Below are 57,671 nucleotides of genomic sequence, written 5' to 3'. Positions count from 1 at the left end.
ATACATTTGCTTTCGGTTGGCAGCCGAAATAACCAACACATCTTTTCTCCCTGCATCTTCCAGAGCTTTTGCCAAATAATCAACCGTATCTTTGGATTCGGAGAAGATTACCAGTTTACCTTCTACATTGGTTTTCTTGTTTAGAAACTGCTTAGTCAGTTGTGCAATGAAAACATCCATTTTCGGGTCGTTCTCAATGGCGTTCCAACCTTTTACTAATTCATTAATGAGTTTAGAATCCTTTTTTAAACTTTCAATAAATCCGTCTTTGAAATCTGAACTTTTAAATGTTTGGTTCTTTGGATTTTCTTCGCTTAATCGTTCAATTTCTTTTTCAATATCTTCTTCACTCCAACCTTTGTCCAATAGCTTGTTTACATTGGTGTCGGGAGCAATAAAAACTTTGTCATTTTCAAACATTTCAATCATTCGGTCGGTCGCTGTTTGAAAATTGCCCAAAGATTTTTTGAAAGCATAGAAACTACTTTCCAATCGTTTTATCAATTGGGTTTTCATTATAAATGCCAATGATTTAGAAACCGTTTCCGCATTCTCATAATACTTGTCTTGTATTTCCTGTTTCAGTCCGGCAATGGCTTGGTAACGGCTGTATTTTAGTTTGTCTTCGTCTGTGAGGTAGAAAACTGTTTTGTGAAAAAGTTCATTCAACCTTTCATCCATCAAGTATTCCACTTTTTTAGGTGGGTCAACTTTTGGAAACTTAATGCCTTGTTCGTCTAAGTCTATTTTGTACTCAGGAATATTTTCAAGGTCAGTTCGTGTTCTGCGAATGGTAATGGGTTCAATTACATTCTTGCGAATTTTACCGTAAATGGTTCTTAGCTTGTTTACATCCAATTCGTCAAAACGCTTTAGCGTTTTGTATTGCTCCATCAATGGAGCAAAGAATGAAGTTAGGTTTGTTATTGGCAAAGTTGATTGTCTTGCATCCTGAAACATTTGAATTTGATAAAAAATGTCGTCAGGTCTATTGTTCAAAGGAGTAGCCGAAACTAAAATTACTTTTTTCTGTAAGCCGTCAATCAATCCTTTGTTGGCTCTCGGGCTTTTGCATATCAATTGCAAGTTTTGAAATGCACCTGTCAGGTAATTGCGGAATTTGTGGGCTTCGTCCACAATGATTAAATCGTAATCTTCTTTATTCCAATAATCTTGATGCCCTTCTAAAATCTTTTCAAGGCTTCCGTTGGTAATAAACTTGGTGTATTTGTCGAGTTGAAAATCTTTGAACGTGTTTTTCCAGTTTTTCTCAACTGCTGGCGGATAAACGATTAATATTTTGGTGTTGTCTCTACCGTTTTGTATTAAAAACTTTTTCGCCACCATTGCAGCAATTACGGTTTTACCTAAACCCACCACATCAGCCAATAAAAAGCCGTTGTGCTTTAAAAGCATATTGAAACCTTCGTTTACTGCATCAACTTGGTAAGATAGTTTTTTGAAGTTTTGAGGCAAGTCGCCCATTGAATCAGGGTCATAGTCAATGTTTTTGCCAAAGTATTCAATAAGGAGTTTGATATAAAGTTCAAAAGGTGTTATTTCTTCATTCAGATAAGTTTCCTTTTTGATGTTCTGAATATCCACTGGCAATATGTCCACTGATTCAGCCCACAATTTTTCAAATTCATCTGTCGCAAATTTTACATCAGGATATTCCGTTAGTTGAACATTGAATTCGTAATTGTAAAAATTACCGCCACCAAGTCCAGCATCTGTCAAGTTTGATGAACCTGTAATTGCAGTTGCAGGAGTATGTTGGTTAAAAGGCTCTGGTCGTAAAATGTAAACTTTAGCGTGAATCTTCTTTTCGGGATGGGCTTTGATTTGAATTTTCTTTTCAATCAAGTCGTCAATGAATTGCAAAATTCCTTTTTCGGTGTCTTTGTCGTAATTGGCTTTTTCAATGTCTTCCTGAATTTTCTTGATAAAATCTTCTTTGGTCTTTTCGTGATTTTTGAAAAATTCAAGTCCTTCTTTTTGAGCATCTGCAAGCATTTTGTCAATGTTGATGCCTACCAAAATTCTGATGTGTGGCACTTTGTCCAAAAACGGTCTGATGCGGAAATAGCCTGATGCCCTAAAATAACCTACTAATGCGTCAAAGTACTGTATGTTGGGATTATAGGTAAAAACCCCCTCAAACTTCTTGATTAAAGTATTCTCTTCACTATTAGTAAAAAACTTTGTTGACATATATGTTTAAATTCTTAAGTCGTCAAAATACAGATTATTCTTGTTGCATAGGCAAAAATTAACTTTGATGTATTAAGCAAAGGATAACTTCAATAGCTGAAACCCTAGAGCAGGTCATTATTATATCACAGAACTAATCTCCTTCTAAATACCTTTGCCAACGATATTCAATACCCTTAAGGTCAGTATTATCAGGTTTTGCAAACCAACCTTTAATGTACTCTTCAAATGATTCCTCATATTTACCCTCAAAATGTGATTTCTCCCAGCTCCACCAGTATGACATTCTACTTGCATTAAATGGGCTTTCAACTTCGCCTCTGAAATAGCGATATTGAGCAAACTTAGGATTATGATAAGTATAAAAAGTATTTACTGTCTCTTTCAAATCCTCAGGCAAATATTTTAATGCTTTTGCAAACAGTTTTTTAGGCACGCCGTAAAAAGCTTCTGCAATACCGCCGGTTATAGCAGCAAGCGTGTCACTGTCGCCACCTATTGAGATAGCATTACGTATTGCATCCTCAAAATTTTCACTATCCAGAAATGCTACAATAGCTTGTGGAACTGTCTGCTGACAAGTTTCATTATACTTATAGGTACTTTGAATTTGATAACAATGATAATCCAAATAATAACCGAATACCGAAGTCATTGAATTATATATCTCTTGCTTAGAAGCCCCTGTTCTTGCAAGGTATCCAGCCCATGCAACGGCTTGTGCGCCTTTTATTCCTTCGGGGTGGTCATGTGTAACGGAAGCATTCAATGAGGCCAGCGGAAGCACATCCCCCCGGTAGGTTGTAAATGACACAGGTGACACTCTCATTGCCGAGCCATTGCCATAACTATAATAAGGAGCTTTATCTTCACTCCTTAACCAATTCCCAAATGATTGCCCATAAGACAAATCTGGGTACTTTGTACAGAGTTCAATCAGTAAATCGGCATATTCATTAGAACGATAATTCCGATGCCGCTTGTCAGACATTATCCATTTCATTGTGGCAATGGTACAAACGGTATCATCTGTAAAATGACAGTCCTTATGGAACAATTCGAAATCTTTACTTCGATGATTATTAAACTCAAATCTTGAACCAACTATATCTCCAATTATTGCACCAATCATATTGATTATTTATCATTCTGAATATAACAAGATTTACTTGGATATAATAATTTGCCTGTACAGCGCTAGGCTGCTTTGGCATGGAATAAGTCAACAGAGGGGCAAAAAAGTGTACGCAAATCCGTACGCAAAAAATAAAAAACCGCTTTTAAATATATTTAAAAGCGGTTTAGTGTACCCAGCGCCGGAATCGAACCGGCACAGTTTCCTATCGGTGTTTGAGACCGACGCGTCTACCAGTTCCGCCAGCTGGGCATTTTTGAATAAACGCACTACGTTTTCACGTTCTACGTTGCGGGATGCAAACATAAATAAAATTTTAATAAATCGCAGCGATCTGCTTGAAAAATCAGCCAGATTTACTGACTGAACTTATTCAGACTTTCCCTGATCCGCATCAGGTATTTTTCACGGTACCAGATATCCCTGATCTTCAGCAAAGTACTTTCAGCCTCATTTCCATTACTGGTATCAAACTCATCTGTGTATTGCTTTAACTCTTCAAAAAGGGACTTCTCCATCCCATCGATCTGTTCCTTTAATTCTGCCAGTTTAAGTTCATCAGGATCAAACTCCATCTCCATCAAAGCCTCATTCACATCCATCATATCCATTAAGAACGACTGGGGTAAAACATGCTTATCGCCATCTGCAAGCATATTATGGATCGAAAGTATATATTCTATCCGCTTCAGCGGATCTGACAAAACCTGATAGGCTTTATTATTCAGAGTGGATAATTCGAGAATCTCATCCTGCTTCTCCTGACTTTCGTTCACATAAAAATCGGGATGAAAACGTTTACTCAGCTCATAGAACTTCTTCCTGACCAAAGCCGTATCAGGTTCAAAACTCTGTGGAAGATTGTATAATTCAAAATAATTCACCGGAAAAGGATTATTGGATTAACAGATTCAGAGCACAAAGAATAAGAATATTTTCAATCCCTTAATCTCCGCACTCCAATATCAATTAATTAATCACGTGTTTCAGAATATCGTTACCAAACACAAACACCATCAGGCTGACAAGAATTACAAAACCAACCATCTGAGCACGTTCCATAAATTTATCGCCAAGCGGTTTGCCTTTAACCATTTCAATAAGCAGGAAAATAGCATGGCCGCCATCCAGTGCCGGAATAGGCAATAAGTTCATCAGGGCAAGTGCCATAGAAAGCAAGCCTACCAAACTCCAGAACTTTATCCAGTCGACCGTACCACCAAACATGGTAGCAATACCTATCGGACCTGTAAATGCTTTATTCGCTTTAACTTCTCCGGAAGCCACTTTTCCTAATCCTTTGGCATTATCCATAAATGAACCCCATGCTTTTGACGCACCTACCGGGAGTGAAGCCAAAAGACCGTATCTGACAGTTTCAACCGGAATATTAAAATACGGAGAAACGTATATACCTATCGTACCATCCTCAGCAACCTGAGTAGGTAACTCCATTATCTGATTATTACGCATCAGGGAAATAACTACCTGCTTGTTCTTATTAGCCTGGATTTCTGCCTTATACTCGTCATAAAAAGCAACAGGCTTTGCATTTACAGTCAGAATACTATCGCCAGCTTTAATACCTGCTTTCTCGGCATTACCGGCAGGCGCTACTTGCATGACACCCGACATTTTAACCCTTGGCTCTACAAACTGCCCAATTCCAAGATCGGATACTTTTTCGAGTATATCACCCGGAACCTGAAGAGTTTTAGTTTCTGATCCGCGAACAATGCTCAACTCTGTGTTACCCATTAATACTTTGGAACTGGTCAGTTCATCAAAACGAACAACCGGCATACCGTTAACCGCAGTAATTTTATCGCCGGTTTGCAAACCAATTTCCTTACCGATCAGTCCCGGTGCAATACCATCAGGTAATTTATCATTCGGAATAAAAGTTTCACCATTTTTCAGGGTAAGCATCCAGAAAATAAAGACACCCAGAACAATGTTCACTGTTACCCCACCCAGCATGACAATAAGTCGCTGCCAGGCCGGTTTTGACCTAAATTCCCATGGCTGCGGGGGACCGGCCATTTGCTCGGTATCCATCGATTCATCGATCATACCAGAGATCTTAACATAGCCGCCTAAGGGAAGCCAGCCAATACCATACTCACAGCCTTTATAGTTGAAACTAAACAATTTAAAGCCCCATGCATCAAAGAACAAATAAAATTTCTCTACTCTGATTCCAAAAGCACGTGCCGCTAAAAAGTGTCCTGCTTCATGTAAAATGATTAAAATCGATAATCCCAATAACAGCTGACCTGTCATTACTAATCCATCCATGCCTTCTTTTCTCTTATTTTATATTAAACTCTATTATTTTACTAATGTTACTAATTCCTGTGCAAAAATCCTGGTTATTCTGTCAGATTCTAAATAATCATCAAGATCCGGACTTGCAATAAATGAAATTTTAGCCATACAGGCTTCAATCACATCACTCATTTGGAGGAATCCTATGCGATCGTTCAAAAATTCTGCCACAACCACCTCATTGGCTGCATTAATCACACATGGCATATTTCCGCCCATATTCAATGCTTCATAAGCCAGTGCGAGATTGCGAAAGGTCTTTTTGTCAGCCTGCTCAAAGCTCAGGCTGGGAAAATCCATAAAATTAAACCTCTGAAAACTATTACATATACGCTCAGGATAAGCCATTGCATATTGTATAGGTAATTTCATATCAGGCAAGCCCATTTGTGCCTTCATTGATCCGTCATTAAACTGAACGATTGAATGAATGACCGATTGCGGATGTACGATTACATCAATCTGAGAAGCATCCAGATCAAAGAGCCATTTTGCTTCGATCACTTCCAAACCCTTATTCATCAAACTGGCCGAATCAATGGTAATTTTGGCACCCATCACCCAGTTTGGATGTTTCAATGCCTCATTGCGCCCGATCGCGGCAAGATGGTCTCTGTTACGACCTCTGAATGGCCCGCCCGAAGCGGTAAGATAGATCTTTTCTACCGAAGACAGGCTTTCTCCTTCCAGACATTGAAATATGGCTGAGTGCTCTGAATCAACAGGGAGAATTTTAACCCCGTACTGCTTTGCCAGTGCTGTAACCAGATCACCGGCCACAACCAAAGTCTCTTTATTAGCCAGTGCAATATCCTTTCCCGCTTTAATAGCGGCTATCGTTGGGATCAAACCTGCAAATCCAACCATGGCAGTAAGCACAAGGGAAAGTTCAGGCCGGTCAAGCACCTCACAAAGTTCATCGGTTCCGTAGAGCACCCTGGTTTCTGTACTGCTTAAGGCCCTTCTGACATCATCCAGCTTTGCATGATTCCCGATTACGGCAAATGCCGGCTTAAATTCAAGCGCCTGCTGTATCAGTAAATCAGCATTATTATTAGCAAAAAGAATAAACGCACTAAAACGATCAGGATTCTGGCGAATTACCTCCAGCGCCTGTGTGCCGATACTACCGGTTGATCCCAGAACAGCTATATTCTTCACTTTATATCCTCCTCTATATTATTCCCCATCTGCAAACCGGCAATCTAATCTGCTTAATGTTCAATTCTAAATTATTAATTCTATCGAAGATCAGATCTTATTTCCTGATCCACTTATTCAATTCTACTGCAATATTTCTATCATTAGATAAGCGCGGGACCTTATTTTGCCCTCCCAATTTACCCTGCGCTTTCATATAATTTCTGAATGCATCTTTCTCCAGTTCATGCATAATCAATGGCTGAAGAATCTTCCCTTCAATCAGATCAAAGTAATAGGTATTTTTCTTCTGTAATGCCTGATCTACTTTTAACCTGAATTGATCCATACTTGCCGGAGCTTTAGCAAACTCCACAAACCATTCATGGTAGGGTAAAACTCCCCCTTCAGGACTAACCTGAGGGGCAACGGTAAATTCTGTAATTTCTACACCCTCTTCAACTGCTACAGAAAGAAGTGCATGCTCAACCTCTTCGCCAATAACATGTTCACCGAAAGCTGAAATATAGTGCTTTATTCTGCCACTGACAATGATACGATAAGGATCTTTAGATACAAATTTTACCGTATCACCTATACTGTAGCCCCATAGGCCTGCATTGGTATTCAGAATTATTGCGTAATTCCTGTTCAGCTCCACATCTTCAAGACAGATTCTGGTTGGATTCTCGTTAAAATATTCTTCAGATGGAATAAATTCATAAAATATTCCCGAGTTAAGCAAGAGTAATAAGCCTTTTTCTTTTTGAGAATCCTGAAATGCAATAAAGCCCTCAGATGCCGGATAAGTTTCAATAGAATCAACTCTCCTGCCGATACTTTCTTCCAAACGGGCACGATATGGCTCAAAATTAACACCCCCATAAACGAAAAGTGAAAAATCCGGAAAAATATCCCCTACCTTTTTTCCCTCAGAACGGCTTCTCAGTTTGTCGAAATACATCTGTACCCATGGTGGAATTCCGGAAATCAAACGCATATCTTCCTGGATGGTCTCTTCAACAATTGCATCAACCTTCTCTTCCCAATCCTCAATACAGTTTGTCTGATAAGTGGGCAAACGATTTTTCTGCAGATAGGCCGGAACATGATTTGCAACGATACCCGACAAGCGTCCGGTATTTATTCCATTTTTCTTTTCAAGAAGCGGACTGCCCTGAAGGAAAATGATTCTGCCGTCGATAAATTCAGACTTTCCTGTTTCATGAATATAACAGAAAAGCGCATTGCGGGCTGCCTTAATATGCTCGGGCATCGACTCTGCCGAAATCGGGATGTACTTTACTCCTGATGTAGTACCTGAGGTTTTTGCAAGATACAGGGGTTGACCCGGCCATAACACATCCGGCTCGCCAGCCACCACACGGTCGATATATGACCTTAATTCTTCATAATCTGCTACTGGAACACGTTTTTTAAAATCTTCATAAGTACGAATCTCAGAAAAACCATGATCCTTGCCAAACGCAGTGTTCTTTGCCTGACTGAGAATACGTTTAAACGTTTTATGCTGTGCAGCAAAAGGATTCTTTTTCCATTTACTAATCTGCCCGACTGCAAATGCTGCCAGAGGCCGCGCAAAAAAAGATTTAATTCCCATTATTTTCCTCCGGATCTTCAAGAAGAATTTCTTCTTCATCGGTATAGCTGTTCACCAGATGGCGATAGGCAATGATCAGGATTAAACTCGAAAAAGGAACGGTAAATAAAAGCCCTAAGAGAAATGCCATTGCACCGAGTACGTTGAGTCCAAGCATTACCAGAAAGAGGAGGGTTATTAACCAGAAATGGCCTTTAGTGATTGCCCAGCTCTGAGTAATTGACTCTGAAGAACCCGATTCCTGATCCACAATAAAGCAAACCACAAAACAAAGTCTGATTGTCAGGAAAATAAGGGGAATTGCAATCAGTCCGAAAACCGGAAGCATATCCCAACTCAAAGGATTGCTGGTATCAATATCAGGCTTATTATAAAAATAAACAGAACTGATTATTGCGATAAAAAACACCATGATCAAGCCTATAATCAGCTTTACAACAAGAAAATTAACTGCTTTAACCAGATTGGGAATAAAATCGGGAAATTCCGGATCAGTATCCTCATCAATGAGTTTAAAAAATACCTGATAAAAAGCTACGGTAAAAAAGGCGTCGAAAAGACTAAGTACAACATTCTGAATCAATACCCCTGCGCCACTCATTCCGCCAATGAGCCCGGTCAGAATAGTAACCATAAAAATGAAGACAAACTGTACTACAGTAAATCCAATTAAAATCCAGATATTTTTTTTGGCCAGTTCCCAGGCATCATTCAAAATCACACTAACCGACAAGGTCTTATCCATATTTTACTCTTTTCTTAAAATTATTCTTTTCCAAAAGTCCTGCATAAAACCAAGGCCATATGCTATTAACTGAACAAATGAAGCAGCTATGCTCAAAAATGCAACTTTTGCTGATTTGTTTAGGCTCCAGGAGTGAAAAAATATCAACAATATATAAATAGCAAGCAGGGTATTACACCATTCACTGAGAGGGTTGGAAACAAGGTTTAACACCAGACTCAGCACTAAAAACAAGGTAAAAAGTGCAGGGAAAAAATGTACAGCCTTAAGTTCTGCCGGAAAGTGTTTATAAATATTGATCCTTGCCCTTCCAAAGAAGTGAAGCTGCCTGTAAAACTGCTTCAGGTCTGTTCTTCTTTTATGATAAACAATCGCATCCGGAATTAATCCAATTTTAAACCCCATTGAATGTATACGGATGCTGAATTCAATATCTTCTCCCAGCCGGGTCAGAATAAAACCACCGGTACGTTCCCATACCTCTCTTGAGATTCCCATATTAAAACTCCGCGGATGAAAAGTCCCGATATGTTTCTTATTTCCCCTGATCCCCCCGGTTGTAAATGGCGAAGTCATGGAATAACTGATCGCCTTTTGCACCGACGTAAAAGAAGGATGAGCACCATCCGGTCCGCCATAAGCATCAAGCCGGTGTTCGAGAAGGTAGTTCTTTACTGTTTCCAGATAATCAGCCGGAATCAGGCAGTCTGAATCAAAAACGACAAAATAATCGCCTTTAGCTCTTTCAAAACCATAGTTTCTGGCAAAACCCTGTCCGGCATTCTCTTTATAATAATAACTGATATCCAGTTTATCCTTATAGGAGTCAACAATCTCCCTTGCATCCAGCTTCGATCCATCCTCAATAATTAAAACCTCAAACTGAGGATAAGTTTGCTGCGTTAAGGTATGCAGCAGCTCATCAATCTCCTGAGGACGATTATACAGCGGTATGATGATGGAAAAAAACATATTAAGACCTGGTATCGAATTTATACATTATAAAACAAGCGTTCAATGCAATTAATATCAAACAGTTTTTTCGATCTGATAAATATTACGCTCAGGGGAATTCCTTGAAACAAGTTCGGCAATAAATCCGGTAAGAAAGAGCTGAAATCCTACAATGATGGCTACCAGTGCAATATAAAACAATGGCTGATCAACCACTTCCCTACTGTATGGGATATGCATGGTAATATGATATAATTTTTCGCCAATAATCCACAATGCCATTATGGTACCGGTCAGGAAACTCAGGGCTCCCATGGTACCAAAAAAGTGCATTGGTCTTTTAGCAAATTTACCCACGAAGAAGATCGACAGAAGATCGAGAAAGCCATTTATAAAGCGGCTCAGACCAAATTTTGTAGTACCATATTTACGTGCCCTGTGTTCTACAACCTGCTCTCCAATCTTTTTAAACCCGGCCCATTTAGCAATAACCGGAATATAGCGATGCATTTCACCATAAACCTCAATGCTTTTGATCACATCCCTGCGGTAGGCTTTCAAACCGCAATTGAAATCATGAAGATTATGAATTCCCGACATACGACGGGTTACCAGATTGAAAAGCTTTGTTGGAATGGTCTTGCTTAAAGGGTCATGACGCTTTTGTTTCCATCCGGAAATGAGGTCAAACTTTTCAACTATGATTCGTCTGTACAGTTCAGGGATCTCGTCAGGGCTATCCTGCAGATCAGCATCCATGGTAATGACGACATTCCCCTGAGCAGCTTCAAAACCTACATTCAATGCGGCTGATTTACCATAATTCCTGCGAAACTTAATACCCACTATCTCAGAAAGACCGGCTTTCAGCTGTTCGATTACCTCCCATGATCCATCATCACTACCATCATCTACCAGAATAATTTCATAACTGAACCCATTTTCATTCATAACCCTCCTGATCCATTCAGTTAATTCAGGCAGCGATTCAGCTTCGTTATATAATGGTACAACTACAGATATATCCATCTTAGGTTTGAGATATGAGTTTTAGATTGCAGACTCCAAAAGTCAACTCTAAAACGAAAACGTGCAAATTTCATCAATAAAAATGACAAAACCTGCACGCTTAAAATTTAAATGATTATTGTTCTTCTTCCTCTATAGCTGCAAAGACCGGCTTTTCTTTCTTGAAGATTGCAGCGAAAATGAGCGACATAACAAACTGAACAATTACCGAAATACCAATATTTTTAAAAAACTGACCTACAGTTGGCTGATATTGTGCCCGTACTCCCTCAATCTGTTTACTCACTGCCTCATCGATCTTTTCCTGATCCATGCCCATATTTTCGAGAGTTTGGGTCATGCCCGATTCCATATATGAGGCAATTTTATCAAAAGCATCAGGTTCAATAAATTTATAGAAAACATAGTTAACTACTGAATACAGTAATCCGGCAACGAAAGCCATCAGGAATATTCCTCTTAGCGCTTCCCTGAAAGTCCAGAAGCCTCCGATTTTTTTTCTCAAATCTATAGTAAAAAAAATATAGATGAGCATCGATATCAATAAAGATGCGATACCAAAAGCCATAGAGCCCAGCAGAGAAGGGAAAACATAGTACGTTACAACACCAATTACGATTGATAAAACACCTACAACTAAGCCATTAATTACTGCAGACTTGTTTAAGTTTTCTAATGTCGATTCCATTTTTTTAGGTTTTGTTTAGTCTTGATTATTGTATGTGATCAATAAAGCATAAACTGCTGAATCAAAATCGGGGTTAGCACTGTATTTTAAAAATTCTGCGAACTCCTCATCTTCAGGATCCGGATCTCTGAAAAATCCGATCATCGGGTAAAACAATTCCTTAAGCTCCGAGTTTTCCGGAATTGAGGCGCTTACACGGGCAAGTTCCTTCAAAGTGCTGTCGACCAGAATTTGATTGGCAATTACCTCTTCATAAATACGATGTTCGTCCTGGAATTCATCCTCATCAACCAGCAGAAATTCGCGAAGAAAATCAGTCAGCTCCGGTTCAATAGCTTCATCCTGACACTCCTGTAAATAAAGAATCAGGTTCAGCAATTCAGTACCCCTGTCCATGGTCTCTTCTTCAATCTTCTCCCATTCAGGAGAATCCAGATAATCTTCCTCCAGTTTACGAACATCCTCATTCAGAAAATTAATCAGCAGTAAATCGAAGAAAGGCTCTCTTAATGGTTCATAAAGCGAATGATCATCAAATGCAGCGTCGAGAAGGGCCACTTTTTTGAGGTAATCCTTATCAGCACTGAATACCTCTGTCAAAACTTTAAAAAATGGCTGATGATCCTGATTATTTACCGAGGCAAACTGCCCCAGGGCAGCAAGCATCGAACGCTTTATGTTTGTGTTCATTTGTCCCATTAGTTGATGATATACCGGTCATTATTACATACCAGATTAACCCTGCCTCTTAGTTTTTGCCCCAAAAAAGGAGAGTTTGAAGATTTTGACTTATTGACTTTCTCATCAAACATCCATTCCTCAGAAGGATCAACAAGAATAAAGTTAGCAGAATTTCCGGTTTGAAGCTCAGGCAAAGTTAAGCCGAGCACATTTCTTGGTCCGACAGACAGTTTTTCCAGAATAAGCTCAGGGCTTAATCCGGCTTTCAGCACCAATGGCAATACCGTTTGCAAAGCAATGATACCGAATGCTGCGATTTCAAATTCAACATTTTTAAACTCAATTTCATGCGGGGTATGCTGTGAAACAATGGCGTCTATCGTTCCGTCTTTTAAGCCTTTGATCAGTTCCTTCTGATCAGCTTTGGTCCGAAGCGGCGGACTAAGCTTATAATTACTGTCAAATCCTTTCAGATCATCTTCAGTAAGCACCAGTTGATGTGCTGCTACGTCGCAAGTGACTTTTATACCTGCTTTTTTTGCTTTTCTGATCAGATCAACACTTCTGGCGGTGCTTATAGTACTGAAATGTATTCTTGCATCATTGTATTCTGCCAGGTAAAGATCGCGGGAGATCATCAGTTCTTCGGCCAGAGAAGGATTCCCTTTCATTCCCAGATAAGTGCTCATCACACCCTCATTCATCTTCCCCTTTGATGCAATATCCTGATCTTCAGCATGAACCATAATCAGCCCCTTAAAGGTTCTGGTATACAAGAGAGCGCGGCTCATCAATCCGGCATTGCTAAGGGCCCTGTTGCCATCAGAAAATGCAATCGCACCCGATTGCTGCATATCAAACATTTCTGCAAGCTCCTTACCTTCCCGTTTCTGGCTGATACATCCAACCGGATAAAGATCCACCAGATTAGCCTTTGCTTTATTAATAAGGTACGAGACTTCTGCTTTGGAATGAACCGGTGGCTGAGTATCCGGCATTACAGCTATACCGGTAAAACCTCCTGCAGCCGCAGCACTGCATCCTGTCCCGATATCCTCGCGGGTTTCCAGTCCGGGCTCACCAATTGTAACGTTAAGATCAAAAAAACCGGGCATCAGATATTTCCCTTTTGCAGGAATTACCTGAGTATCGGAATCAGGAACAGCAATTTTTGCAGCTATTTCAGAAATTTTGCCTTTCACGATCAGTACATCAGCAGTTTTGCCGCTGAACGAACTGCCGGGATAAAGAATTGTTGCAGACTGAATTAATAAGTTCTTCAATTGTGTAATGGTTTAATTTGAGTTCTATTATAAAAACGGATCAACAGGATCTCGAAAGCAAAAAATAAAAGGGCCAATATCAGACAAACTTTCCATAAAGAAAGACCCTGATTGATAGTTTTTATTTCATTCTTAATCGATCCGGAATCAGGTTCTATCAGGTCTATCTTTCGTCCGGAGAATTTATCTTTGATCTCCTGATTTTCTGCAAAGCTCATATCAGACTCTGATCCTGAATCATTGAATGAAAGTACGGCCAGCAGACTATCAGCCTTATGCAGCTGATAATTACCGCTTTGCTTGATCTGATCAGCAATATATAACTGAGAATAATTCTCATGTTGTCTGAGATCAGGAATGGCCTCAAAGCCAGCATTCTTCAATTTAAGAGTTTGATTTGACTTTAATGTAATCTTCGGCAATTCAATCATTTGCTCTGAATTTAGTTGATGAAACAAATTCTGATTCCTTACTGATAAAAGAGCGGTTTGATACATGATTGGAACAAATACCGAATGTCTTGCAAAATTACTTGTTTCTGCATTTAATGGAACTGCTGAAAGATAAATTTTTCCAGAGCCTAAACGGTATTCGCTAAAAAAGGGTATCCCGCCCTGCAATTCCATTAACTTCTGACTGCTCAATCGGCTCTGAGAATTGAACCGAACATACTTTTTTGCCACAGGTAAATCCATTTTCTGAGGAATCTGATCAAAGACACCCTTAAAAACAGGATGCTGTAGATTAATGGCAGTCACTTTAGCTTCTTCACTGATTACCTGCATCGGCAAATCAGTGCCCAGCACCTGCAGGAACTTTCTCAACTCTGCCTGATCATCCCCCAGATAAGGATACACAATCATATTTGCCCCTCTGCTGATATGGATTTTGAGCTGCTGTGCCAAACCATCACTGATCTCTTTAAGCTCATTCAGAATGATCAGGGAATAACTGTTCAGAGCTGAATAATTGATATTTCCGGCAGCTACATTTTCAATTCTGAAAAAGGGATCAGAGCCATAAACAGCATTCAGATACTGATTTTCTGAATCGCCATTAATAATCAAAACCGGCATAGATTCCTGAACCTGAAAACTGAAATAAAACTTATCGTCAAAAACGACCGGGAAATCCTTAATTTCTATTTCTGCTTGCTGCCAGCCTGATTTCAAACCGCTGAAAATGAGTGTATCTACAGCCTGCTGCCCGGGAGGAATACTAACCATGCCCAATGCTTTCTGCTTCCCGTTTATGCTTAGTTTAATTGGAATAGCTTCAGCCTGTTCATCTGAATAATTTCTGAGTCTGACAATCAGCTTTTCGGAATCACCAGGCCTGTGAATTGCAGACTGAAACCAGACAGAATCAACTGAACTATTTGTTTGCTCAGTGGCTTTCAAACGTACCAGCCTGAGTTTATAGGTACTATCTGCCGCTACGGCTGCTTGAGGAAGCATATTATGCTGAAAATCAGAGATCAGATAAACCGTTTTTACAGAGTTAGGCTCTTTAAGAAAAATCTCCTTTTGTCTGCCCAGAATCTGAGCAAGGTCTTTATGTGCCCGGCTTAATTTCACGTCATCTACAGCCTCCAGAAATTCATCGAAGCTTAAAAGACGATGATACTTTCCTTCAAAATCATTGGTCAGAAGCTGAAAACGGTCGTTCAGTCCATAAGCTGATGCCAGCTCTTTTGCTCTTCTTTTTGCTTCCTCCAGAAGAGTACCTTCCCTGTTGCGTAATTCCATACTCATGGAATTATCTATGTAAATACTTAAAACCTGTCTCTGACTTGAATTTTGAGCATCAGAATCGGGAATATATGGACGGGCAAATGCAAACACCAGAAAAGTAATAGCCAGAATACGGCTTGCCAGAATCAGCCTTTCCCTGAGATGCTGTCTTGAAGATGTCTGAAGCTGTACATCTTTCAGAAAACGGACATTGCTAAAATAAATTTTTTTGAACTTCCGGAAATTGAAAAGATGAATGATGACAGGTATAGCAATTGTCAGGAGGGCAAATAAAAATCCGGGTGACAGGAATCTCATTAAGTATCAAATTTAATGATAATTAACCGGCTTTGAAAGGGGATTTAGAATTTAGTAGTTAGCAGTTAGATTTATGAGAGGTTCATCTGGAATTAGCAGCCTTTTTTAAGATAACAAACAACAGATTTGAGCCAATAAACAAGACGATAAAGTAGTGATTTCAAAATAAGCAGCCTTTAATCTAATCACTAACTACTAATCACTTCTTTTTCCCAAACAATCTGGCCTGCAGACTGATCTCAAAATTGCCTGTTGTATATCTGCTCAGGTCGCCTGTACTGGTGTTATAGATCCCTGTAAAGCCGAAATTCTGATAAGTCATTCCTAGTCCGAATGTGACACTTTGACTGCTATGGTACATACTGAAAAAGTTGACCCGGTCTGCATAGATCAGATTGGCCCCAAATTCGAAAATATTATCCATCCCATGAATCACACGATACGACGCTTTAGGTTCTACATCAATACCCTGAGTATTTTCACTCCTGAATCTGTAACTCATTGCCGAAAAGAACACTGCACGATCTACCGTACCTTCAAACTGGTCCTTTTTGAAGAAGGATTTCATGTTCGGAATAGCTGCCTGAATGGTGATGTTATTGCCTGTGTAAGCCGTACCGAAATCCCCATCCAGATAGGTTTGTCTATCATTGAACCTGCCCAGAATAATATCATTCGGATCGCCTTTGACATCTTCCAGGTTAATCCGCTCGTTCATCATACCCATAGAAATACCGAACGACAAAACACGGTTATCTTCATTCAGCGGCAAATGATAGGCAAATGTACCTACTGCTCTCAGACCCTGAATCAAACCGGCTTTATCCCGGTTAAAGTTCATACCCACAGCAGCTTTTCCATTCAGGTCATAATCTGCTGTAAAGGCCTGTGTTGACGGGCTACCGGGAATATTATTCCATTGCTTTCTTGAACCCAGGTTCAGATTTAAACCCTTTCCGCCTAAGCCTGCCATGGCGGGGTTCAGTAAATACTGGTTCTGAAAATAGGAAGCGCCCAGTGGGTTAGACTGTGCATGTAATTTCTCTTTGACACCTATAACCATTAAGAACATACATCCTGAAGTTATCATGTATTTTATCAATAGTCTCATTCCCTTTATTTAGCTCCGGATTTCAGGATATGATCAGATTTATTGCTAAAATCGGTCTTTATCTCAAAAAGAAAGTATCTGCAAATCCACTGGAAATAACAATTGAGTTCTAATCGTATCATATACCAAAAGCTTTTGTAGCCCAAAGCAAACATAATTTTAAAAAACAATTTCAAGGCTAACAGATTTCACCATATCAAAATAATTTACAGTAAATCTTAGTGTTTAACTCCCTGAATTTTTTTTCAAAATAAGCTAAATTACTCAAAAAATGCTGAAATCTATTAAAACATTACAGTTCAAATAATAAGTCAGGCTTTACTCAATCATATCAGAAATCAAGAACCGTGAATTAAGAAGATGATCAGTGATTTGGAATTAGCACTCATAGCTATTTCAACTGATGGAGGATTGAAAACACACAATATGATTCTAAAATTGATTGGGTGTTCAGCCATTAAATCAGAAGCCTCATTTACTGATTGCTTTTAAGCCTGAATGCACACCCTTATTAAGCAGCCCGGGGAGCGCTGGCCGAAGTGCACCGAAAGATTCATTTTCCCGTCCTGACAACAGCTATAATCTCATTGCTTCCCTGGAGCTATCGTTAAACTACTAAAAGAGTATAAAATTCAGGCTCAAAAACATCCGTCTTTAAAAGTATCTGTTGTCTGTTGTTTGAAAAAACGCTACTCGTTTTAGATTAGTATATCATTGTCTTTGTTCTATTTAGCAGTTACTTGTTATATAATTTAGAATGAAGCACTGCTGATGTGAAATGAATACCTTATTTTCCTTTTTACTTGTGCAACATTCCTGACTCTCTGTTTAGTTAGATTAATGGCAGCTGATTTGAAATATGGTATGCATCAGTCTCAATACTAACCACTAAATACTAACCAGGTAACCATCCTCGCATTTAGAACCGTTAATATAAATTTTTAATTCCCATATCCAATCATTATATTTGCATGCCTCCCAAGCTATTTGGGCCATATATTATGAATAAAGTTTTCACACATCACGTACATTTCCATCATCGCTTTGCGGCGATGTGATATATTTATGTGTTTCTACGTGAAACTGTTTCTTAATAATTTTTTGGTCTGATTAAAACATATACTTTGAAAACTCTTAAAATAGCTATCCAGAAATCTGGTAGATTAAACGAAAAATCGGTCGAACTCCTCAAAAATTGTGGTTTAAGTTTCGAAAATTATAAAAGCTCATTAATTTCCAATGTTTCCAACTTTCCGCTGGAAATACTGTTCCTGAGAGATGATGATATTCCTGAATATGTACAGGATGGCATTGCCGATCTGGGAATAGTAGGCGAAAATGTGATCAGTGAAACAGGAGTTGATGTAAGCTTCCTTCAAATGCTCGGCTTCGGTAAATGCACCCTGAAGCTGGCAGTGCAGAACAACAGTTCCATTGAAAGCATTGCCGACCTTAACGGCAAAGCAATTGCTACTTCCTATCCCGTAATCCTGAAAAACTTCCTCGACAAGAATAAGATCAGTGCAGATATCAGAACGATCTCAGGATCTGTTGAAATTGCTCCGGGTTTGGGTTTAAGTGATGCCATATTTGATATCGTTTCAACCGGAGGAACATTAAAAAGCAACGGACTGAAGCCTTTTGCCGAAGTTATGAAGTCTGAAGCAGTTCTGATTGGCAGAAAGGGTGATGAAAACAACCCGCTGATCATTGAACTGATTCAAAGAATCCAGTCGGTTCTCAGAGCAAAAGAAACCAAATATGTGGTTCTGAATGCCGAGACAAAAAATCTTGACCTCATTCTTGAACTTCTTCCCGGAGTAAAAAGCCCTACCGTGGTGCCTTTGGCTGAAAGTGGATGGGTTGCAGTGCATACCGTTATTCCTGAACGCGATTTCTGGGAAAAGATCAGCCTGCTGAAAAATGCCGGAGCTCAGGGTATTGTGGTGATGCCTATCGAAAAGATCATCTTATAAAGCATTAGCATGTTGAAAGTCTATAATTTTAAAGATCTGAGCACTAAAGCTGTTGAAGATCTTTGTAAACGCAATATAGATTCCAATAATAATATCCGGGCAACGGTAACAGAGATCATTGATGAAGTAAAACTTAAAGGCGACGATGCCCTGAAAGCATTTGCCGAAAAGTTTGACGGAATTAAACTTGATAAACTCTTTATCGGTAAAGATGAGATCAGAAACATTGCTTCAGGCGCTTCTGAAGAATCTAAGCAGGCCCTGAAACTGGCATTCGATAATATCCGGAAGTTTCATGCAAGTCAGCTTCGTACAGAAGAGAAAACTGAAACATCAAAAGGTGTGGTTTGCTGGCGCGAATTGAGGGCAATTGAAAAAGTGGGGCTCTATATTCCCGGAGGAACAGCTGTTCTTCCAAGTACTTTCCTGATGCTTGGCATACCTGCCAGAATTGCCGGATGCAGAGAGATCGTTGTTTGTTCTCCGCCGCAAAAAGACGGGAAAGTAAATGTTTATCTGGCCTATTGCGCCCAATTGCTCGAAATCGACCGAATTTACCTTGCCGGAGGTGCTCAGGCTGTGGCTGCCATGGCTTATGGCACAGAAAGCATTCCAAAAGTAGACAAGATCTTTGGTCCGGGTAACCAATATGTAACCAAGGCAAAAACTATCATACAATCTGAAAGTCAGACTGCCATAGATATGCCTGCCGGTCCGTCTGAAGTTTTGGTCATAGCCGATGAAACAGCAAATGCAGAATATGTTGCTGCTGATCTTTTGGCTCAGGCAGAGCACGGTACTGACAGTCAGGCTGTGCTTGTATCCAGTTCTGCATCAATTATTGAGCAAACTGCCATTGAGCTTAAAAAGCAAATAGAATTACTCCCCAGAGCTGCAATCGCTGCAAAGGCCATAGCCAACTCTTATGCTGTACTTTGTTCTGATTTGAAAGAGGCTATGTCATTCAGTAATGCTTATGCACCCGAACACCTGATTCTGGCAACAGACCGTTGGGAAAGTATCAGTGATGATATCATTAATGCAGGTTCAGTATTCCTCGGACATCTAACTCCTGAAAGTGCGGGCGATTATGCTTCAGGAACAAACCATACCTTGCCAACCAGCTCTTATGCAAAAGCATATTCAGGAGTTTCGGTAGATTCATTTGTAAAAAAGATCACTTTCCAGCATATCAGTAAAGAAGGAATCAGAAATATTGGTCCGGCAGTTGAAATACTGGCATCACTCGAAGGTCTGGATGCACATAAAAACGCTGTAAGTGTACGCTTGAAAGACAGCCGGGAATAATAAACCGGCAATTAATAAAAATATACGATGTTCAACATAAATAATATACTTCGTAAAAATATAAAAGAGCTGGTTCCCTACTCATCTGCAAGAGATGAATTTAAGGGAGAAGCTTCTGTATTTCTGGATGCCAATGAGAACAGTTATGGTTCTCCTCTTAGCCGAAGCTACAATCGCTATCCGGATCCCCTGCAATGGAAAATCAAAAAGCGTCTTTCTGAAATAAAGGGAGTGCCTCCACAAAATATTTTCTTAGGAAATGGGAGCGATGAAGCGATTGACATTCTTTTCAGGGCATTTTGTAATCCGGGAATTGATAATGTAATTACCCTTCCTCCTACCTATGGAATGTATGAGGTTTCAGCAAACATCAACGACGTTGAAGTACGAAAAGTAATATTAAGGCCTGACTATCAGTTAAATATGGAAGGTATTGCCGAAGCTATTGATGATCATACCAAGATCATCTTCATCTGCTCGCCTAATAATCCAACCGGAAATTCCATAGACAGACAGGATATTGAGACCATTCTTACCAATTTTAATGGTTTAGTGGTTATTGATGAAGCTTATATTAATTACAGCCGGCAAAAGACCTTTATTCAGGAATTAACTGAATATTCTAATTTGATTGTGCTTCAGACTTTATCAAAAGCATGGGGACTTGCCGGATTGAGAATTGGAATGGCATTTGCAAGTGAAGAGATCATAGAGGTCTTCAATAAAGTAAAGCCGCCGTACAATATTAATGAAGCATCACAGGAACTGGCGCTTGAAGCATTGCAAAATGTAGATCAGGTAAACAACTGGATTAAGGAAACTGTTGAAGAACGCGGGAAATTAGTAGCCGAACTGGCACAGCTGCCTTCTGTTCTGAAAATATACCCTTCAGATGCAAATTTCATTCTGGTAAAGACAACAAATCCAAGAGGTATTTACGGACATCTGGTAGATCAGGGAATCATTGTACGGGACCGCTCCAAAGTTGAACTTTGTGAGGGTTCTTTACGGATCACCATCGGCACACCGGAAGAAAATAAAATATTATTAAACGCATTAAAAAACTTTCAGGAATCCAGGTAATATGAAACCAATATGATTTTGATAAAACCCGCAGGGGTATGATTATCAAAATCATGATCGGCATACCTGACGGCATGCAGGCAGGTTCATTACCATTAAAAAAATAAAAAGATGAAAAAGGTATTGTTTATAGACCGTGATGGAACCTTAATCCTTGAGCCGCCTGTCGACTTTCAGGTTGACAGTCTCGAGAAGCTGGAATTCCTGCCTTATGCCATTTCATCCCTGAAAAAACTTCAGGACTTTGGATATGAGCTGGTCATGGTTACCAACCAGGATGGAAGAGGAACTATCAGCTTTCCAGAAAACGATTTTCAAAAGCCTCATCAGAAAATGCTCGATACGCTTAGAAATGAAGGAGTAAGCTTTGCCGAGATCTTTGTTGACGACTCATTTCCGGAAGATAATAGTCCGAATCGTAAGCCCAACACCGGATTACTGACCAATTACCTGATCTCCAACCTGATCGACCTGCATCATTCCTATACCATCGGCGATCGTGAAACGGATGTTCAGCTTGCTGTAAATCTTGGATGCAAGGCGATATTCTATGCTGATAAAAGCAATGACAGAGCGGTATTATGCAGCAATAGCTGGCAGGAGATCTGCAAATTTCTGACTGCTAAAAAAGATCGTCTGGTTGAACTGGAAAGAAATACCAAAGAAACCAAAATCAAACTCAGTCTGAATCTGGATGGAAATGGCGAACATCATATTGATACCGGACTGAAGTTTTACGACCATATGCTCGATCAGCTGGCTAAACATTCGGGTGTTGACCTGACTTTAAAAGTTGATGGTGATCTGGAAATCGATGAGCATCATACTATTGAAGACAGTGCCATAGCCCTTGGAAAAGCTTTCAAACAGGCATTGGGCGACAAACGCGGCATTGAACGTTATGGTTTTCTGCTGCCCATGGACGAGGCTCTGGTACAATGCGCCATTGATTTTTCTGACCGCGCCTATTTCATCTATGAAGGAAAATTTGACCGCGAATATGTAGGCGATTTCCCGACAGAGATGTTTGAACACTGGATGAAATCGTTCTCTGAGCATGCAGGAATGAACCTGAATCTAAAGATTATTGATGGAGATAACACCCATCATATGATAGAAGCGAGCTTTAAAGCTTTGGCAAAAAGCATTAAACAAGCCATAAAAATTACCGGAACAGAACTTCCAAGCACGAAAGGAGTATTATGATCGGAATAGTATATTACGGCGCCGGCAATATTTTTTCACTGACAGCGGCACTGGACCGACTGGGTCTTCAATACGGCATGATCAAAACTGCAGAAGATTTTGAGCAATACGACCGTTATATTATTCCGGGTGTAGGTCATGCGGGTTCAGCTATGCAAAAGCTGAATGATACCGGACTTGTGCCATCAATCCTTGCATTAAAAAAACCGGTGCTGGGTATCTGTGTAGGGATGCAATTGCTTACCCTGCATTCTGAAGAAGGAGATTCTAAGCTTACGGGTATTATTCCGCTTGAAACAAAGCTCTTCAGCGATGAGCTGCAGGTTAAAGTCCCGCATACCGGCTGGAATAAAGTATTCCGTACAGTTGAGAGTCCACTCTTTAATGAAATTCCACAGGGCTCGCATTTTTATTTTGTACACTCTTATTTTATAGAATTTAATTCTACTTTTACCATTGCTTTAGCAGAATACGGAATTAAATTCTCTGCAGTTATACAAAAAGATAACTTTTATGGAGTTCAGTTTCATCCAGAAAAATCCGGGCTTGCCGGAGAACAACTTTTGAAAAATTTTGCACACTTAGCATAAACTCATGTATATAATTCCAGCAATTGACATTTTAGACGGGAAGGTTGTCCGTTTACGGGAAGGCGACTACAAGCAGGTAACATCCTATGATGTTACTCTTGAAGAAATGATCGATAAATATAAATCGAACGGTACTGAGTTCATACACATTATTGACCTGAACGGGGCCAAGGGTGATTTCAGCAATCAGAAATTTCTGTTCGATATTATAAATAAAACCAATATTAAAATCCAGTATGGCGGTGGTGTCAGAAGTATTGACAAGGTCAGAGAACTGATCGATGCAGGAATTCACCGCATCATTGTAGGTACCCAGGCCATCACCAATGCTGATTTCCTTCCGGAGTTAAGCCGTGAGATATGTGGCAAGGAAAAATGCCAGGATCAGGTTGTAGTTGCAATTGATGTTCTGGATGAGGTGATCAAATATTCGGGATGGATGGAAAGTTCGCCGATAAAACTCATGGATTATGTTGACAAATGTCTTAATCTTGGTTTCTTCCGGTTCCTATGTACTGATATCGACAAAGACGGAAAACTTGGCGGTGCCGGAGTTAGCCTTTACAAAAAATTGCTGGATCATTCTCCATTCATTAAACTGATTGCCTCCGGAGGTGTAAGCTCTATGAAGGATATTGAAGAGCTGCAAAAAATTAAAGTCGAATCATGTGTAGTTGGTAAAGCAATTTACGAAGGAAAAATTTCTATTGAAGAGATTAAAGACTGGAATCTGAAAGCCCTGATCAGCTTCTAAACTGATAAAGACTATCACAAAATCAGAAAAATTGGATAATCCTGTTTTAAATTATAAAAATTCAGACTTAACGGCTTCGGTTAATGACCTTGCCAAAAGGATCATTCCTTGTCTGGATGTGAAAGACGGGCGCACTGTTAAGGGTGTCAACTTTGTTGCTTTGCGCGATGCCGGAGATCCTGTAGAGCTTGCCTATCAGTATTCTAACCAGGGTGCCGATGAACTGGTATTTCTGGATATCACTGCAACGCATGAAAGGCGAAAAACCATGGTTGAGTTGGTTAGGTCTGTAGCACGACAGGTAAACATACCTTTTACTATTGGTGGCGGGATCAATGAAATTGCAGATGCAGACATTTTACTGAATTCGGGAGCGGATAAAATCTCCATCAATTCAGCTGCAGTCAGAAACCCTGGCTTTATTGATGAACTTGCATTAGCCTTTGGTAAACAGTTTGTGGTGGTGGCCATTGATACCAAGCATATCAATGGTAAAAACTATGTCCACCTGAACGGAGGACGTATAGCTACTGAAATTGAAACAGAAGACTGGATTAAAGAAGCCGAAGCACGCGGAGCAGGAGAAATCCTTCTGACCTCTATGGATCATGATGGTACGAAGGCAGGCTTTGACAATACTCTTCTGAAAAAAGTGAACGATACCATGACTATCCCCCTGATTGCCTCAGGTGGTGCAGGTACGATTCAGCATTTTGTTGACTGTTTCAAAATAAGCAATGCCGATGCAGCATTAGCAGCTTCAGTATTTCATTATGGCGAGATCCTGATCCCGGATCTGAAGAAGGTATTAAAAGAAAATAATATTGAGGTTAGATTATAACCCGAAAAAATATAGTAATGACAATCGATTTTAAAAAAGGTGAAGGTCTGGTTCCTGTAGTGATACAGGATGAAAAGACAATGGAAGTACTCATGCTGGGATATATGAATGAGGAAGCTTATCAGAAAACTCTGGCAGAAGGAAAGGTTACCTTTTTTTCAAGAGCAAAAAACCGCTTATGGACCAAGGGCGAAGAAAGCGGACATTTTCTGAACGTGATTTCAATCAGTGAAGACTGCGACAATGACACCCTTTTAATCAGGGTAAATCCGGTAGGTCCAACCTGCCATAAGGGTACCAGAAGTTGCTTCGATACTTCCTATAATCAAAATTTTATTTTCGAGCTGGAGAAAATCATTGAAGACCGGTACAACAATCCGGCAGAAGGTTCATACGTTAACAAACTGCGTGCAAAAGGATTGAATAAAATTGCCCAGAAAGTTGGGGAAGAAGGTGTTGAAACTGTAATTGCTGCACTTAACGAAACCGAACATGATTTCATCAATGAAGCTTCTGATCTGGTATTCCACCTCCTGGTATTAATGAAAGAGAAAAACATCAGTCTGAATACCATTGCCAAAAACCTCGAGAGCAGACATTCGGGGAAATAATTCTGCCTCAAACAGATAAAACCTGAAGATCAGAATGATTCGTATTAACAATACAGCTACTTTATCGGGACATCAGAATCCGATATTTACTGTTGAGAATTCCATGAAACCGGGAATTATCTTTACAGGAGGCAATGATAAAGGGATTGTTGAATGGAGTCTGAAAACACCGGGATTCATAAAAGTTCTTTTCCCGGTCCGCTCATCAGTATATTCTCTTCACAGTACCAGAGCTTTTCCATTGTTGCTGGCCGGAGAACGGAGTGGTTTGGTAAATGTTTTTAATTTCGAAGAGCAAAAGCTTCATGATCCGCTGATCCACCATAAACTTCCGGTTTTTGATATTAAGTCTGTTAATTCTAAAAATGAACTGCTTGTTTCATCAGAAGACGGAAGTGTTTCTGTATGGGATCTCAATGAATTAAAGCTGCTCTACACATTTCAGGTTTCTCAGTCAACGGTCCGGACAATCAGTATCAGCCCTGACGAAAAAACTGTCGCTTTCGGATGCAAGGACAATTTGATCAAAATTTACAGTCTTAATGATTTCAGTCTGATTACGGTGCTTGATCAGCATACTATGCCAATCAGTTCCCTGCAATTTTCGCCTGATGGTAAACATCTGATTTCAGGGGGCAGAGATGCTCAGTTAAAGATCTGGGATACCAAAGATTATTCACTCATCCGGAATATTCCGGCACACCTCTTCTCGATATACAGTATTGTATTTCATCCGGAATTACCATTTATGGCAACCGGCAGCAGGGATAAAAGTATCAAGATCTGGGATACTGAAAATTACGGACTGAAGAAAACCATCAGCATAGAAAAGGGTGATGACTCTCACAGAATGTCTGTCAATAAAATTATCTGGGAACCATCAGGCAGGAAATTAATTTCAGTAAGTGATGATAAACTGTTAAAGATCTGGGACATTGATCTGGAAGCAGAATAATCCGACACTAATCTTACTTCACTAAACGTTTGATGATTCTGAGCTTATGCGTATAACGTTTCAGCTCGGCATTATATATCCCCTGATTATCAATAGCATCTATCCTTACCTTGCCCGATGCATGAATAATGTGCTGATTGTCGAGCATCACACCTACGTGGGAGATCCTTCCCTCTTCATTATCAAAGAATGCAAGATCACCGGCTTTGGCCTCCTGAAGAAAGCCAAGCAATTCGCCCTGCTCAACCTGTTGCCAGGCATCACGCTTCACTTTTACCCCGAACTGCCTGAAGACCATCTGGGTAAAACCTGAACAATCGATCCCAAATAAAGAACGGCCACCCCATAAATAGGGAGCTCCCAGATAGAACATCAGCACACCCTGAATTGATGACCTGAAGTTGCGCTTGTTTGGATTAGCAACTTCGCCAAGCAGTTTGTATCTGTTATCTCCAAGGTAAAAGTAATTATCAACCGTCTGTGGTATACCTGATCCTGCCATCAAATACATAACCGAGTTGGTATCGGTTCTTAACACCTTATGCGCCGGCTCCAATCCAAGTATAGAATTCTGATTGCTAATTGAGTTAAAAGTAGAATGACCGATATGAACATATTGTTTATTATCGATCCATCCTTCATATTCATCATACTCAGTTATGACCCGAGACCACTTTTCAGTAGTTTCCAGAATGGTAAAATGATCTCCAAACAATAACTGTGAGCTCATTTCACTCCTGTCAGATGGTTCTGTTCTAAGAGGAACCAATGAAAGATTACAAACACCAAACTGTTGATTCATCTTGCAAATAAACCAATTTTAGATTAAATTGAGCGATAATCCACAAATATCAAATATTTTATCATGATTAGTCCCGAAAATATTCACAGAATACTGATAGCGGTTGAAGACAGCCCCTATTCAGATCAGGCCGTAAATTATGGAGTATTACTGGCGGGAAGTATGGGTTCAAAAATCATATTGGTTCATGCAGATGAAATACCCGTGGCATCTCCATACTCTGCTGATCCATTGCTGAATGAATCTCCGGTAATGATTCCGGAGCTGATGCATATTCAGGAAGAAGCAAGTAAAAATTTATTTAAAAGACTGAAACAGCAGCATGGCGATAAAGTAGAAATTGAAACGTACAGCAGAATTGGCAGAGCACAGGATGAGATTCTTTCTGTAGCTGATGAATGTAAGGCCGATATGATCATTTTAGGCACACATGGAAGAACCGGATTTGATCACTTTATATCCGGCAGTGTTTCTGAAAGTGTTGCCAGAAAGGCTAAATGTCCGGTTCTGATTATCCCCAAACCGGAGAAAAAATAACGAGAGAATAAGGCATAAAAAAAGCGGCATTTGAATTCAAATGCCGCTTTTTGTCAAATATTATGTAATTACTCCATATGAAGCCAGGCTTTTTTGGCCAGTAATTCTTCACGGGTTTCACGAACATCTTCATCATCAACACAGCAATCAACCGGACAAACTGCAGCACACTGCGGCTCATCATGGAATCCCACACATTCAGTACACTTATCTGAAACAATGTAGTAAACCTCATCAGAAATTGCAGACTGAGCTTCTTCAGCATTTAAAGTACTGCCATCTCCAAAATCTATTAAGCCTCTTAAACCTGTTCCATCAGAGAATCTCCATGATGCACCTGCATCATAAATTGCATTATTCGGGCATTCCGGTTCGCAAGCCCCGCAGTTAATACACTCATCGGTGATTTTAATTGCCATTTTATCTAAAAGTCTATTTTGTTAAGTTAATTTTGCAAAAAAGAGTTTTACGGCTCATTTTTTGATCGGGACAAATATAACATTATTTGAAGTAATTTTTTGGGATGAGTAAGAATTTGACAAGCAAACAACGAATCGGTGCATTAGCACAATTGGGTGATATTTTAAGGAATCCGGATACGGAATTAACTATGCTTATCAATTCATCAAAGCACTATAATCCATGGTTTACCCCTGAAAACACAGCAAAAGCAGTGGCCTCAATTGCTGAGATGCTGAACGAAAAAGACCTTCATTCATGGATTGGAATTGAAGATTCATCACAAAAACCATTCAGCATTGGTCTGGTATTAGCAGGAAATATTCCATTGGTTGGATTCCATGATATTCTTTCTGTATTGGGGTCGGGAAACAGGGCTTTGATTAAACTGTCATCTCAGGATAAGAAACTGACCCCTTATATTTTAAACAAACTGGTTGAGATCGGGCCGGGCTTTGATGAACTGATCAGCTATGTAGAAAAACTAACTGACTATGATGCAGTGATCGCAACAGGAAGTAATAATACTTCAAGATACTTCGAATATTATTTCAGTAAAGTACCTCATATCATCCGCAAAAACCGTAATAGTATTGCAGTGCTTACCGGGAATGAAAGCACCCAAGATCTCAAAGCTTTGGGAACCGATATATTTGATTATTTCGGTCTGGGATGCAGGAACGTTTCAAAAATCTATGTACCCCGGGGATATAATTTCAATCGTTTTTTTGAATCTATCGAAGAATTTAAATGTGTAAATGATCATCACAAATACAATAATAACTACGATTACAACAAGTCCATTTTTTTGGTAAACATGGACAAACATCTTGACAATGGGTTTTTACTGCTGAAAGAAGATAAACGGCTGACCTCTCCGCTGGCCGTAATCTATTTCGAAGAATATGAAAATATCCAGGATCTGGAGAAGGAACTCGAAGCAATCGAAGATCAGATCCAATGTATCATTTCAAATGCTGAACTAAATACCAAAACATATGGCTTCGGCAAAAGTCAACTGCCGGGTTTATGGGATTATGCGGATGGAATTGACACGATGAAGTTTTTACAGAAACTTTAACAGTAGTTAGTATTTAGTAATTAGTAGTTAGATCAGGGGCTGCTAATTTGAAATGCAACTCTTATAAATCTCAACACTAAATACTCAATACTCAATACTAATTATTTAACTTTGGTTGATGTATGTAATTAAAGTTAGAGGTGTTGCAAAGATTCCGGATTACGTTCAGTTACGTGATGAAAAATTCACTCTTCTGGCGTATTTTCGTTTAGACAGACCTGATAAGGCTCTTGAAAAAGCGGGTTTCGCAGAGCAGACCGACTATATAATGAATAAAGTTAAAGACTTGCCTTTCGGGCAAATTTTAAAATTAGATATATGATTAACTCTTCCGTAATAAAATTAGAAAGTGTTGATGTTTACCAGCAGAAACATTTGGTTCTCAGCAATGTAAATCTTCAGATAAATCCTGGTGAATTTGTGTTTCTGATCGGCCAGACCGGGTCAGGGAAGAGTAGTCTTTTGAAAATTATCTATGGCGACCTTCATATTACCAATGGCTACGGACAGGTTGCTGATTTCGACCTGAAAAAATTAACCGATAAAGACATCCCTTTTCTTCGCCGCAAACTGGGAATTGTTTTTCAGGATTTTCAGCTGCTAACAGACAGAACTATTGAGCAAAACCTCGAATTTGTTTTGAAAGCAACGGGCTGGAAAGATCAGCGACTGATTTCTGAACGTATACTGGATGTTCTTGAAAAAGTTGGGCTCAGATCAAAGGTAAAAAAGATGCCGCATGAACTTTCAGGCGGAGAGCAGCAGCGAGTAGTAATTGCCCGTGCGCTTTTGAATGATCCTGAAATAATACTCGCCGATGAGCCTACCGGCAACCTCGATCCTGATACTTCTGAAGAGATTGTACTTCTGCTGAAGCAAATCAGTCAGGCTGGTACAGCTGTGCTCATGGCATCGCACGATTATCATATCATCAGAACATTCCCTTCCCGGATTATTAAGTGTGAAGGCGGAGTTGTACATGAAGATGTAAAAATTTAAAAGAAAGAAAAAAGAAAGTGGGTCAATGATATCATTGATCTATACCCCTGTTCATTCGAACTTCGATCATAAACCTGCCTTTGTTCGATGCCTGTTCCATACAGAACCGGGCAAATAACTGACAGCTTGACTGATTTAATCTTTGGCAAAAAAATTGTCATAGCTACGCATGAACTTTTCAGACATATTGAAAAAAAAGAAGAAGACTAAAATGGAAGAGAATCAAAACACTGAAAATATCGATCAAAAGGAGATTCTGGATGAAAATGAGACCAGTAATGATGGCGTAAATAGTGAGACAGAATCAACTGAAACTGCATCTGAAACACAACCCACAGAAGAGGATAAATTAAAGTCAGAAGCTACAGATTGGCAGAATAAATACCTCAGATTATATGCTGAATTTGATAATTTCAAGCGTCGCACAAGCAAAGAGCGTTTAGAGTTACTTCAAATGGCAGGTAAAGATGTGATCAGCGATTTATTGCCGGTACTCGACGATTTCGAAAGAGCCCAGAAGTCTATAGAAACCGCTACCGATATTGAAGCTGTAGCTGAAGGCGTAAAACTTGTTCATCATAAGCTGAAGAACATTTTAACACAGAAAGGCTTGAAAGAAATGAAGTCTATAGGTGTTGAATTTGATGCAGATATTCATGAAGGAATCACCAATATCCCGGCACCGTCTGAAGATATGAAGGGAAAGGTTCTGGACGAATTAGAAAAAGGGTATTACCTTCATGACAAGGTAATACGTTTTGCAAAAGTTATTATCGGAGCATAAAATAATATGAAAGCTTTTTTGCTGGCAAAAAAGCATATCGTGTTTTAAATAAAAATGGCTAAAAGAGATTATTACGACATACTTGGAGTTACACGCAGCTCAAGTGCAGATGAGATAAAGAAAGCTTATCGCAAAATGGCTATTAAATATCATCCGGATAAAAACCCGGGTGATAAACAGTCGGAAGAAAACTTCAAGGAAGCTGCCGAAGCTTATGAAGTTTTGAGTAACCCTGAGAAAAAGAAAAGATATGACCAGTTTGGTCATGCCGGAGGCGCATCCAGCCCAAATGGCGGTGGCTATGGTGGTGGTCATATGAACATGGAAGATATATTCAGCCAGTTCGGTGACATTTTTGGTGGCGGCGGCGGTGGTGGCAGTCCTTTTGACAGTTTCTTCGGAGGCCAGCAGCAATCACGCGGAGGACGTCGTGCGGCAAGAGGAAGCAATCTGCGCATTAAAGTAAAACTAAGCCTCGAAGAGATTGCCAAAGGTGTTGAGAAAAAGGTCAAAGTAAATAAACAGGTAGTATGTTCTACATGTGATGGCAGCGGAGCTAAAGACAAATCATCTTTCAATACCTGCCAGACATGTAACGGAAGCGGAGCTGTAAGAAGAGTAACCAACACTATTCTCGGACAGATGCAAACTACCAGCACCTGCCCTACCTGCAATGGTGAAGGCACTCAGATTACCTCAAAATGTACCAGTTGTCATGGCGAGGGACTAATGAGAGGTGAAGAAACAATCAGCATCAATATTCCTGCAGGAGTTAGTGAGGGTATGCAGTTATCCATGAGCGGAAAAGGAAATGCCGCTCCAAGAGGTGGCATTCCCGGTGATCTGATCATTCTTATTGAAGAGATTCCTCATGACAGTTTAAAACGCGAGGGCAACAATGTCATTCATGACCTGCATATCAGCTTTATTGATGCTGCAATTGGTGCCAGTGTAGAGGTTCCGACTATCGATGGAAAAGCAAAGATCAAAATCGAACCCGGCACACAAGGAGGAAAAATATTACGTCTGAAAGGGAAAGGGGTGCCTGAAGTAAATTCATATCATAAAGGTGACCAACTGATCTATGTAAATATCTGGACTCCGAAAGCACTCTCTAAAGATGAACGTGAAATGCTGGATAAACTCAGAGAATCACCGAACTTTAAACCACAACCAGGTAAAAATGAGAAAAGCTTTTTCGATAAAATGAAAGAATATTTCGAATAAATCAAATTAATACCCATAAAATATTAAGCCCATCCGAAATCGAATGGGCTTTTTTATGCCGGTTAATCTGCAAAATTTTGAAAGCCGGATACTGAATCTTTGTATCTTGATTTATTAATCTTTTCAGGATGAAATTTATTACCATCTGTCTGTTTTTGGTAAATTACTATTTAATAAGTTACGGACAATCAGCAAGCCCTTCTGTAAAGTCTGTCAAAACAAAATCTATTAGTAAACTTCTAGGCAGTATCGATTCCAGCATGAAAATCAGAGCCGATCATTTCATGATCAGGCTATTTCTGATTGCAAATAGATCTGGCAGTTCAAAACAAGCGGAGAGTCATGAAATCAGTCATAAAGTGCTGATCAATGTGGCTGAATATGATGAATATCCAATCTGGCACTTATTTTCAGCTGGCCCCTTTTTGAACCCTAAATTTTCTAATGGGAATGATTCGGGAGACAAATACCTCTTAACCATAGAGCATGGAACATTTGATGAACGAAGGCAAACCAGATTAGGTATTTATTCTGACAGGATAATAATCGAGTAAGATATCCTTAATTCTGTCAATTCACTCAAAAATTTTACACCAATATTCCATTTAGAGCAATTTTAAAGTCGCTAATTTGATAAATTAGCGACGCCTTAAAATAAATGGCAATCTCAGTAATGAATATACGCAGATATTTTAGTTCTAAGAGCCTCAGACTAAGTTTGGCCGGCCTCCTGATCATTAATGCAGGATTTTCTCAAAACAAAATAGACTCTGTTCAGAAGGTAAAAGAAATCACCATCAAAGCCTATTTATCTGAACAGCCTATTCTTCAGGTACCTTCTTCGGTAAGCGTAATCAGCAGTAAGCAATTACGTGATCAGCCGGGTATCAGCATGTTACCTGCCCTGAACTCTGTTCCAGGAATCAGAATGGAAGAAAGATCCCCGGGCAGTTATCGTTTATCCATCCGCGGAAGCTTATTACGCTCGCCATTCGGAGTAAGAAATGTAAAGATCTATCTGGATGAGTTTCCGCTGACTGATGCCGGAGGGAATACCTATCTGAACCTTATTGATGTGAACAGCATCAGCAATATTGAAGTTTTAAAAGGTCCGGATGGAAGTATATTCGGTGCCAATTCAGGGGGTGTGGTATTACTGAACCCTTTGGATAGAAATGCAGACAGCAGCTATGCTTCAGCAGGTATCAGTGGCGGGTCTTATGGTTTATTTCAGGAAAAACTGGCTATTCAGAAAAAAATGAATAATCAGTACCTGAATATCAATCATTCCTACCAAAAATCTGATGGCTATCGTGAACATAGTGCAATGAGCCGTCATTATGCTCAATTGATGTATCGTTTGAATTATGCTAAAGAAACAAGTCAGCTGAGAGTCCTTGCTTTCGTTTCAGATCTTGAATATAAAACTCCGGGAGGATTAACCCTGGCCCAATATACTGCAAATCCACAGGCTGCAAGACCGTCTACTAACTTTGCGGCAGGGCCAGTGGCACAAAAGGCAAGGATTGAAAACAATACTTTCTATGCCGGAGTTGTTAATGATGCCCGTATCACCGAAAAACTTAAACATGTCATCGCTGTTTACGGGACTCATACAGATTACCTGAATCCATTCATTACCAATTATGAAATCCGTAATGAAAATACTGCCGGATTAAGAACTTATCTGGAATTATCAGGAAAAGAAGATGCTAAAATCAGCTGGAAATGGAATGCAGGACTGGAATTACAAAGAACAGCAGCTGACATCTCCAACTATGATAATCTTAGAGGCGAAAAAGGTAAAATGCAGGCTCAGGATGATATTACTTCAAACCAGTTTTTTTATTTTACCCGCTATTCAGTAAATATCGGTAAAAGATTTACGGCAGAAGCTGCAGCAAGTATCAATCATTATAAATATTTGTTCTCTAAAGATATCAGAAGTTATGCGACCAGATTTGAGCGCAAGTTCGATCCTGAATTCATGCCAAGATTTGCCATGTCATACCAACTGAATAATAATCTGGCATTGCGCTCTTCAGTAAGCAGAGGATACTCTATCCCTACAATTGCCGAAGTCAGAGCATCTGATAATATTATCAATACCGGACTGGAGTCAGAAACAGGCTGGAACTATGAAGCAGGATTCAGACTTCGCAACAACAATGACAGGCTTTGGCTGGATGCTTCTGTATTCCAGTACAGACTTGAGAATGCCATTGTACGTCGTGTTAATGCAAACGACACAGAGTTTTACCTGAATGCAGGCGGAACCAGACAAACAGGTATTGAAACTCAGTCCAGCTATTGGCTTATCGCACCGGGATCTAAGGGCTTATTAAACGGCTTGCAAATTCAGAACAGCTATACCCTGAGCAAATATTTCTTCAGAGATTATTATAACGGAACAGCTAATTACTCAGGAAACAGGCTGACCGGAACGCCAAGAGCTGTAATTATCAGTGGATTGGACTTCCGTTTCCCTAAGAATTTTTATCTGTTTGCCCAGCACAATTACACATCGAAAATTGCATTGAATGACGCGAACAGCGTATTCTCAAAAGATTTTAATCTGGTTCACTTCAAGGCTGGCTGGAGAAGTAAATCTAAACAGGGAAAACCCGGACTTGATTTCTTTGCAGGTATAGACAATCTCTTAAATGAGACCTATAGCCTTGGTAATGACCTGAATGCTTTTGGAGGAAGATATTTTAATGCAGCTCCGCTAAGGAACTACTTTGGAGGAGTGAAGATGACTTTATAATTCAGTAAAAGATCATTCTGTTAAACAAAAAGATCCGATGATAGTTCATCGGATCTTTTTGTTTATTAATACTATTAATACCTGAGTTCGCCCATTTTCTCAGTTGGGTTCATCATATAGGTAATGATTGTACCGTCATTCAGCAGTTCTACTACCCTGAAACCTTTATAAGGGGTTCCCCATGCTCCACCAACGTGCGAGTCAAATAAGAATGGTGTCTTATCAGCCATTTTCACACCATCCTGATCATGTTCGTGACCATGCAATCCAAGACGAATGTTTGGATACTTTTTGATCAGTTCAAAAAATGCCGGGGTATCAATGGCATGTTTTGTCCATTTTGCCTGCGGAATGTGTAGTACCAGAAATACGTTCTTTTTATTCTTAAAGTAGTTTAGTCTTTCTTCCATCCACTTCAGATCCGGAGATAAATACTCTCCCTGTTCATTAGCAGTATCAGCAATGATAAAAGCTGAATCCTTAAACTCAAAACTATAATTCAAAGGCATGTTCCAAACCTGATTCCAGAATTCTTCAGTAACCATGTCATGATTACCTCTGGCCACATAATATGGCATATCCAGCTCATCGATTTTTTTCTTTACCTGTGGAAGAAAAGATTTTTCATTATGAATGATATCACCGTTAATCAGACAAAAATCAATACGATTTGTTTTGTTAATCAAATTGATCTGCTTAATCACTGTTTGAGTCATTTCATCATATGCAGTATCAGGCTGACCATAATGAAAATCAGATGCAGCAACAAACCTCAGTTTCACTTTTGCTTTTGAATCAAAGACTTCCTCTGCAGAAAGGTCAGTTATTTTTCCTGTAAGAAGCAAAGCCGAAGCAAATGAAACCTGCTGTATAAACTTCCGCCTTGATTGATTCTTTATATTATTTTCCATATCATTTAAAGTATTTGATCAATTTAAAAACAAATATGATTTTTTTAATTTTAACTCATATAAACAGAGCGTTAAATTGTACAAAGATTATTTTTTCCCGGCTGTTTTGAGTTCAACTGTATCACTTTCAAGAAACTGCAATTTATATCCTCCTGTGTCAATTTGTACTTTTGGGAATACTTTTTTGATTTCTGCAAAATTGGCAGGAGAGATAGTCGTCTTATAAAGAAATAGCTGACTGAGCTTATTGAGGCCTTTCAATTGCATCAGGCCCTCAGCACTAATCTTTGTGCCCAGCAAATTAAGGTATTGGAGCTGAGAAAGGTTCCTGAGTTCCCCAATTCCCTTGTCGGTCACTGCAGTCCGCTCAATTGATAAACGCGTCAGTGAATTAAGCTTTGCAATACTTCTCAGATCTTTATCTCCGATATTTGAATCTCCAAGTTTCAGCCAGATCAGCTGCTGATTTAATTGTTCCAGCAATTTCAGATCCTGAACACTGATGGTATCAACCGCCACAAAATTTGCTGATAAATAATTACTGTTTTTTGTCACAGGAATCAAGGCCACCCCCCTGTTCAACAGTTCCTTAATAATTTTAGAATCGGCCGCTACCACCTCATTTTCAGGTATATCAGAAAATTTGACTGCCTCTTTAACCTCTTCAGATTGCAGAGCAATAAGCACAGGCTTAATTTTATCAGACTGTGCCAGAGCATTTACCTTTTTATCAAAATCTGCACCACTTCCAATCCACCAGTGAATCAATTCCATTTCAGCTTTTGTAAGTTGTGGCTGCTCAACCGGAGGCATATGGTCTTCATTATCTTTCGATAACAGAATTCTCTTGATCAGTTCACTTTCATCAGTATTTCCTGCTACGATCACCTGCCCTCCTTTTCCCCCTTTCAAAATCAGATCAGGAATATCCAGCCGCAATTTACCTTTTTGCTTGTCGGGCCCATGACATTTATAACACTTCGACATCAGAATGGGCTTAATTATATCCTGATACGCCACTGCCTGCTGAACATCAGGAATTGGCTTTCTTTTCTGCTCAGTCAGTTTTCCTGAAGATGAAAATGCTTTTGTTAAATAACCCGAACCATGCGTAATTGAGCCACCGTAATGCCCCGTCATAAATATCAGAAATACAATCAGCCAGGGCAGCAATTTATTCTGCACTTTATACCGTTCAGATAACCAGGCGGCAATTGATGTGAGTGCAAGCGCGATCCCAAACCATTGATGCTTAAAGATCAATGCCTCATCATAATCTCCTGAATCTGAAAGTAAGTATCCGCTTATACAGGATGCTATAGCACTTACCATACCAAAAAATAGTGCAATACTTACAGCAGGGGCCAAGCCCTGAAATTTCTCCCTTTGCGACAGCAATTGAAAAAGTGCGGCAAGCAGGAGTATCCCGATCGGCAAGTGAACCAGTAATGGATGAAATGTCCCGATAAAATCAGTAAAACTGAACAGTAAAACAGCTAATATATTCATTCAGAAATCTTCAAAATCAGGAATATCGCTTTCTTAACAGATGCATCATATGCACATTAATTGCCCATTGATCGGCCAAAGGTTGTCTGGTATAAGGATAAGTTGGCATATAATCAGGCGGACCAAACTCGGTAAGAATGGTCATTCGTTCTCCCCTCTGCTTTTTTCTTTCTACAATCTTATCCCACCATTCAAAATGCTGTTTAACTACAGGTTCCCATTCAGGCGCCCGCGGATCATTTACCTGAGGGCCTTCCGGATGCCCGATTCTGGCATGAATATGATCTGTACGATCTAATGCAAGGTCAACAGTTTCCTTCTGATCTGCTAAGAGACTTTCATGCACATTGCACCAGTGTGAAATATCCAGAGTCAGACGGAGATCGGGAAATCTTCTCAGAAATTCGCGGGTAACATGGGCAGCATAAAGCATCCTGCCCCGATGAGTTTCATGACAGATCAGAATACCTGTTTCTTTTGCCAGAGCCAGACTATGTTCTATAAACTTACTGTTATCATCAAAACTATAATAATCTTTTCCTGAATGGTTATTGATGTATAAAGGCCTTTTAATATCCTGCTTTGCTGCCGCATCGATCATTTTCTTATAAAAGTCGAGATGCTCCTGAGGATTGGGTTGAGAGCCTCCGCAAAGAAATCCAATTTCGAGACCGTGTGTTTTCAAAGCGGCAAATATATCATCCTGTGCCTTTTTGTTATTACTGGGCCACCAAAGCTCTATCCCATCATAACCTTCTTTCTTTGCTTTAGCACAAAAAGCATCAATTGTACCCTGAAAACCCCAGCTGGTGGCAAGTATTTTTAAATCATAATTCCTGTTTACTGCAGGATCCTGGCCAGTAGGCATGGAAAATGATTCTAAGGATGATAAAAGTAATGCTGCAGACCCTGCCGCTGAGGCCTTAATAAAGTTTCTTCTGTCTTTTTCCATGCTGATTAAGCTAAAATATCTGTAATTACCTTACCGCCAACATCCGTTAAACGGAAAGGTCTGCCTTGTGACTCGTATGTTAATTTCTCATGATCGAAACCCAATTGGTTCAGAATAGTCGCCTGAATATCAAAAGCTTCCGTTTTACCACTAACAATATCATATCCTATTTCATCGGTCTCACCATATGAGGTTCCTCCCTTTATGCCACCTCCGGCCATCCACATGCTGAAGGCCGCAGCATGATGATCTCTACCCTTGAATGGCATATCTTTTCCTTCGCGGTTTTCCTGCATTGGCGTTCTTCCAAACTCTGCCCCCCATACAATCAGTGTTTCATCCAGCAAGCCTCTTTGCTTCAGGTCCAGAATCAATGCAGTAATTGGCTTATCTACCTTGCGGCATTTGTTTACCAGTCCGATATCTACAGAACCACTGGCCGAAGTACCGTGTGTATCCCACCCCCAGTCAAACAGCTGAACAAAACGAACTCCTTTTTCAACAAGCTTTCTGGCAAGCAAGACATTGTTTGCAAAACTTGTAGTACCCGGCTCAGTTCCGTACATCTCATGTATATAGGCCGGCTCATCATTGATGTTCATTACTTCGGGCACCGATATCTGCATTTTATAGGCCATTTCATACTGAGAAATACGGGAAAGAATTTCCGGATCCTGATACTCCCGGTACTGATCCTGATTAATTTTATTTATCGCGTCAATAGAGGCCCTGCGTAAATCGCGGTCCATTCCATCGGGGTCCTTGATAAATAAAACCGGATCGCCCTCTCCACGGCATTGTACACCCTGGTAAACACTTGGAAGGAATCCGCTTCCCCAAACACTTTTCCCGGCATCCGGGTTATTTCCTCCTGATGTCAGAACCACAAATCCAGGCAAATTTTTATTCTCGGAGCCCATACCATAGGTAACCCATGAACCAATACTTGGTCTTCCCAAACGCGGAGAACCTGTCTGCATGAGTAATTGGGCAGGTGCATGATTGAACTGATCAGTAGTTACGGCATTCAGCATCGCAATTTCATCAGCAATGGTTGCCAGATGTGGCAAATTATCAGAAAGCCATAAACCACTTTGTCCATGCTGTCTGAAATTTGCCTGAGGTCCGAGCATTTTAGGAACTCCCCTTATAAATGCGAATTTTTTACCCTCCAGCAATGACTGAGGACAATCAAGTCCATCCAGTTTTGCCAGTTCAGGCTTATAACTGAACATCTCGAGCTGCGAGGGAGCCCCTGCCATATGCAGGTAGATTACCGACTTTGCCTTACCGGGAAACATTGGTGGCCTTGGAGCCAGCGGATTGCTTGCATCAAACAGACTATTTGCCGGAGGAGCATTATCAGTTCCGCAGCTGCCCAGCAATGAGCCAAGAGCCAGTGCACCAAAACCCATGGCGCTTTCCTTCAAAAAGTGGCGGCGTGTATAATACTGAAGTGATGCCTGCTCAGCTTCCTTAATTAATTTTTGAGTAAGTATACTATCCTTCATACACGGATATTTAACAATTTAATTCTTGTTCAACCATTCATCCATATTCAGCATCGCTCCTGCCACCAGTACCAGCGAGGCAGTCTCTGCACTGACCTGCTTTTCTTTTTCACCGGCAATTTTAATTACAGCAGGCTTATCTTTTCTGTATCTGAGCATTGCCTTTTGATACAATTCAGTAAGAGCATTTAACTTAACAGCAGAAATTGGCTTATACATCATTAGTTCATAGCCTTTACTGATTTGCCGTGTCAAATTTTTACCGCCAATCTGCTGCATTCTCAGAGCCAGTCCCCTCGACATTACCAGTGTGGTAGAATCATTCAGACTCGTTAAAGCCTGTAATGGAGTATTGGTTCTTATCCTTCGCGGGATACACGACTCTCTTGCTCCTCCGTCAAAAGTGATCATCGATGGATAAGGTGCAGTCCTTTTCAGATAGGTATACAATGCCCGCCGGTACTGATCCTCACCTTCACTCAAATTCCATTTATCTCCGTTATATGGAGAACGCCATATTCCTTCAGGCTGAAAAGGCATTACACTTTTACCATACATTTTCCGGCTCAGCAGATTGCTAACCTCAAGTCCCTGGTCCCTGATCTGCTCTGCCGACAAACGAAGGCGTGCCCCTCTGGCATAAAATTTATTGTTCGGATCTTTTTTGAGCAATTCTTCATTCACCGACGAACTTTGCCGGTAAGTTGCCGATGTAACCATCTCTTTCAGCAAGCGTTTGATGCTCCAGTTATAATCATGCATAAACTTCCATGACAGATGATCCAGCAATTCCATATGGGTTGGCGGAATTCCCTGAGTTCCAAGATCTTCCAGCGTTTCTGCAATTCCATATCCGAAAAGCTGTTCCCAAAGCCGGTTAACCATGGTTCTGGCCACCAGAGGATTCTTTTTATCAGTTAACCAAAGTGCCATACCCAGCCTGTTCATCGGCACATTGGCAGGCATTGGATTCATCACTCCCGGTACGCCCGGTGTTACCTGCTTGCCCTTAACCATCCAGTTTCCTCTCTCAAAAACATGGGTAGGCCTGAATTGTTCACGGCTATTTTCAACCATGATTGGTGTTTCGTCAACCTTCGCCCGCATCAAATAGTTGTAGTCTGCCAGCGCATTTACATACCCGGGTTTCCCCTTGCCCGGAAAATCAGTATCAAAGCGGAACCAGTCAAACTGCACTCCTGTTTCATCAGAAGTTTTGATTAATGGACTGTAGTATTTGAAATATAAGTGATGTCTGCCCTTCACCTGAGGGATTGTTACGGTAGTAATTTCCCATTCTCCCTTTGTATTGGCTAGAGGTATTGTTTTCAGTAATTTTCCACCCGGGGTGTCCAGATAAACAGACCATTTCCCTCCATTGTAATTGCTTTTATAACGAAACATGAGCTCTGTCTTGTTCTCCAGAACAACATTCTTAAGCCTGCAGGAACCATTATTCCGCAAACCGGCATACCAGCTGCTGATTAATGCCGCATTGCTAAACTGATCGCATTGCAGTGAATTGATCGTTGGCTGCCAGGTTTTCAGGAACATCAGGTATTTGCGGGCATGAGCTTCTGAAGTATTTGTTTTTAACCAGCCTGTCAGCTTAATGAGTTTTAAACTATCTTCAGAGCTATAACCCCGTAAAACCGGATACTCAGACTGGGTATCCTCATCCCGCGAATTATTAAAGAAGGCCAGAAACTTATAGTACTCATCCGCTTTGAACGGATCGTAAGGATGGCTGTGACATTGAACACAATTAAATGTAGTGCCCATGACGGAGGTCCATGTCGTATTAACACGATCCATTACTGCGGCGGTTCTGAACTCTTCATTATCGGTTCCTCCTTCATCATTTGTCATCGTATTTCTGTGAAAGGAGGTGGCAATCAATTTAGCATCATCAGGATCAGGCATCAGATCTCCTGCAAGCTGCTCAATAAGAAATTCATTGTAGGCTTTATCGGTATTAAATGCTTTGATCAGCCAGTCGCGGTACTTCCATATATTCCGGCTGCGATCAGCCTCATAACCTCTGGTATCTGCATACCTGGCCAGATCCAGCCAGAGGGTAGTCCAGCGCTCACCGTAAGCCGGAGATGCAAGTAAGCCATCAAGCAGTTCGTCGTAAGCCTTTTCAGAATTATCCCGTAAATATTTCTCTGACAAAGCTGCGGACGGAGGAAGACCCGTAAGATCAAGGCTCAGTCTTCTTAAAAGTGTAGATTTATCTGCCTCAGGTGATGGCTTCATGCCTTGCTCATCTAACTTTTCAAAAATAAAACGGTCCACATCGTTCCTGATCCATTTTTCGTTGTAATCAGGCACATTCTGCTTTTTAACCTGAACATAAGCCCAGTGTTCGCCCCATTTGGCACCTTCACTAACCCATTGGCGCAGGGTTTTAATCTCATCTTCAGAAAGTGCTTCATGTTTATATGGCATACGCTCTTCCGGATCATTCAGGCTGATCCTTCTGATCAGTTCACTCCCGTCAGGATCTCCGGGAATAATTGCAGGCTTTCCTGATTCTGTTGGCCCAAGAGCCTCTTCCTGAAACAAAAGACTGAATCCGGCCTCCTGTTTCACTCCTCCATGACAGGAAATACATTTTTTATTGATAATTGGCTTTACCTGAGTATTAAAATCAACTTCCTGCTCAGAAAAAGCAAGTTTATAAAACAAGCCCACAATTACCAGAATAGATAAAACAACAGCTATTTTTTTTGAAAGGAATATATTCATAAACTTTACCCTGTATTTTAAAGATATAAATTCCTGATTAAAAATGAACTAGTCGCTCCAGCACAATGTAAAATTTATAATCAGATAATGGAATAAGGAATATTCGGGTAAAAAACCCATCTTGAAAATATTTTAAGCTATCTTTAAGTGACCTGACCTGATTAATTATGTTTGTTTCACCACCCTCTCTGCCGAGGATTATATCCATCATCTTCTTTGCTTTTTTAGCAATCAGTGGACTGTATTTTGCCAGGCAATTTTTAATTCCACTTGCCATCAGCGCACTTCTGGCTATGTTACTTTTACCCATCTCGAGATGGCTGGAAGCAAGAGGGTTGAACCGCATCATTGCCGGAATTTTTTGCGTGCTTTTATTACTGAGCATTTTGGCAGGCATGTTATTTCTTCTTTCCTGGCAGGCATCGGGCATTTCAGAAAACATTGTCCAGATTGGTATCAGACTGGAAGCGATCGGCAATGACCTCAGGCAATTTATTGCAGATCATCTTGGAATAACTGCCGAAAAACAAACTGAATGGATCAAAAATCAAAATTCCGGGAATCATAATTCTGCCATTGGGATGGCCGGGACATTGCTGAGCTCTGTGATGAGCATCGTGGTCAAAACTATCCTGGTCTTCGTATATCTTTTTCTGTTTCTGGTTTCACGCTCCCATCTGAAACAATTCATCCTGATGCTGGTTCCACAATCTGAAATGAAAGAAACAGAGAAAATCATTTCTGATGCAGGAAAAGTTTCCCAGAAATATATTTCGGGGCTGGGAATTATGATTGTGGTTTTATGGATCATGTATGGAATTGGATTCAGTATAGTTGGAGTTGAAAGCGCACTCTTCTTTGCAGTATTATGTGGTTTACTTGAGATTGTTCCTTTTATAGGAAATCTGACCGGAACTACATTGACCGCCCTCATGGTGATTTCTCAGGGTGGCAGCAACGGGATGCTGATAGGGGTCATTTTCACCTATCTTTTTGTTCAGTTTGTGCAAACCTATGTACTTGAACCCCTGGTTGTTGGATCAGAGGTAAATATCAACCCATTATTTACCATTATTGTAATTGTGCTGATGGAAATTGTCTGGGGAGTTGCAGGCATGATCCTTGCTATTCCAATGCTGGGCATAGTTAAGATTATATGTGATCATGTTAGTCCGCTAAAGCCCTACGGTTTTCTGATCGGTAAAGAACGGTCTGCAAAGAATTCCATCAAAAACAGATAAAACTTTGAATCTGCTAATAAAACCAGATCATTTTTCAGGTTCCTTATCTCAGAAAACCTATCTGAAATTGTAACAAAGAGGCATAAAAAAGTTCTAATAATTAAACCAATAAATCCCTGAAATGCTCAGTATCCGAAACATCGTAAAGCAGTATGCCAATCATCGTGCTCTGGATAATGTATCTATTGAAATTGAAAAGGGCTCTATTTTCGGCCTTTTAGGTCCGAACGGTGCCGGCAAGACTTCACTGATACGAATTATCAATCAGATTACCGGTCCGGATCAGGGCGAAATACTACTGAACGGAGAAAAACTTAAGCCCTCTCATATTTCTATCATTGGCTACCTTCCCGAAGAACGCGGACTCTATAAAAAGATGGAGATAGGCGAACAGATGATGTATCTGGCCCAACTCAAAGGACTCTCAAAGAGCGAAGCTACTGCGAGAATCAGATACTGGTTCGAAAAAATGGGAATTCAAAGCTGGTGGAATAAAAAAGTTGAAGATCTGAGTAAAGGTATGCAGCAAAAGGTTCAGTTTATTGCCACCGTAGTGCACAGTCCGGAGCTCATCATTCTGGATGAACCTTTTTCAGGATTTGACCCTGTAAATGCGCAGCTGATTACCAACGAAATTCTTGAATTAAACAGTAAAGGTACCACCATCATATTTTCTACTCACCGTATGGAATCTGTTGAGCAATTGTGCGACAGCATTGCGCTGATACACAAATCGAAGAAAATTCTGGACGGAAAAGTTAAAGATATCAAAAATAAATACCGGAATAATAGCTACAGAATAGCTTATTACGGAAAACTGGATATCCCTGAAAATAAAATATTTACTATAAATGACGAGAAGTTTGAAGATGATATGACTCATCTGACGGTACAAATAACTAATGCTCATACAGTCAATGATTTGCTGAACTTTCTGATCCCTCAGGTACAGATCACCGAATTAATTGAAATCATACCAAGTATGAACGACATCTTTATTCAGAACGTAAAAACAAGCTAATTGTCATGAACAAGACCTTACTCATTATACAAAGAGAATATTCAAGCAGGGTAAAGAAAAAATCTTTCCTGATCATGACTTTTCTGGTTCCGATGCTTATCATTGGTATGTATGCCCTGATCATTGTATTATCCATAAAAGGGGGCGACAACATTCCCAATGTGGAAGTAATTGATCAAAGCGGAATCTTTCAAAATGGTTTGGAAGACACCAAAGCTGTTAAATTCAGGCGTTCTGAACTGACTCTTGAAGAAGCTAAAAAGAAGGTAGTGAATAATGAAGATGCCTTTATACTTTATATCCCTTCGGATATCGAAAGCGGGGGCAGCATTGAGATGTTTTCACAAAAGAAAGCCGGGCTTTCAGTAATCAGTACAATTGACAGAAAACTAAATGATCTGATGCGTATTAAAATGCTGAAAGATGCAGGTATTGATGCAAAAACCCTCGACAGCATCAAACCGGAGCTCTCTGTTGTGTCAAAAGAACTTACAGTTGAAGGTGAAAAAGACAGCAGTTCTGCAGCAGCCATGGCTGTAGGTTTTGCTGCTGCTATTCTGATCTATATTTCACTATTCATATACGGAGTACAGGTTATGAGGGGCATCATTGAGGAAAAAACCAGCCGCATTGTGGAAGTTGTAATTTCCTCTGTGAAGCCATTCCAGCTCATGCTGGGGAAGATTATTGGAATTGGCCTGGTCGGACTAACCCAGTTTCTCTTATGGATTGCTCTCTCAGGTGGCTTAATGGCCGCTTCAAGCAGTATTTTACTCAAAGACAAGGTTGAGAAAATCCAGTCTGCAATGCCGGCAAAAGCTCAGGGTATGCAGACTAATCCTGCATTGAATGATGGTCCGGGCCAGGGGCTAATCAAAGCCATACAGACTGTTCAATGGAGCTATATATTGCCGGTATTTATCACTTTCTTCCTCGGGGGATATATGCTCTACAGTGCACTTTTTGCAGCCGTAGGTTCTGCGGTTGACAATGATACAGAAACCCAGCAGTTTATGATGCCCATTACGATGCCGCTATTATTCACTTATATCATGTCTTTCAGCTTTATTGTGAATAATCCTGACAGCAGTTTATCGTTCTGGCTAAGTATTATTCCTTTCACATCGCCGATAGCCATGATGGTAAGATTACCTTTCGGCGTGCCTAACTGGCAACTTGCATTGTCGATAGTATTGCTTATTGCAGGATTTATCTTTACAACCTGGATTGCTTCAAGAATTTACCGCGTTGGTATTCTTATGTATGGGAAGAAAGTTAGCTTTAAAGAATTAGGTAAATGGCTGATGTATAAAGGTTAATTGAGAACTCTGGTAAATAAACCCTGCTTTATTGAAAAAACGAATTGCAATTCTGGATCTTGGCACCAATACCTTTCATATTCTGATTGCTGATGCGGGTATGCAGCCTCCTGTCGTAATTTTTCAGGAAACCATTGCCGTAAAACTCGGAGAAGGCGGAATCGGGCAGGGTATAATCAATGCAGCTGCGGCTGAGAGAGGGTTAAATGCTCTTAAAAAATTCAGGCAGTACATCGATCAGTTTGAGGCCGAAGAAATCAAGGCAGTTGCAACATCTGCAATCCGAACAGCATCAAACGGTAAAGAATTTCTGAGGCAGGTAAAGTTTGAAACCGGTATCGTACCGCAATTTATTGATGGTTCGCGCGAGGCAGAATTGATTTATCTTGGTGTTCGCAGGGCTGTTAAATTCGATAATAAAGCACTGATTATTGACATTGGCGGCGGAAGTACTGAATTTATTATCTGTGATTCCAATAAGATCTTCTGGAAGAAAAGCTATGAGATCGGAGCGGCAAGGCTGATGGATATGTTTCATCATTCTGACCCGATTGAGCACAAAGAGATTGAACACATGATCAATTATCTTGACAATGTCCTTCCGGAGCTTAAAAAAGAACTTGCAATTCACAAACCCGAACTGCTGATCGGATCAGCCGGAGCTTTTGAGACCTTCGCCGAACTTTGTGATCAGGGATTCGTGAAAGGAAAAGAAACCGAGTTCAGTTTTAACCTTCATAGATTCGACCTGATTGCAAACTGGATAATGAAAAGTAATCATGATCAACGTAGTCAAAAACCTGCAATCATTCCGGTAAGAGTCGACATGATTGTCGCTGCCGCCATACTTACAAAATACGTATTGCAAATACATCTATTTAAGAGTCTTAAACTTTCAGCTTATTCCTTAAAAGAGGGACTGATGTTTGAAAATCACTGAGCAGTAATTCTACATAACTCCCTGTACAAGCGGTGTGTAGGGAGCCCCACAATATTGGAATAAGAACCAATAATTTTTTCTACAGCAATCATTCCTATCCATTCCTGTATTCCATAGGCTCCGGCCTTATCCATAGGCTGACAGGCTGCGATATAGTAATTTATTTCTTCTGCACTTAAAGGCTTAAAAAACACCTCTGAAAGTTCATAAAAACTGTACAGCTTATGCCCCTTCAGGAGACTTACACCTGTAATAACATCATGCCTCCTACCTGACAGGGCCGACAACATCTCAAAAGCATGATCTGCAGTCTCAGGCTTCCCCAGTATTTGCCCGTCGAGAGAAACAATAGTATCAGCAGTGATAACAATCTCATTTCTTATGCTTTCATCAAATGCTTTAGCCTTTTTTTCTGCAATATAAACCGCGATCTCTGTAGGATTTAATCCTGAGGGATAACTTTCATCAACTTCTTTAAGTACAACAGTAAAATCAATACCCATCAGTTTGAGAAGCTCCTGTCGTCTGGGTGATTTGGATGCAAGAATAATTGGAGGAAACTGCCCGATCATAATTTAAATTTGGACAAAAATAAGAAAAGCGGCCAATTGCCGCTTTCATATCTTTTTAATTCGTTTGAGAACCGTCACTGGCAGAAACTTCATCATCCAGCCAGCACCCCTGAATTTTTAAAACTTTCTCCAAAATCTCTCTGACGCAGGCATCGCCTCCTTTTCTGGGAGAAATATAATCAGCCAGAGCTTTAATCTCTTCAACTGCATCCGAAGGACAAGCTGAGAGTCCGGCAAGTTTCATTAACTGCAGATCCGGAATATCATCTCCGATGAACAAAACCTGACCTGAACTAAGACCTGAACTGTTCAAAAAATCATGATAAACTTCAGGCTTGGAGTCCACACCAAGAAATACATCCTTTATTCCAAGGCCCTTTATTCTGGCTTCTACGCCTTTGGATTTTGCGCCGGAAATTACAGCAATTTTAAACCCTTTTTTTACAGCAAGCTGCAAAGCGTAACCATCTTTGATATTGAATTGCCTGAGCTGTTCTCCTGCTTCAGTAAGAAGCAGGGTACCATTGGTAAGCACGCCATCCACATCAAGTACAAAAGCCGAAATATTCTTTAACTTTTCTAAGAACATGGATGTCGTGTTTTAATTTTATTGATTGTCGCGCCACTCGTAAACCCAGGTAGACTGGATCTGTTCAAGATGGCCTTCATTGCAATCTTCACGTTTACCGCCAAAGTTAGGAAGGCTCAAAACCCATTCCATCAGATCAGTAAAACGGATTCTGTATATCTTTGATTCACCGAACTCATCCCCAAATTTTTCATATAAGCCCATGGCTATATCTTCGTAATCATTCCAATAAAACGGTAATTCAAATTTTTCGTTTGCCATTTGTGTATTTCAATTAATGTCCTAAAAACTGATTCTGATCCGGAAGAGTAACTTCAATATCTCCATCAATAACCACACACTGACAACCCAAACGGGAATTGATCCTTGGATTTACAGCCCTGTCTATAAAATCTTCTTCTTTATCAGAGATCTCCTGAAGATTATCCATCCCTACATTGACATACACCTGGCAGGTACTGCATCCGCAAACACCTCCACAATTATGCTGCAACTCTATACCATTATCAAGGCAGACATCCAAAACTGATTCGCCCTCTGCGATCGGCAGCTCAAGGGATGCCTTTGCAGGCTCCTCAAAATTAACTTTTAACTTAAAAATATTCATTGGCGCAAAAATAGCAATTTAAATTCAGCCCACAGATCGCTGATGTAAATTGACTATGCTCTGACTTAATTTTTCATAAATCAGCTTCAGTTCAGGCTTATTCCTGAGTAGCTCCAGATGCGCACTCATCGTACTTACATCGCCTCTGACGGCCGGTCCGGTCTGCACCGATGCCGGATCATTCATCTGAATCTTTTCTGCCGTTTCAGCAATCAGCGGTCGTAAAAGATCAAAGTCAAGTTTCTGTTCCTCTAAGAGTTCTTTAGCCAGAGCAAATAAATGATTGGTAAAATTACAGGCAAAAACTGCCGAAATATGAAGAGTTCTTCTCTGCTCAGAATCAAGTTCAATTACATTTTCTGAAAGGCGATCGGCAATAGAGCGTATCAATGCGCAAACCTCCGGAGTATTCCCTTCTACAGCAATAGGGATTTGTCTGAATTCAACAGATTTGACTTTTGAAAATGTCTGAAGCGGATAAAATACTCCAAATTTGGATGATACACCCTCCAGAGCTGAAATTCCGGTAGTTCCCGAAGTATGAACTACGAGTTTATCATTAAGCTTAAGTCTGGAAGCCAGGTCAGCAATACCCTCATCTTTTACTGAAATAATGTAGAGATCTGCATCCGGTTCCAGATCAAACAAATCAGTTACCGGCTCTGCTGCTAAGGTATCAGCCAGTTCAGCGGCATGAAGCAGATTGCGGCTCCAAACCTGAGAAACAGTTTGTCCGGCCATTTTAAAAGCCCTGCCCAAATGTGTTGCCACATTACCACTACCCAGCAATACAATCTTCATTTTACTACTTAATTTCCTTGTTTCTCCGGAAAATGGAAAGGATAAATCCGATAACCATAATAATGGTCCCTCCCCAGAACAAATTGATATAAGGGAATTCAATAGCTTTCAGCACAACCCAATCCTTCTCTGCTTTAGGTTTCTGATAAACCATCAGCTCAAGCTTATCCTTATCAGGGAAAACATTGGTAAATCTGAGTTTCAGGCCTTTCTCATCTACCTTCTTCCCAAAGTCAAATTTGGAACCGTCTTTCAAAAGATAAACCGGCTCTGACGGGAATATCTTGCCCTCAGAGTTTACCTCCAGCTGCAAACCTATGGCAATATCTCTTTCACCTAATGGGATATTCTGAACTTTAGCGTTCCGGTTAATACCCTTAACTAAAATATATCCTTCCCTGAAGCGTACAGTATCGCCAACATTAACTTCATAGGTTACCGGTTTTTCGTAATTCTCATCATCAGAATGCCCTTCATGTTCCTCGTGATCTTCATCTTTAAGAGGCACACTGCTAACATGGGTATAAACATCGTGGAACAGGTAATGCCTTGTATCCGGAGATGCTATGATCTGACGCATCTTAGCATTCTGCTGAGCATTCGGATAAAGCGTAAAATTCTCCTTTTCCTTGCCCGATTTTTCATCAATCACACGGTAGTTAATTCTATAATAAGTATTTACTCCTTCTGTTGAATCTCCTAAATAGGTAACTGTATAGCGATCCATCTTTACAGGCTCATCTTTGTAAAGAATGATATTTTCGCGCGGGTTGTTGTTCTTGTCAAACTCATCTCCAAAACCAATCCCTGTATTATTGATAGAAATTACCTTGTTTGTAGCAGCAGCAACCAGGGCTCCTACAAGCAATAAAGCAAAACCGATATGAGCAATTGCAGAACCTGCCAGTTTCCATTTACCTTTAAATGCTTCACCCAGAATTCTGGCATTGGCCAGAATTGAGAATACAGAAGCAAAAGTCAGGATGATGTACATTACGTTGGAGTAAACGTTCATCACATAAACTGCTGCAGCTGTGATAAACACCGACATGATCAGCGATACCGAAATGCTGATAAAGAATTTCTTGGCATCGGTATTCTTATATTTTAAGAACTGAGAGAATGCAGAAACGAAAGCAATCACTACTGCAAATGGAACCTGCCACTTATTGTAATGCTGAATAACATTTGGCGGCGGTGCAATTTCAGTTCCGAACATGGCATTAAATACAGGAACTGAAGTTGTAGCCAGAATCTGCAAACAGGCAATTGACAATACCAAAGCCCCGATAAACAACCAGAACTCACGCGAATAGGTTTCTTCATCTTTCCTGGTAATCGGCAATTCTTTCCATCTGACCACCAGCATAATAATAGCCAGAAAAAGGAATACAAGTACATAAAATACCAGTTGCCAGAACATACCCAGATCAGTAAAGGCATGCACAGAGGTCTCGCCCAAAATACCGCTCCGGGTAAGGAATGAAGCATATAGAACCAGTACAAAACTGATCAGAACCAGAAATGTTGCTGTAAAATATGAATGTCCGGTATTCTTGTAGGCAATCATAACGTGAACCGCTGCAATCAGCGTCAGCCATGGAATGATGGAAGCATTTTCAACCGGGTCCCATGCCCAGAAGCCCCCGAAATTCAGAGCTTCATAAGCCCAGAATGAGCCCATGATAATCCCGGTACCCAGAATCATTACCGCAAAAAGGGTCCATGGCATAGCCGGCTTTATCCAATCGGAATATCTCTTTTCCCATAATCCCCCAATTGCATAAGCAAAAGGCACGATCATCGAAGCAAATCCCAGGAATAAAGTTGGCGGATGTATCACCATCCAGTAGTTCTGCAATAATGGATTCAATCCATTACCATCCGTAACCAGACTTAAATAATCTCCTCTTTGAAATATCGGACCCTGCATCGCATCTCTCAATAAGATAAAAGGTGAGCTTCCAACTCTGAATCCGAAGATTTCAACCCCTAAGAGCATGGATGCAATAAATGCCTGCGAAAGCATAATCGTAGTCATTACCGAATTTTCCCAGGTTTTACCTCTGCGCAGAACAACGAATCCTAAAACAGCCTGCCAGAACATCCAAAGCCAGAAACTTCCCTCCTGCCCTTCCCAGAAAGATGAAATAATATAATAGACCGGTAGAATTTTGGATGAGTGAGCCCATGCATAATTGTACTCAAACAAATGATTATAAATGATATAGTACAGACAGGAACCTATACCAACAACAGCAAAAAGATTCAGACTGTATGCTAGTCGTGCAATACGCTTCCAGCTGGCCGATTCCTGATTAATCAGAGGGTCTTTTGACAAACCTGCACGGGTTGCAAAAAAATAGGCAATGGTTGAAAGCACTGCCGTACAAAATGATAGTATGACGAAGAACTGCCCTAACTTCCCCGGAAGAAGGTTTTCTCCAATGTATTGTATGTCCATTTAGAATTTAGATTTTGGCTGTAGAGGCTGAAACTTCTGTAACTTCTACTTCGTCTTTAGTGTATTTGGAAGGGCATTTCATCAAAATCTTTGAAGCATGAAATTCATTGCCAATCATTTTACCGGTAAGTACAATTTGTTCTGAACGCTCAAAATCCTGTGGCTTAGAACCATTGAAAACGACTTTACATTCTTTTCCCTGATTATCCTTCATGTAAAATGCAAAGTAGTTTGCATCCTGCTGAGGATTATAATGAAGTTCTTTTTGCTTATTCAACTGTCCTACAACATGCAGTTCTGTTTCAGATTCTTTAGCATCAGTAAATGAGCCATAAGTACTGGAGTCAGCATAAGTGCTGATAATAATACCAATCGCCAATGCGATGATGACTATACCTGCGATGGAACTTTTCTTCATGATAATTTTTGAATTTGGTTAGAATCAAAATCAATTACAAAAGTACGAAATAGTAGACTTTTGCGGTAAATATAACAAGAATGTTTCTATATTAGAATCATTCTAAACAAAAAGGGCTTCGTAATAACCCGAAGCCCTTTTTGTTTAGAAATTTTATTCGATTTATGGCCAGATCCCCATATTCATATAGGAAACGGCAACCTTATCAATCGAACTCACAAAAGCTGCAGTTCTTAATCCATCAATTTTAGGATTATTCATCTGCACATCACGTATTTCATGATAAGAACGGATCATGGTATCTTCAAGACCCGAATTAACGAGTTCGAGCTCAGAAGCACCTTTGATGATCATACTTCTTTGTGCCGAATCAAGAGAAACTCCTGTGATCTTCTCAACCACATTCACCAGATTCAGATTTGCATTTTCCTCGTAGCGTTTATCCATGCGACCGAAAGCCACATGCGAAAGGTTTTTCAACCATTCAAAATAAGAAACAGTTACCCCGCCTGCATTACAATACATATCCGGGATCAATATACAACCTCTTTTTATCAGGAAAGCAGCAGCATCAGGAGTTGTGGGGCCATTAGCTGCTTCTGCAATGATTTTAGCTTTGATATTCGCAACATTATTCATTGTAATCTGATTCTCAAGGGCTGCCGGAACTAAGATATCACAATCCTGCTCCAAACCTTCTGCTGTATTCTTAAACTCTTTCTGAGCGCCTGAGAAACCAAGAATGGAACCTGTAGATTTACGGTGATTAAATACCTCATCAAGACTTAATCCATTCGAATTATAGATTGCACCTTCATATTCACAGATACCCACAACAGTTGCCCCAAACTCAGTCAGAAATTTAATGGTATGATAGCCCACATTTCCAAGTCCCTGAACAATAACACGTTTACCCGATAAGCCCGGAGTTAATCCAAGCTTCTTCATGTCTTCGGCAATATCAACACATTCGCGAACAGCAATTGCTACTCCACGTCCTGTTGCTTCTTTACGTCCGGCAATACCATGAAGTGCGATTGGTTTTCCGGTAACACAGCCCAAAGCATCAAGCTGCCCGGGGTTCATGGTCTGATAGGTATCTGCAATCCAGCTCATCTCACGTTCACCTGAACCATAATCAGGTGCAGGAACATCAATTGCCGGTCCGATAAAATTCTTCTTGATCAGCTCTACCGTATATCTTCTGGTAATATTTTCCAGCTCTGATATGGTGTAATCTTTCGAATTGATCTTAATACCACCCTTAGCACCACCAAAAGGAACATTTACGATGGCGCACTTATAGGTCATTAAAGCGGCCAAAGCCATCACCTCATCTTCATTAACCATTTCACTGTAACGGATACCCCCCTTTGTCGGAGATTTGTGATGAGAATGCTCAACTCTCCAGGCATCAATTACTTCAAAACCATTACCACGACGGATCGGGAAACGGAAACGATAAACACTATTACAGGATTTGATCTGGTCAAGTAATCCCTCAGGATGAGAGGTAAACTGTGCCGCATGATCAAAGAACTGGCAAACGTCACCAAAAAACGAAGTTTCTGAGTGCGCTGCGTCTATAGACTTAGCCATAAAAAATTTAATTAATTTGAATAATTGGTTTTATGGTACAAAGTTGAAAGAAATAAGCTGAACCTGAAAATGAAAATCACTTAGTGTAATTTGTACAATTTTAGTCAGACAGAAAAAAACCTGACCAGCAGATTTTAAAAGAGGTTTTTTTACCGTTTTTGCTTTTCAATTTTTTTCAGACGATTATCAATACTGAAAAGATAAATAGCTATTCCGATGAAAATAACTGCAATAACCGCTACTACCACATATATTTTCCCGGAACTTCTGAGTTCGGTTGCCATATCAACACCACCTGTGCTTTGTGCAAATGCGATAGCTGAAAAAGAAAGAATCAGGCAAATAGTTAGGATTAGGTTTTTCATTATGAAATTATTTTGGTTGTCTGTTAACTGTTATCTGAACAAAGGCTAGAATTCATCATCTTTTATTCTTTGCTCAAAATCAATTCTCTTCATTAATCTGGTTCTCCAATTTACGTATGCGGTATCTCAGAGTGGTGATCCAAACACTGATCAGGATCCACCCAAGTACAGCAGGATAAAATACCGGTCTTAATTCGGGTGCCATATCTTTGGTATTAAAGCCCGGGTTACCTCCGTTTCCGGGATGCAAAGAATCAGTCATTCGGGGTAATATGAACAATAATACCACCATGATCGGAAATGCAAAAATATTGTAAACCGCAGAAATTCTGCCTCTTTTCTGTTCTTCTTCAAGGGCATTTCTCAAAACTAAATAAGCCAGATAAACCAATAAAGCAATGGCTGCACTGTTTTGTTTCGGATCATTGCTCCATGCTTCGCCCCAGGTAAATTTTGCCCAGACAGCTCCGGTAATCAGGCCCAACACACCAAAAATAATTCCAACATTAGCGCTTTCTATAGCCATCAGATCATCATTCTCACTTGAAGATCTCAGATATCGGATACTGTAAACAAAAGAAACCGTAAGTGTTACGATCATTGAAAACCACATGGGCACATGAAAGTGAATATTACGTATAGTTTCGTTAAGAATCGGCTTTTCAGGAACATGAAATAAAAACCCTGCAATTATAGAAAAGAGCACAAGAACTGTGGCCAGAATTTTCCACCAGTTTTTAGTCATATGAGTACAGATTAGTCATGCCAAAGGTAAAATATTATTTAGAGAACAAATAAGGTATTTAATCAGAATTCAACTGAAATAATTCATTATCTATTTTCCGATTTATTAACTGAGGAAATAGCCTGAGATTTTAGATATGGAAAGAATATGTGATTGGATTACAAAAATTATACAGAATGCCTATCTATCCTGAACCTAATCCCTCCATAAATAAGGAAATAGTAATAATGAAGTTGTTACTACTATTACATTAATAGCCAGCAGAACCCCTATCTCGTCATAAGATACCGACCTGTCGAGGCCATCCATCGCATTTTTTGAAAGTTTAATTAAAACTACAAGCAAAGGAATAATTACAGGAAAGCTCAGAATTGCCATCAGGGCTCCCCCATTACTTGCCTTGGATGCAATTCCGGATATCATCGTAAACACCGAAGCAAAACTGATACTGCCCAGCAAAACGGAAAGTAAATAAAAAGCCGGGTCTCCCAAAGGATTTTTGAACACCAAAGTGTAAAATCCCAGTGCTATGACTGAAAGCAATAGCATCAGAAGAATATTATAAATGATTTTGGAAATAATAATGGCCTGCGGACTAGTAATGGTATAATAATAAAGCTGTCTGCCCCTGCTTTCCTGAATAAAACTTTTAGTAATTGCATTGACCGATGCAAACAGCATAATAATCCAGAAAAGGGCATTCCAGGTTGGCGGACTGCTGATCTCGCGGAAAGCCAGATAACAAACAAATACAGTTGAAACTACATAGAGAAGAATGCCATTAAAGGCATATTTCGAACGCCATTCCAGCATGATTTCCTTACGGATCAGAAATTTTATCTGGCTTAATAAATCCATTGCTGCAAATATAATCTTTGATTTTCTTTTTCTGAGCTGAATATTCTGTGTAATTTGTTTTTTATTTCAGCATGTTTACTTCAACACTTGACAGTCCTATCGGGAAGATGCAAATTTCTGCCAATGACAGGGAAGTTTTTGCTATTTTCTTTCCTGAAGAAATACCTGAAGAAAGCCCGAACAAGATCTCAGAACAGGCAAAATCACAATTCAAAGAATATTTTGAGGGGAAAAGAATTGTCTTTGATTTTCCAATGGCTCAGCCCGGCACAGATTTTCAGCAGAGTGTATGGGATGAACTCAGAAATATTGAAGCCGGAAGACCTATAAGCTACGCCATCCTTTCAAAAAGAATGAAAAATCCTTTAGCTATCCGTGCTATTGCTTCTGCCAATGGCCGTAACAATCTCATAATCGCTGTCCCCTGCCACCGGGTAATAGGCAGCAATGGCGAACTGGTTGGCTTTTCTGCAGGATTATGGCGTAAAAGATGGTTACTGGAGCATGAGGCAATGATAAGTTCTATCGGACAAAGCAGTCTGAATTTTTAATATGGCGATGAACCCTTATCTGGATATTGTCTTAAGATGTGCAGGTGTATACCTGTTCATGGTTATTGCGATCAGGATTTTTGGCAAAAAAGAGCTATCACAGCTTTCAACTACCGATCTGGTATTTCTGGTTCTGATCAGCAATTCTGTACAAAATGCAATGGTTGGACCTAATGTTAGTTTAACAGGTGGAGTACTTGCCGCAAGTGTATTATTCTCATTAAACTATCTGCTGAAGGTATGGATGTACCGGTCAGGAACGATAAAAGAACTGATTGAAGGTAAACCGGTTATTCTGATTTCAGACGGTAAAGTAGATATTGCTAACCTGCATAATGAAAGTATTGGCATGGATGAACTCGAAGAAGCAATCAGGGAACATGGCATTGAATCATACAAAAAAGTACGCCTTGCTATTCTTGAGGTCGACGGAAATATCAGTGTGATCTCGGGAGAAGCAAATACCTTAAGGCAGTCGCGATACAAGCACCGCAGAAAGCAAAAGAACCTTATTAACAAATAGAACCCGGATCCGGGTTTACATAAGAGGCTGCGATATAAATTATCGCAGCCTCTTATCAAAATATTTTACTGATTAGTTTTGGGTCCTTGGAGCCAGCTCAACATGATAGCGCACCAGGTCATCTATTGGTGAACGAATGATCTTGCCTACCTTCATTCCATATTCAACTGCCGTTTCTTCCAGAACATTTCTAAAGTTATAACCAACCGAACCAATACAGTTGAAAGTATAATCCTTATAATTCGGATAATGACTTACCAGATTTTCAAAAAAATCAACAAATGAATTTTTTACAATCTTTCTTGAATACTCGGCATGCACATTATTGTCGTAAACAAATTTAGCGAAGCTGGCACAAAAGCGGTTCGCCAGAGGTTTGGTATAAACATTGTCAGTCACTTCATCAGGGGTCAGTTTATAGGTTTCCCAGAAACGTTCTCTTACAACTTCAGGCATGTAACCTC

Annotated in this window: 56 protein-coding genes and 1 tRNA gene (2 of these 57 running past the window's edge); 23 read left to right on the top strand and 34 right to left on the bottom strand. The window is 40.1% G+C overall.

The window, feature by feature from the left end; genetic code table 11:
• The 15 genes from P2W72_RS04995 to P2W72_RS04925 all read right to left on the bottom strand — a co-directional run.
• Positions 1-2,214: the 5' portion of a helicase-related protein gene (locus P2W72_RS04995; RefSeq protein ID WP_276359808.1), read on the bottom strand. Its footprint begins 1,059 nt before the window's first position; 2,214 of the gene's 3,273 nt are visible here — the first part of the coding sequence; the start codon lies at positions 2,212-2,214; its stop codon lies off the left edge, out of view.
• 133 nt (positions 2,215-2,347) lie between these two features.
• Positions 2,348-3,346 (bottom strand): ADP-ribosylglycohydrolase family protein, encoded by a 999-nt coding sequence (locus P2W72_RS04990; protein WP_276359807.1) that lies wholly within the window; start codon positions 3,344-3,346, stop codon positions 2,348-2,350.
• A 175-nt stretch (positions 3,347-3,521) separates the two neighbouring features.
• A tRNA-Leu gene (locus tag P2W72_RS04985) sits at positions 3,522-3,601 on the bottom strand.
• Positions 3,602-3,705: 104 nt separating this feature from the next.
• Positions 3,706-4,233, bottom strand: a complete 528-nt coding sequence (gene hscB, locus P2W72_RS04980) for a Fe-S protein assembly co-chaperone HscB (RefSeq protein ID WP_276359806.1) — start codon at positions 4,231-4,233, stop codon at positions 3,706-3,708.
• A gap of 85 nt (positions 4,234-4,318) precedes the next feature.
• Entirely contained in the window at positions 4,319-5,647 is a 1,329-nt protein-coding gene (rseP, locus tag P2W72_RS04975) for an RIP metalloprotease RseP (RefSeq protein ID WP_276359805.1), read from the bottom strand.
• A gap of 33 nt (positions 5,648-5,680) precedes the next feature.
• On the bottom strand, positions 5,681-6,838 hold the full coding sequence (locus P2W72_RS04970; protein ID WP_276359804.1) for a 1-deoxy-D-xylulose-5-phosphate reductoisomerase: 1,158 nt from the start codon (positions 6,836-6,838) through the stop codon (positions 5,681-5,683).
• A 97-nt stretch (positions 6,839-6,935) separates the two neighbouring features.
• Positions 6,936-8,438: a GH3 auxin-responsive promoter family protein gene (locus P2W72_RS04965; protein WP_276359803.1), complete on the bottom strand. Its 1,503-nt coding sequence runs from the start codon at positions 8,436-8,438 to the stop codon at positions 6,936-6,938.
• Complete coding sequence (locus tag P2W72_RS04960) at positions 8,428-9,183, bottom strand: DUF975 family protein (RefSeq protein ID WP_276359802.1); 756 nt, start codon at positions 9,181-9,183, stop codon at positions 8,428-8,430. The genes P2W72_RS04965 and P2W72_RS04960 overlap by 11 nt, the downstream gene beginning before the upstream one ends.
• 3 nt (positions 9,184-9,186) lie before the next feature.
• Positions 9,187-10,155 carry a glycosyltransferase gene (locus P2W72_RS04955; RefSeq protein WP_276359801.1) on the bottom strand — a complete coding sequence of 323 codons (969 nt, stop codon included), beginning with the start codon at positions 10,153-10,155 and terminating at the stop codon, positions 9,187-9,189.
• Between the two features lie 57 nt (positions 10,156-10,212).
• Positions 10,213-11,166, bottom strand: a complete 954-nt coding sequence (locus tag P2W72_RS04950; RefSeq protein ID WP_276359800.1) for a glycosyltransferase family 2 protein — start codon at positions 11,164-11,166, stop codon at positions 10,213-10,215.
• Positions 11,167-11,281: 115 nt separating this feature from the next.
• On the bottom strand, positions 11,282-11,854 hold the full coding sequence (locus tag P2W72_RS04945; RefSeq protein ID WP_276359799.1) for a DUF4199 domain-containing protein: 573 nt from the start codon (positions 11,852-11,854) through the stop codon (positions 11,282-11,284).
• Between the two features lie 15 nt (positions 11,855-11,869).
• Positions 11,870-12,544, bottom strand: coding sequence for a hypothetical protein (locus P2W72_RS04940; RefSeq protein WP_276359798.1), 675 nt, complete (start codon positions 12,542-12,544; stop codon positions 11,870-11,872).
• 8 nt (positions 12,545-12,552) lie between these two features.
• Entirely contained in the window at positions 12,553-13,818 is a 1,266-nt protein-coding gene (locus P2W72_RS04935; RefSeq protein WP_276359797.1) for a dihydroorotase, read from the bottom strand.
• Positions 13,815-15,869, bottom strand: coding sequence for a BatA and WFA domain-containing protein (locus tag P2W72_RS04930; RefSeq protein ID WP_276359796.1), 2,055 nt, complete (start codon positions 15,867-15,869; stop codon positions 13,815-13,817). The genes P2W72_RS04935 and P2W72_RS04930 overlap by 4 nt, the downstream gene beginning before the upstream one ends.
• A 199-nt stretch (positions 15,870-16,068) precedes the next feature.
• Positions 16,069-16,980 carry a PorP/SprF family type IX secretion system membrane protein gene (locus P2W72_RS04925; RefSeq protein ID WP_276359795.1) on the bottom strand — a complete coding sequence of 304 codons (912 nt, stop codon included), beginning with the start codon at positions 16,978-16,980 and terminating at the stop codon, positions 16,069-16,071.
• A 1,124-nt stretch (positions 16,981-18,104) separates the two neighbouring features.
• On the opposite strand from P2W72_RS04925, the gene hisG reads away from it, so the two are divergent.
• The 9 genes from hisG (at position 18,105) to P2W72_RS04880 (ending at position 26,304) form a co-directional block, all read left to right on the top strand.
• Positions 18,105-18,956 (top strand): ATP phosphoribosyltransferase, encoded by an 852-nt coding sequence (hisG, locus tag P2W72_RS04920; RefSeq protein ID WP_276359794.1) that lies wholly within the window; start codon positions 18,105-18,107, stop codon positions 18,954-18,956.
• A gap of 9 nt (positions 18,957-18,965) precedes the next feature.
• The gene (hisD, locus tag P2W72_RS04915; protein ID WP_276359793.1) at positions 18,966-20,264 is read left to right on the top strand and encodes a histidinol dehydrogenase; all 1,299 of its coding nucleotides are present in this window, start codon (positions 18,966-18,968) and stop codon (positions 20,262-20,264) included.
• A gap of 27 nt (positions 20,265-20,291) precedes the next feature.
• Positions 20,292-21,347: a histidinol-phosphate transaminase gene (gene hisC, locus P2W72_RS04910; protein ID WP_276359792.1), complete on the top strand. Its 1,056-nt coding sequence runs from the start codon at positions 20,292-20,294 to the stop codon at positions 21,345-21,347.
• 111 nt (positions 21,348-21,458) lie between these two features.
• Positions 21,459-22,553 carry a bifunctional histidinol-phosphatase/imidazoleglycerol-phosphate dehydratase HisB gene (gene hisB / locus P2W72_RS04905; RefSeq protein ID WP_276359791.1) on the top strand — a complete coding sequence of 365 codons (1,095 nt, stop codon included), beginning with the start codon at positions 21,459-21,461 and terminating at the stop codon, positions 22,551-22,553.
• The gene (gene hisH, locus P2W72_RS04900; protein ID WP_276359790.1) at positions 22,550-23,143 is read left to right on the top strand and encodes an imidazole glycerol phosphate synthase subunit HisH; all 594 of its coding nucleotides are present in this window, start codon (positions 22,550-22,552) and stop codon (positions 23,141-23,143) included. Before hisB ends, hisH begins: the two co-directional genes overlap by 4 nt.
• 4 nt (positions 23,144-23,147) lie before the next feature.
• The gene (locus P2W72_RS04895) at positions 23,148-23,897 is read left to right on the top strand and encodes a 1-(5-phosphoribosyl)-5-[(5-phosphoribosylamino)methylideneamino] imidazole-4-carboxamide isomerase (RefSeq protein WP_276359789.1); all 750 of its coding nucleotides are present in this window, start codon (positions 23,148-23,150) and stop codon (positions 23,895-23,897) included.
• A 31-nt stretch (positions 23,898-23,928) separates the two neighbouring features.
• Positions 23,929-24,738 (top strand): imidazole glycerol phosphate synthase subunit HisF, encoded by an 810-nt coding sequence (gene hisF, locus P2W72_RS04890; RefSeq protein WP_276359788.1) that lies wholly within the window; start codon positions 23,929-23,931, stop codon positions 24,736-24,738.
• Between the two features lie 11 nt (positions 24,739-24,749).
• On the top strand, positions 24,750-25,349 hold the full coding sequence (hisIE, locus tag P2W72_RS04885; RefSeq protein ID WP_276359813.1) for a bifunctional phosphoribosyl-AMP cyclohydrolase/phosphoribosyl-ATP diphosphatase HisIE: 600 nt from the start codon (positions 24,750-24,752) through the stop codon (positions 25,347-25,349).
• A 34-nt stretch (positions 25,350-25,383) separates the two neighbouring features.
• Entirely contained in the window at positions 25,384-26,304 is a 921-nt protein-coding gene (locus P2W72_RS04880; RefSeq protein WP_276359787.1) for a WD40 repeat domain-containing protein, read from the top strand.
• 13 nt (positions 26,305-26,317) lie between these two features.
• On the opposite strand, the gene P2W72_RS04875 is transcribed toward P2W72_RS04880, so the two are convergent.
• Positions 26,318-27,106 (bottom strand): C40 family peptidase, encoded by a 789-nt coding sequence (locus tag P2W72_RS04875; protein ID WP_276359786.1) that lies wholly within the window; start codon positions 27,104-27,106, stop codon positions 26,318-26,320.
• A 63-nt stretch (positions 27,107-27,169) separates the two neighbouring features.
• On the opposite strand from P2W72_RS04875, the gene P2W72_RS04870 reads away from it, so the two are divergent.
• Positions 27,170-27,643, top strand: a complete 474-nt coding sequence (locus P2W72_RS04870) for a universal stress protein (protein WP_276359785.1) — start codon at positions 27,170-27,172, stop codon at positions 27,641-27,643.
• 68 nt (positions 27,644-27,711) lie between these two features.
• On the opposite strand, the gene P2W72_RS04865 is transcribed toward P2W72_RS04870, so the two are convergent.
• Positions 27,712-28,062, bottom strand: coding sequence for a 4Fe-4S dicluster domain-containing protein (locus P2W72_RS04865; protein WP_276359784.1), 351 nt, complete (start codon positions 28,060-28,062; stop codon positions 27,712-27,714).
• Positions 28,063-28,166: 104 nt separating this feature from the next.
• Here P2W72_RS04865 and P2W72_RS04860 point away from each other — a divergent pair, with 104 nt between their 5' ends.
• From P2W72_RS04860 to P2W72_RS04830, 7 genes are all read left to right on the top strand, one after another.
• On the top strand, positions 28,167-29,183 hold the full coding sequence (locus P2W72_RS04860) for an acyl-CoA reductase (RefSeq protein ID WP_276359783.1): 1,017 nt from the start codon (positions 28,167-28,169) through the stop codon (positions 29,181-29,183).
• A gap of 118 nt (positions 29,184-29,301) precedes the next feature.
• A complete protein-coding gene (locus tag P2W72_RS04855) occupies positions 29,302-29,505 on the top strand; it encodes a fructose-6-phosphate aldolase (protein ID WP_276359782.1) in 204 nt (67 codons plus the stop codon).
• Positions 29,502-30,182 (top strand): ATP-binding cassette domain-containing protein, encoded by a 681-nt coding sequence (locus P2W72_RS04850; RefSeq protein ID WP_276359781.1) that lies wholly within the window; start codon positions 29,502-29,504, stop codon positions 30,180-30,182. Before P2W72_RS04855 ends, P2W72_RS04850 begins: the two co-directional genes overlap by 4 nt.
• A gap of 211 nt (positions 30,183-30,393) precedes the next feature.
• Positions 30,394-30,966 carry a nucleotide exchange factor GrpE gene (locus tag P2W72_RS04845; protein WP_276359780.1) on the top strand — a complete coding sequence of 191 codons (573 nt, stop codon included), beginning with the start codon at positions 30,394-30,396 and terminating at the stop codon, positions 30,964-30,966.
• Between the two features lie 54 nt (positions 30,967-31,020).
• The gene (gene dnaJ, locus P2W72_RS04840) at positions 31,021-32,193 is read left to right on the top strand and encodes a molecular chaperone DnaJ (RefSeq protein WP_276359779.1); all 1,173 of its coding nucleotides are present in this window, start codon (positions 31,021-31,023) and stop codon (positions 32,191-32,193) included.
• A 128-nt stretch (positions 32,194-32,321) separates the two neighbouring features.
• Complete coding sequence (locus P2W72_RS04835) at positions 32,322-32,747, top strand: hypothetical protein (protein WP_276359778.1); 426 nt, start codon at positions 32,322-32,324, stop codon at positions 32,745-32,747.
• A gap of 104 nt (positions 32,748-32,851) precedes the next feature.
• Positions 32,852-34,960, top strand: coding sequence for a TonB-dependent receptor (locus tag P2W72_RS04830; protein WP_276359777.1), 2,109 nt, complete (start codon positions 32,852-32,854; stop codon positions 34,958-34,960).
• A 74-nt stretch (positions 34,961-35,034) separates the two neighbouring features.
• Here the strand turns inward: P2W72_RS04830 and P2W72_RS04825 are convergent, their stop codons facing one another.
• From P2W72_RS04825 to P2W72_RS04805, 5 genes are all read right to left on the bottom strand, one after another.
• Complete coding sequence (locus P2W72_RS04825) at positions 35,035-35,871, bottom strand: metallophosphoesterase (RefSeq protein ID WP_276359776.1); 837 nt, start codon at positions 35,869-35,871, stop codon at positions 35,035-35,037.
• 87 nt (positions 35,872-35,958) lie between these two features.
• Entirely contained in the window at positions 35,959-37,380 is a 1,422-nt protein-coding gene (locus P2W72_RS04820; RefSeq protein WP_276359775.1) for a c-type cytochrome domain-containing protein, read from the bottom strand.
• Between the two features lie 16 nt (positions 37,381-37,396).
• The gene (locus P2W72_RS04815; RefSeq protein WP_276359774.1) at positions 37,397-38,332 is read right to left on the bottom strand and encodes a TIM barrel protein; all 936 of its coding nucleotides are present in this window, start codon (positions 38,330-38,332) and stop codon (positions 37,397-37,399) included.
• 5 nt (positions 38,333-38,337) lie between these two features.
• Positions 38,338-39,843: a DUF1501 domain-containing protein gene (locus tag P2W72_RS04810; protein ID WP_276359773.1), complete on the bottom strand. Its 1,506-nt coding sequence runs from the start codon at positions 39,841-39,843 to the stop codon at positions 38,338-38,340.
• Positions 39,844-39,861: 18 nt separating this feature from the next.
• Entirely contained in the window at positions 39,862-42,594 is a 2,733-nt protein-coding gene (locus tag P2W72_RS04805) for a DUF1553 domain-containing protein (RefSeq protein WP_276359772.1), read from the bottom strand.
• A 167-nt stretch (positions 42,595-42,761) separates the two neighbouring features.
• Between P2W72_RS04805 and P2W72_RS04800 the strand changes: the two genes are divergently transcribed.
• From P2W72_RS04800 to P2W72_RS04785, 4 genes are all read left to right on the top strand, one after another.
• Positions 42,762-43,835, top strand: a complete 1,074-nt coding sequence (locus tag P2W72_RS04800) for an AI-2E family transporter (RefSeq protein ID WP_276359771.1) — start codon at positions 42,762-42,764, stop codon at positions 43,833-43,835.
• Between the two features lie 121 nt (positions 43,836-43,956).
• Positions 43,957-44,856: an ATP-binding cassette domain-containing protein gene (locus tag P2W72_RS04795; RefSeq protein ID WP_276359770.1), complete on the top strand. Its 900-nt coding sequence runs from the start codon at positions 43,957-43,959 to the stop codon at positions 44,854-44,856.
• 5 nt (positions 44,857-44,861) lie between these two features.
• A complete protein-coding gene (locus P2W72_RS04790; RefSeq protein WP_276359769.1) occupies positions 44,862-46,175 on the top strand; it encodes an ABC transporter permease in 1,314 nt (437 codons plus the stop codon).
• Positions 46,176-46,206: 31 nt separating this feature from the next.
• On the top strand, positions 46,207-47,115 hold the full coding sequence (locus P2W72_RS04785) for an exopolyphosphatase (RefSeq protein ID WP_276359768.1): 909 nt from the start codon (positions 46,207-46,209) through the stop codon (positions 47,113-47,115).
• Here P2W72_RS04785 and P2W72_RS04780 read toward each other — a convergent pair.
• The 11 genes from P2W72_RS04780 to P2W72_RS04730 form a co-directional block, all read right to left on the bottom strand.
• On the bottom strand, positions 47,109-47,687 hold the full coding sequence (locus P2W72_RS04780) for a Maf family nucleotide pyrophosphatase (RefSeq protein ID WP_276359767.1): 579 nt from the start codon (positions 47,685-47,687) through the stop codon (positions 47,109-47,111). The genes P2W72_RS04785 and P2W72_RS04780 overlap by 7 nt on opposite strands.
• A 55-nt stretch (positions 47,688-47,742) precedes the next feature.
• On the bottom strand, positions 47,743-48,276 hold the full coding sequence (locus tag P2W72_RS04775; protein WP_276359766.1) for an HAD family hydrolase: 534 nt from the start codon (positions 48,274-48,276) through the stop codon (positions 47,743-47,745).
• A gap of 18 nt (positions 48,277-48,294) precedes the next feature.
• A complete protein-coding gene (gene iscX, locus P2W72_RS04770; RefSeq protein WP_276359765.1) occupies positions 48,295-48,537 on the bottom strand; it encodes a Fe-S cluster assembly protein IscX in 243 nt (80 codons plus the stop codon).
• A 13-nt stretch (positions 48,538-48,550) separates the two neighbouring features.
• Positions 48,551-48,883: a 2Fe-2S iron-sulfur cluster-binding protein gene (locus P2W72_RS04765; RefSeq protein WP_276359764.1), complete on the bottom strand. Its 333-nt coding sequence runs from the start codon at positions 48,881-48,883 to the stop codon at positions 48,551-48,553.
• A gap of 24 nt (positions 48,884-48,907) precedes the next feature.
• Positions 48,908-49,684 carry a Rossmann-like and DUF2520 domain-containing protein gene (locus P2W72_RS04760; protein WP_276359763.1) on the bottom strand — a complete coding sequence of 259 codons (777 nt, stop codon included), beginning with the start codon at positions 49,682-49,684 and terminating at the stop codon, positions 48,908-48,910.
• Positions 49,685-49,688: 4 nt separating this feature from the next.
• Positions 49,689-52,148 (bottom strand): cytochrome c biogenesis protein CcsA, encoded by a 2,460-nt coding sequence (gene ccsA / locus P2W72_RS04755; protein ID WP_276359762.1) that lies wholly within the window; start codon positions 52,146-52,148, stop codon positions 49,689-49,691.
• A 7-nt stretch (positions 52,149-52,155) separates the two neighbouring features.
• A complete protein-coding gene (locus tag P2W72_RS04750) occupies positions 52,156-52,566 on the bottom strand; it encodes a cytochrome c maturation protein CcmE (RefSeq protein WP_276359761.1) in 411 nt (136 codons plus the stop codon).
• Positions 52,567-52,728: 162 nt separating this feature from the next.
• Complete coding sequence (locus P2W72_RS04745) at positions 52,729-54,165, bottom strand: Glu/Leu/Phe/Val dehydrogenase (protein WP_276359760.1); 1,437 nt, start codon at positions 54,163-54,165, stop codon at positions 52,729-52,731.
• Between the two features lie 149 nt (positions 54,166-54,314).
• A complete protein-coding gene (locus P2W72_RS04740; RefSeq protein ID WP_276359759.1) occupies positions 54,315-54,530 on the bottom strand; it encodes a CcmD family protein in 216 nt (71 codons plus the stop codon).
• A 79-nt stretch (positions 54,531-54,609) separates the two neighbouring features.
• Complete coding sequence (locus tag P2W72_RS04735) at positions 54,610-55,275, bottom strand: cytochrome c biogenesis protein (RefSeq protein ID WP_276359758.1); 666 nt, start codon at positions 55,273-55,275, stop codon at positions 54,610-54,612.
• 195 nt (positions 55,276-55,470) lie between these two features.
• Positions 55,471-56,133, bottom strand: a complete 663-nt coding sequence (locus tag P2W72_RS04730; protein WP_276359757.1) for a heme exporter protein CcmB — start codon at positions 56,131-56,133, stop codon at positions 55,471-55,473.
• Between the two features lie 71 nt (positions 56,134-56,204).
• Here P2W72_RS04730 and P2W72_RS04725 point away from each other — a divergent pair, with 71 nt between their 5' ends.
• Complete coding sequence (locus tag P2W72_RS04725; RefSeq protein ID WP_276359756.1) at positions 56,205-56,684, top strand: methylated-DNA--[protein]-cysteine S-methyltransferase; 480 nt, start codon at positions 56,205-56,207, stop codon at positions 56,682-56,684.
• A gap of 1 nt (position 56,685) precedes the next feature.
• Positions 56,686-57,207 carry a YetF domain-containing protein gene (locus tag P2W72_RS04720; RefSeq protein ID WP_276359755.1) on the top strand — a complete coding sequence of 174 codons (522 nt, stop codon included), beginning with the start codon at positions 56,686-56,688 and terminating at the stop codon, positions 57,205-57,207.
• Between the two features lie 72 nt (positions 57,208-57,279).
• Here the strand turns inward: P2W72_RS04720 and P2W72_RS04715 are convergent, their stop codons facing one another.
• Positions 57,280-57,671 carry the 3' portion of an N-acetylglucosamine kinase gene (locus P2W72_RS04715; RefSeq protein ID WP_276359754.1) on the bottom strand. The gene runs 472 nt beyond the window's last position, so the window shows 392 of its 864 coding nt (coding positions 473-864); its start codon lies beyond the right edge, outside the window; the stop codon is at positions 57,280-57,282.

The sequence above is a fragment of the Daejeonella sp. H1SJ63 genome, assembly GCF_029360775.1.
Classification (GTDB): domain Bacteria; phylum Bacteroidota; class Bacteroidia; order Sphingobacteriales; family Sphingobacteriaceae; genus Daejeonella.
This window is presented reverse-complemented; position numbering and strand designations above follow the sequence as displayed.

Coding starts and splice junctions, on each gene's coding strand:
- P2W72_RS04775 (WP_276359766.1), bottom strand. CDS start 48,276: ATGTTCTTAGAAAAGTTAAAGAATATTTCGGCTTTTGTACTTGATGTG.
- P2W72_RS04795 (WP_276359770.1), top strand. CDS start 43,957: ATGCTCAGTATCCGAAACATCGTAAAGCAGTATGCCAATCATCGTGCT.
- P2W72_RS04940 (WP_276359798.1), bottom strand. CDS start 12,544: ATGAACACAAACATAAAGCGTTCGATGCTTGCTGCCCTGGGGCAGTTT.
- P2W72_RS04790 (WP_276359769.1), top strand. CDS start 44,862: ATGAACAAGACCTTACTCATTATACAAAGAGAATATTCAAGCAGGGTA.
- P2W72_RS04750 (WP_276359761.1), bottom strand. CDS start 52,566: ATGAAGAAAAGTTCCATCGCAGGTATAGTCATCATCGCATTGGCGATT.
- P2W72_RS04800 (WP_276359771.1), top strand. CDS start 42,762: ATGTTTGTTTCACCACCCTCTCTGCCGAGGATTATATCCATCATCTTC.
- P2W72_RS04740 (WP_276359759.1), bottom strand. CDS start 54,530: ATGAAAAACCTAATCCTAACTATTTGCCTGATTCTTTCTTTTTCAGCT.
- P2W72_RS04810 (WP_276359773.1), bottom strand. CDS start 39,843: ATGAAGGATAGTATACTTACTCAAAAATTAATTAAGGAAGCTGAGCAG.
- P2W72_RS04930 (WP_276359796.1), bottom strand. CDS start 15,869: ATGAGATTCCTGTCACCCGGATTTTTATTTGCCCTCCTGACAATTGCT.
- P2W72_RS04925 (WP_276359795.1), bottom strand. CDS start 16,980: ATGAGACTATTGATAAAATACATGATAACTTCAGGATGTATGTTCTTA.
- P2W72_RS04895 (WP_276359789.1), top strand. CDS start 23,148: ATGTATATAATTCCAGCAATTGACATTTTAGACGGGAAGGTTGTCCGT.
- P2W72_RS04825 (WP_276359776.1), bottom strand. CDS start 35,871: ATGGAAAATAATATAAAGAATCAATCAAGGCGGAAGTTTATACAGCAG.
- P2W72_RS04835 (WP_276359778.1), top strand. CDS start 32,322: ATGAAATTTATTACCATCTGTCTGTTTTTGGTAAATTACTATTTAATA.
- P2W72_RS04805 (WP_276359772.1), bottom strand. CDS start 42,594: ATGAATATATTCCTTTCAAAAAAAATAGCTGTTGTTTTATCTATTCTG.
- P2W72_RS04845 (WP_276359780.1), top strand. CDS start 30,394: ATGGAAGAGAATCAAAACACTGAAAATATCGATCAAAAGGAGATTCTG.
- P2W72_RS04730 (WP_276359757.1), bottom strand. CDS start 56,133: ATGGATTTATTAAGCCAGATAAAATTTCTGATCCGTAAGGAAATCATG.
- P2W72_RS04850 (WP_276359781.1), top strand. CDS start 29,502: ATGATTAACTCTTCCGTAATAAAATTAGAAAGTGTTGATGTTTACCAG.
- P2W72_RS04780 (WP_276359767.1), bottom strand. CDS start 47,687: ATGATCGGGCAGTTTCCTCCAATTATTCTTGCATCCAAATCACCCAGA.
- P2W72_RS04765 (WP_276359764.1), bottom strand. CDS start 48,883: ATGAATATTTTTAAGTTAAAAGTTAATTTTGAGGAGCCTGCAAAGGCA.
- rseP (WP_276359805.1), bottom strand. CDS start 5,647: ATGGATGGATTAGTAATGACAGGTCAGCTGTTATTGGGATTATCGATT.
- P2W72_RS04830 (WP_276359777.1), top strand. CDS start 32,852: ATGGCAATCTCAGTAATGAATATACGCAGATATTTTAGTTCTAAGAGC.
- P2W72_RS04735 (WP_276359758.1), bottom strand. CDS start 55,275: ATGACTAAAAACTGGTGGAAAATTCTGGCCACAGTTCTTGTGCTCTTT.
- P2W72_RS04960 (WP_276359802.1), bottom strand. CDS start 9,183: ATGGATAAGACCTTGTCGGTTAGTGTGATTTTGAATGATGCCTGGGAA.
- hisB (WP_276359791.1), top strand. CDS start 21,459: ATGAAAAAGGTATTGTTTATAGACCGTGATGGAACCTTAATCCTTGAG.
- P2W72_RS04945 (WP_276359799.1), bottom strand. CDS start 11,854: ATGGAATCGACATTAGAAAACTTAAACAAGTCTGCAGTAATTAATGGC.
- P2W72_RS04745 (WP_276359760.1), bottom strand. CDS start 54,165: ATGGCTAAGTCTATAGACGCAGCGCACTCAGAAACTTCGTTTTTTGGT.
- P2W72_RS04880 (WP_276359787.1), top strand. CDS start 25,384: ATGATTCGTATTAACAATACAGCTACTTTATCGGGACATCAGAATCCG.
- dnaJ (WP_276359779.1), top strand. CDS start 31,021: ATGGCTAAAAGAGATTATTACGACATACTTGGAGTTACACGCAGCTCA.
- P2W72_RS04875 (WP_276359786.1), bottom strand. CDS start 27,106: ATGAATCAACAGTTTGGTGTTTGTAATCTTTCATTGGTTCCTCTTAGA.
- P2W72_RS04955 (WP_276359801.1), bottom strand. CDS start 10,155: ATGTTTTTTTCCATCATCATACCGCTGTATAATCGTCCTCAGGAGATT.
- hisH (WP_276359790.1), top strand. CDS start 22,550: ATGATCGGAATAGTATATTACGGCGCCGGCAATATTTTTTCACTGACA.
- hisD (WP_276359793.1), top strand. CDS start 18,966: ATGTTGAAAGTCTATAATTTTAAAGATCTGAGCACTAAAGCTGTTGAA.
- P2W72_RS04855 (WP_276359782.1), top strand. CDS start 29,302: ATGTATGTAATTAAAGTTAGAGGTGTTGCAAAGATTCCGGATTACGTT.
- P2W72_RS04760 (WP_276359763.1), bottom strand. CDS start 49,684: ATGAAGATTGTATTGCTGGGTAGTGGTAATGTGGCAACACATTTGGGC.
- P2W72_RS04870 (WP_276359785.1), top strand. CDS start 27,170: ATGATTAGTCCCGAAAATATTCACAGAATACTGATAGCGGTTGAAGAC.
- P2W72_RS04820 (WP_276359775.1), bottom strand. CDS start 37,380: ATGAATATATTAGCTGTTTTACTGTTCAGTTTTACTGATTTTATCGGG.
- hisC (WP_276359792.1), top strand. CDS start 20,292: ATGTTCAACATAAATAATATACTTCGTAAAAATATAAAAGAGCTGGTT.
- P2W72_RS04725 (WP_276359756.1), top strand. CDS start 56,205: ATGTTTACTTCAACACTTGACAGTCCTATCGGGAAGATGCAAATTTCT.
- P2W72_RS04990 (WP_276359807.1), bottom strand. CDS start 3,346: ATGATTGGTGCAATAATTGGAGATATAGTTGGTTCAAGATTTGAGTTT.
- P2W72_RS04865 (WP_276359784.1), bottom strand. CDS start 28,062: ATGGCAATTAAAATCACCGATGAGTGTATTAACTGCGGGGCTTGCGAA.
- P2W72_RS04860 (WP_276359783.1), top strand. CDS start 28,167: ATGAGTAAGAATTTGACAAGCAAACAACGAATCGGTGCATTAGCACAA.
- P2W72_RS04720 (WP_276359755.1), top strand. CDS start 56,686: ATGGCGATGAACCCTTATCTGGATATTGTCTTAAGATGTGCAGGTGTA.
- iscX (WP_276359765.1), bottom strand. CDS start 48,537: ATGGCAAACGAAAAATTTGAATTACCGTTTTATTGGAATGATTACGAA.
- P2W72_RS04950 (WP_276359800.1), bottom strand. CDS start 11,166: ATGGATATATCTGTAGTTGTACCATTATATAACGAAGCTGAATCGCTG.
- P2W72_RS04965 (WP_276359803.1), bottom strand. CDS start 8,438: ATGGGAATTAAATCTTTTTTTGCGCGGCCTCTGGCAGCATTTGCAGTC.
- ccsA (WP_276359762.1), bottom strand. CDS start 52,148: ATGGACATACAATACATTGGAGAAAACCTTCTTCCGGGGAAGTTAGGG.
- P2W72_RS04815 (WP_276359774.1), bottom strand. CDS start 38,332: ATGGAAAAAGACAGAAGAAACTTTATTAAGGCCTCAGCGGCAGGGTCT.